Annotated in this window: 39 protein-coding genes and 1 pseudogene (1 of these 40 running past the window's edge); 29 read left to right on the plus strand and 11 right to left on the minus strand. The window is 67.5% G+C overall.

Annotated features, from left to right (window positions below; translation table 11 throughout):
- Both G4G00_RS19765 and G4G00_RS22040 read left to right on the plus strand, forming a co-directional pair.
- Positions 1-862: the 3' portion of an XVIPCD domain-containing protein gene (locus G4G00_RS19765; protein WP_164275982.1), read on the plus strand. Its footprint begins 146 nt before the window's first position; the window shows 862 of its 1,008 coding nt (coding positions 147-1,008); the start codon falls outside the window, past its left edge; the stop codon is at positions 860-862.
- A gap of 86 nt (positions 863-948) precedes the next feature.
- Complete coding sequence (locus G4G00_RS22040) at positions 949-2,286, plus strand: hypothetical protein (protein WP_240336190.1); 1,338 nt, start codon at positions 949-951, stop codon at positions 2,284-2,286.
- A gap of 69 nt (positions 2,287-2,355) precedes the next feature.
- Here the strand turns inward: G4G00_RS22040 and G4G00_RS19775 are convergent, their stop codons facing one another.
- Both G4G00_RS19775 and G4G00_RS19780 read right to left on the minus strand, forming a co-directional pair.
- Positions 2,356-3,666: an XVIPCD domain-containing protein gene (locus tag G4G00_RS19775; protein WP_108762261.1), complete on the minus strand. Its 1,311-nt coding sequence runs from the start codon at positions 3,664-3,666 to the stop codon at positions 2,356-2,358.
- Positions 3,663-4,316, minus strand: a complete 654-nt coding sequence (locus G4G00_RS19780) for a hypothetical protein (RefSeq protein WP_108753390.1) — start codon at positions 4,314-4,316, stop codon at positions 3,663-3,665. Before G4G00_RS19780 ends, G4G00_RS19775 begins: the two co-directional genes overlap by 4 nt.
- Before the next feature lie 403 nt (positions 4,317-4,719).
- On the opposite strand from G4G00_RS19780, the gene G4G00_RS19785 reads away from it, so the two are divergent.
- Positions 4,720-5,229 carry an N-acetyltransferase gene (locus G4G00_RS19785; RefSeq protein ID WP_164275984.1) on the plus strand — a complete coding sequence of 170 codons (510 nt, stop codon included), beginning with the start codon at positions 4,720-4,722 and terminating at the stop codon, positions 5,227-5,229.
- 46 nt (positions 5,230-5,275) lie between these two features.
- Here the strand turns inward: G4G00_RS19785 and G4G00_RS19790 are convergent, their stop codons facing one another.
- Positions 5,276-5,479: a hypothetical protein gene (locus G4G00_RS19790; protein WP_108749926.1), complete on the minus strand. Its 204-nt coding sequence runs from the start codon at positions 5,477-5,479 to the stop codon at positions 5,276-5,278.
- 129 nt (positions 5,480-5,608) lie between these two features.
- Between G4G00_RS19790 and tadA the strand changes: the two genes are divergently transcribed.
- From tadA to G4G00_RS19810, 4 genes are all read left to right on the plus strand, one after another.
- Positions 5,609-6,133: a tRNA adenosine(34) deaminase TadA gene (gene tadA / locus G4G00_RS19795; RefSeq protein WP_164275987.1), complete on the plus strand. Its 525-nt coding sequence runs from the start codon at positions 5,609-5,611 to the stop codon at positions 6,131-6,133.
- Between the two features lie 78 nt (positions 6,134-6,211).
- On the plus strand, positions 6,212-6,784 hold the full coding sequence (orn, locus tag G4G00_RS19800) for an oligoribonuclease (protein ID WP_108749924.1): 573 nt from the start codon (positions 6,212-6,214) through the stop codon (positions 6,782-6,784).
- A 103-nt stretch (positions 6,785-6,887) separates the two neighbouring features.
- On the plus strand, positions 6,888-7,760 hold the full coding sequence (locus G4G00_RS19805) for an EcsC family protein (protein WP_108754824.1): 873 nt from the start codon (positions 6,888-6,890) through the stop codon (positions 7,758-7,760).
- 220 nt (positions 7,761-7,980) lie between these two features.
- Positions 7,981-9,096 (plus strand): alkene reductase, encoded by a 1,116-nt coding sequence (locus G4G00_RS19810; RefSeq protein WP_108753386.1) that lies wholly within the window; start codon positions 7,981-7,983, stop codon positions 9,094-9,096.
- Positions 9,097-9,175: 79 nt separating this feature from the next.
- Here the strand turns inward: G4G00_RS19810 and G4G00_RS19815 are convergent, their stop codons facing one another.
- Positions 9,176-10,069 carry a mechanosensitive ion channel domain-containing protein gene (locus G4G00_RS19815; RefSeq protein WP_108753385.1) on the minus strand — a complete coding sequence of 298 codons (894 nt, stop codon included), beginning with the start codon at positions 10,067-10,069 and terminating at the stop codon, positions 9,176-9,178.
- A 135-nt stretch (positions 10,070-10,204) separates the two neighbouring features.
- Entirely contained in the window at positions 10,205-12,583 is a 2,379-nt protein-coding gene (gene ppsA / locus G4G00_RS19820; protein ID WP_108753384.1) for a phosphoenolpyruvate synthase, read from the minus strand.
- A 144-nt stretch (positions 12,584-12,727) separates the two neighbouring features.
- Between ppsA and G4G00_RS19825 the strand changes: the two genes are divergently transcribed.
- The 3 genes from G4G00_RS19825 to G4G00_RS19835 all read left to right on the plus strand — a co-directional run bounded on the left by G4G00_RS19825 (position 12,728) and on the right by G4G00_RS19835 (position 14,681).
- A complete protein-coding gene (locus G4G00_RS19825) occupies positions 12,728-13,549 on the plus strand; it encodes a pyruvate, water dikinase regulatory protein (RefSeq protein WP_108753383.1) in 822 nt (273 codons plus the stop codon).
- A gap of 89 nt (positions 13,550-13,638) precedes the next feature.
- Positions 13,639-14,151 carry a DUF1249 domain-containing protein gene (locus tag G4G00_RS19830; protein WP_164275989.1) on the plus strand — a complete coding sequence of 171 codons (513 nt, stop codon included), beginning with the start codon at positions 13,639-13,641 and terminating at the stop codon, positions 14,149-14,151.
- Between the two features lie 41 nt (positions 14,152-14,192).
- Positions 14,193-14,681 carry an 8-oxo-dGTP diphosphatase gene (locus tag G4G00_RS19835; protein WP_108753381.1) on the plus strand — a complete coding sequence of 163 codons (489 nt, stop codon included), beginning with the start codon at positions 14,193-14,195 and terminating at the stop codon, positions 14,679-14,681.
- A 93-nt stretch (positions 14,682-14,774) separates the two neighbouring features.
- Here the strand turns inward: G4G00_RS19835 and G4G00_RS19840 are convergent, their stop codons facing one another.
- Positions 14,775-15,425 carry a class I SAM-dependent methyltransferase gene (locus G4G00_RS19840; RefSeq protein WP_108753380.1) on the minus strand — a complete coding sequence of 217 codons (651 nt, stop codon included), beginning with the start codon at positions 15,423-15,425 and terminating at the stop codon, positions 14,775-14,777.
- Positions 15,426-15,771: 346 nt separating this feature from the next.
- Here G4G00_RS19840 and G4G00_RS19845 point away from each other — a divergent pair, with 346 nt between their 5' ends.
- The 16 genes from G4G00_RS19845 (at position 15,772) to G4G00_RS19920 (ending at position 34,980) form a co-directional block, all read left to right on the plus strand.
- Positions 15,772-16,386 (plus strand): phosphatidylcholine/phosphatidylserine synthase, encoded by a 615-nt coding sequence (locus G4G00_RS19845; RefSeq protein WP_108749915.1) that lies wholly within the window; start codon positions 15,772-15,774, stop codon positions 16,384-16,386.
- Positions 16,387-16,408: 22 nt separating this feature from the next.
- The gene (gene phaE / locus G4G00_RS19850) at positions 16,409-17,503 is read left to right on the plus strand and encodes a class III poly(R)-hydroxyalkanoic acid synthase subunit PhaE (protein ID WP_164275992.1); all 1,095 of its coding nucleotides are present in this window, start codon (positions 16,409-16,411) and stop codon (positions 17,501-17,503) included.
- Positions 17,500-18,567: a class III poly(R)-hydroxyalkanoic acid synthase subunit PhaC gene (phaC, locus tag G4G00_RS19855; RefSeq protein ID WP_164275995.1), complete on the plus strand. Its 1,068-nt coding sequence runs from the start codon at positions 17,500-17,502 to the stop codon at positions 18,565-18,567. The genes phaE and phaC overlap by 4 nt, the downstream gene beginning before the upstream one ends.
- Positions 18,568-18,629: 62 nt before the next feature.
- Positions 18,630-19,145, plus strand: coding sequence for an SMI1/KNR4 family protein (locus G4G00_RS19860; RefSeq protein WP_159093983.1), 516 nt, complete (start codon positions 18,630-18,632; stop codon positions 19,143-19,145).
- Positions 19,146-19,190: 45 nt separating this feature from the next.
- Positions 19,191-19,559 (plus strand): YfeK family protein, encoded by a 369-nt coding sequence (locus G4G00_RS19865; protein WP_108753375.1) that lies wholly within the window; start codon positions 19,191-19,193, stop codon positions 19,557-19,559.
- Between the two features lie 63 nt (positions 19,560-19,622).
- On the plus strand, positions 19,623-19,826 hold the full coding sequence (locus G4G00_RS19870; RefSeq protein ID WP_108749910.1) for a PspC domain-containing protein: 204 nt from the start codon (positions 19,623-19,625) through the stop codon (positions 19,824-19,826).
- Complete coding sequence (locus tag G4G00_RS19875; protein ID WP_164275998.1) at positions 19,823-20,278, plus strand: hypothetical protein; 456 nt, start codon at positions 19,823-19,825, stop codon at positions 20,276-20,278. Before G4G00_RS19870 ends, G4G00_RS19875 begins: the two co-directional genes overlap by 4 nt.
- A gap of 705 nt (positions 20,279-20,983) precedes the next feature.
- Positions 20,984-21,199 (plus strand): hypothetical protein, encoded by a 216-nt coding sequence (locus G4G00_RS19880; RefSeq protein ID WP_006374014.1) that lies wholly within the window; start codon positions 20,984-20,986, stop codon positions 21,197-21,199.
- A 202-nt stretch (positions 21,200-21,401) separates the two neighbouring features.
- On the plus strand, positions 21,402-23,789 hold the full coding sequence (locus G4G00_RS19885; protein WP_164276001.1) for a Tex family protein: 2,388 nt from the start codon (positions 21,402-21,404) through the stop codon (positions 23,787-23,789).
- Between the two features lie 206 nt (positions 23,790-23,995).
- Positions 23,996-26,185, plus strand: coding sequence for a PAS domain S-box protein (locus G4G00_RS19890; RefSeq protein ID WP_164276004.1), 2,190 nt, complete (start codon positions 23,996-23,998; stop codon positions 26,183-26,185).
- A 95-nt stretch (positions 26,186-26,280) separates the two neighbouring features.
- Positions 26,281-26,964, plus strand: coding sequence for a response regulator transcription factor (locus tag G4G00_RS19895; RefSeq protein ID WP_108753371.1), 684 nt, complete (start codon positions 26,281-26,283; stop codon positions 26,962-26,964).
- Positions 26,942-28,321, plus strand: coding sequence for an ATP-binding protein (locus G4G00_RS19900; protein ID WP_164276007.1), 1,380 nt, complete (start codon positions 26,942-26,944; stop codon positions 28,319-28,321). Before G4G00_RS19895 ends, G4G00_RS19900 begins: the two co-directional genes overlap by 23 nt.
- 595 nt (positions 28,322-28,916) lie before the next feature.
- On the plus strand, positions 28,917-32,135 hold the full coding sequence (locus G4G00_RS19905) for an efflux RND transporter permease subunit (protein ID WP_164276010.1): 3,219 nt from the start codon (positions 28,917-28,919) through the stop codon (positions 32,133-32,135).
- On the plus strand, positions 32,128-33,291 hold the full coding sequence (locus G4G00_RS19910) for an efflux RND transporter periplasmic adaptor subunit (RefSeq protein ID WP_164276013.1): 1,164 nt from the start codon (positions 32,128-32,130) through the stop codon (positions 33,289-33,291). Before G4G00_RS19905 ends, G4G00_RS19910 begins: the two co-directional genes overlap by 8 nt.
- The gene (locus tag G4G00_RS19915) at positions 33,278-34,690 is read left to right on the plus strand and encodes an efflux transporter outer membrane subunit (RefSeq protein WP_108753367.1); all 1,413 of its coding nucleotides are present in this window, start codon (positions 33,278-33,280) and stop codon (positions 34,688-34,690) included. Before G4G00_RS19910 ends, G4G00_RS19915 begins: the two co-directional genes overlap by 14 nt.
- A gap of 68 nt (positions 34,691-34,758) precedes the next feature.
- Positions 34,759-34,980 carry a hypothetical protein gene (locus G4G00_RS19920; RefSeq protein WP_108753366.1) on the plus strand — a complete coding sequence of 74 codons (222 nt, stop codon included), beginning with the start codon at positions 34,759-34,761 and terminating at the stop codon, positions 34,978-34,980.
- Between the two features lie 199 nt (positions 34,981-35,179).
- Here the strand turns inward: G4G00_RS19920 and G4G00_RS19925 are convergent, their stop codons facing one another.
- Entirely contained in the window at positions 35,180-36,274 is a 1,095-nt protein-coding gene (locus G4G00_RS19925) for a DUF5694 domain-containing protein (protein WP_108754823.1), read from the minus strand.
- Positions 36,275-36,654: 380 nt separating this feature from the next.
- On the opposite strand from G4G00_RS19925, the gene G4G00_RS19930 reads away from it, so the two are divergent.
- The 3 genes from G4G00_RS19930 (at position 36,655) to G4G00_RS19940 (ending at position 40,170) form a co-directional block, all read left to right on the plus strand.
- Positions 36,655-36,930, plus strand: coding sequence for a hypothetical protein (locus tag G4G00_RS19930; protein ID WP_108753365.1), 276 nt, complete (start codon positions 36,655-36,657; stop codon positions 36,928-36,930).
- A gap of 204 nt (positions 36,931-37,134) precedes the next feature.
- Positions 37,135-38,973, plus strand: a complete 1,839-nt coding sequence (locus tag G4G00_RS19935; RefSeq protein ID WP_164276016.1) for a methyl-accepting chemotaxis protein — start codon at positions 37,135-37,137, stop codon at positions 38,971-38,973.
- Between the two features lie 234 nt (positions 38,974-39,207).
- On the plus strand, positions 39,208-40,170 hold the full coding sequence (locus tag G4G00_RS19940; protein WP_164276019.1) for a site-specific integrase: 963 nt from the start codon (positions 39,208-39,210) through the stop codon (positions 40,168-40,170).
- 255 nt (positions 40,171-40,425) lie between these two features.
- Here the strand turns inward: G4G00_RS19940 and G4G00_RS19945 are convergent, their stop codons facing one another.
- From G4G00_RS19945 to G4G00_RS19960, 4 genes and pseudogenes are all read right to left on the minus strand, one after another.
- Positions 40,426-40,638: a hypothetical protein gene (locus tag G4G00_RS19945; RefSeq protein ID WP_164276022.1), complete on the minus strand. Its 213-nt coding sequence runs from the start codon at positions 40,636-40,638 to the stop codon at positions 40,426-40,428.
- On the minus strand, positions 40,631-40,900 hold the full coding sequence (locus G4G00_RS19950) for a hypothetical protein (protein ID WP_164275899.1): 270 nt from the start codon (positions 40,898-40,900) through the stop codon (positions 40,631-40,633). The genes G4G00_RS19945 and G4G00_RS19950 overlap by 8 nt, the downstream gene beginning before the upstream one ends.
- Positions 40,893-41,294, minus strand: a complete 402-nt coding sequence (locus G4G00_RS19955; protein WP_164276024.1) for a hypothetical protein — start codon at positions 41,292-41,294, stop codon at positions 40,893-40,895. The genes G4G00_RS19950 and G4G00_RS19955 overlap by 8 nt, the downstream gene beginning before the upstream one ends.
- An 80-nt stretch (positions 41,295-41,374) precedes the next feature.
- Positions 41,375-41,575, minus strand: a pseudogene (locus G4G00_RS19960) (hypothetical protein); the annotation flags it as partial.

Raw genomic sequence — 41,575 nt, forward strand, 5'->3', positions numbered from 1 at the left:
GGGCATCTCGCAGATTCCGGTGGAAGCGGCGTGGCGCAACGGCAACGACGCACTGGAGTCGGCGCGCCAGGAGGCCCTGCGTGGGCGCCCGCAGGCGCTGGCCGAGCTGATGTACGGCGGCCGGCTGGGCAACGATGCGCCAGGCGATGCGCTGACCTACCACGGGCGCGGCTATCTGCCGCTGACCGGTAAGGACGCTTACGCGCGCGCCGGCCAGGCGCTGGATCTGGATCTGTTGAACCACCCCGAGCTGGCCGCGCAGCCCGAACACGCTGGTCGCATCGCGGTCTGGCAGTGGCAGCAGCACGTACCGGAGCAGGCGCGCGAGGATGTGCGCGAGGCAACCTATGCCATCAATGGTGCGATGAACGGGGTGGAGGATCGGCTGCGCCGCTTCGACGGCTGGCAGCAGAAGCTGACGCCCGACGTGATGGAGCGCCTGGGGCGTGGCGAGGTGGGCGAACGCGCCTCGGTGGCGCGTGACATGACCGATCCCAGCCACGTCGGCCATGGCCTGTTCCTGGGCGCGCGCAACGGCTTGCAGCAGCTTGGGCCGGGCAGTGGCCTGCGCACGCCGCAGGAACTGGACAATGCCGCTGCGGCCCTGGCCGCAGGCGCGCACAAGGCGGGGTTGCAGCAGATTGACCACGTGGTCGCTGGCGCGGACGGGCGCATGCTGTTTGCGGTGCAGGGCAACATGGGGGACCCGGCCATGCAGCGCTGTGCGGTGGAACGCGCGCAGGCCTCCCAGCAATCGCTGGAAGAAAGCAGCCGGCAACTGGCGACCGATGCCACTGCACGGCAGGAACAGTCGGCTTCGATCAACCGCGAGCAGGAACAGCAGCGCTCGCGATCGCTGTAAGCGCGGTCCGCCTGGGCACAGGCGTGGGATCGCATGGGTTGGGTGCCTGCGGGCGCCTTCATGGAACTTCCTTGTAGGGACACAACATGCAGAATCGTGAATCACCCGCGCGGCGTGCTGCCGCGCATCGCCCGCGCTGCGGCGTGCGCCTGGCGCCGTTGTGGGCGCTGTCGCTGGCACTGACCGCCACGCTGGCCCAGGCACAGGACGCGCCTGCTGCTGCGGAAGACGTTGCACCGGCAGTCGCTCCGGCAGTGGCGGCTGAGGCCGCACCGGCTCCGGCGCCTGCGCCCGTGGCCGAGGCGGCACAGGTACCGGCACCGGCGCCTGCCCCGACTGCCGAACCGGCAGCGGAACCTGCGGTAGCGGTAGCGGTAGCGCCGGCCGCACCGGAGGTGGTTGAAGCTGCTCCGGCTCTGGCTCCGGCTCCGGCTCCGGCTCCGGCGCCTGCGCCTGCGCCTGAAGCCGCACCCGCACCCGCAGCATCTGCCGCGCCGGTAGCCGAGGCGCCGGGCGCTCCCGCCGCTCCGCCGGCACCCGTCGCGCCACCGGCACCACCTGCACTGGCCGTAGTGCCGCTGCCGCCGGACCAGGCTACCGAGCGCCAGCTCGGCGCGCGTTGCCCGGTCGACCTGGCCGGGCGCTTGGCGCCGCAGGGCGATCTGATGATCGGCGCCTGCCAGGGCACGCTGCCCGCGCATCTGGCCGCATTGCTGGTGGCCGTGCCGGAACAGGACATCCTGCTGCCGCGCGCCTGGCGCGAACGCGAGGTGCGCCAGCGCGTGTGGTTCAAGGCCGTTGCTGGCTTCGGCGAGCGGCCGGATTTCATCGCCCGCCTGGGCGATATCTGGGTGCGTTCGTTCGAAGGCGCCGATCCGGCGGTCACCACCTATCTGGTGCAGGCGCCGTTCGAGTGCGCCGACCGGGCGTTGCCCAGCGACGCCCGTCCCGATCCGGTGCGCGTGCCGGCCGGTGCCTGCCAGCAGGCCTACGTCAGCCAGCGTGTGTACCAGATGGGGGCCGATGGCGTGGCCCAGGACGTCACCGCCAAGGTGATGCCGTCGGCACCGTCGATCACCGAGGCCGACCGCGCCCGCCAGCAGGCGCGCGAAGGCCGGGTGCTGCTGGACCACAGCAAGCTGCAGTACGGTCCGGCGCTGCGCTGGTACGTCCAGTATCCGGAATCGCCGCAGAAGACCGGCCCGCACGCATTCAGCGATTGGAATCGCGAACACCTGGCCTTCGTGGTCTGGAACGGGCAGAACTTCGAACTGCGCGAGCGTGTGGCGCGCAGGCAATGGCCGTGTGACCCGGTCGCGCCCGGCGATCGCGCCTGCGGTGGCTTCCCGGATTCGGGCCCGGATGTCTACGTGACGGCCGACAACGCGGCCGGCGACAGCACCGCGGCAATCTCCAGCCCGTAACGGCGCCATTGCGTGCTGCACCAACGGGAGCCGGCAGGTCCGGCTCCCGTTTGCGCAAGCCGTCGCCCGTCAGGAGGGCAGGGCGCGTGCCTGGCTCTGCACCAGCTCCTGCTGCGGGTCGCGTTCCTGGCTCTGGCGCTGCGCGGTCTGCTGCTCGATGCGCTGGGTGCTCTGTTCCAGCGGCGTGTGGGTGGCCACTGCGGTATCCACCGATACCCGCAGATGGCCGGGATCACCACTCTGGCCCTGCACCGCAAAACTGCGCGCGGCATCGCCGCTCATCACCACCTCGTCGATGCGCTGGCCGCCGGCGGCGTGCATTTCCGCTGCCAGTGAACCTGCCAACTGCGTGCTCATCGCATCGGGCGTGCGCCCGGCACGTGCGTCCAGGGCGTGTACGCCGCGCAGGGCATCGTTGAACAGTGGATTGCCGGCATGGTCACGTTCGGTAATGCCCGGCAACGGCGCCACCGGGGCCTCCCGCCGTGCCGGTTCGCCCGGCTGTAGCGGGCCGCGGCTGTGGTCGTAGATGTCGTACAGGTTGCCGGTGATGCCACGCGCGCCAATGGTGATGCCGCGGCGCACGCGCTCCACCTCGTTGCGGTACTCGCCGATCATCCGGCTGTTGTCGCGGGCCAGTTCCTGCGTGCCCGCGGTGTTCAAGACCGAATCGTCGCCGAGGAAGTTGCTGAGCTTGTGCGAGCCCAGTGACGAGGCCGCCGCGCCCAGCGCACTGTCGGGAATGAGCGCGCGGAAGCGGCTGTTACTGAAGCCCCAGCTGCCCAGCGTGTCGATTTCCTTCTGCGTGGCGTACATGCGCACGTCACCGAAGTGCTGCGAGGCCGCGCTGACCGGGTCGGCCGCCATTACGTGGTTGAGCACGTTGTGGCCGCCTTCGGGAATGCGGTAGGTCAGGCTGACCGCGCCGTAGGCGTTGAAGGTTTCGCCCTTCAGATCGAAGTGATGGGCCGAAATCTGCGCCAGCGTGCCGCCCAGCGAATGCCCGGTCACGCTTACTTCGGGGGTCTGGCCCAGGTCGCGGCCTTCCTTCTGCGCATAGGCCAGGGCGTGGCGGGTGAGTTCCAGTGCGTCGTTGGCCTGCAGGTTGCGCCGGGCCAGCACCATGCCGCCGTCGGTCAGGATGCCGTCGCGGCCGATCTGTTCGGTGCCACGGTGGGCGACCACGATCTCGTGGGTATCCACGCGCTGATAGATGGTGCCCTGGTAGCCGTTGAGGCGGTTGTTGGCGTGTTCCAGCACGCGGTAGGCGTGGCCATTGAGGATGACCGGCTGTTCCTGTGCTGGATCGTGGCGGCCGACCCGTTCGTCGCGGTAGGCATCGCTGGCCAGCGCGGCGTAGTCCTGGCTGGTCACGGTCATGGGCTGACCTCGTGCGCGCTCAGGGTGGCCGAGAACAGTGCATCACGCAGTTCGGCGCGGAAGCGGTTCGGGTCCTGCTGGCCGCTGGCGCCGTAGTCGGGCATGTCATCCACGCGCGGGTAGTCGCCGCGCGGGTAGTGGCGGGTTTCGGTGCGCCCACCCATGAACGGATCGGCGCCGAGGAAGGACAGGAAGCGGGTTTCGCCGTCGGCGCCGGTGGCCTTGAGCATGGCGCCGGCACCGCTGAACGACCAGGTGCAGACGCCGCGGCCGTAGTAGTCCTCGTCCAGCATGCGGTCCAGGTACACCGTGCCGCGATACTCGTTGTCGGCCACCTTGCGCAGGGTCACCGGCTCCTGGCTGGTGATGCGCGCGGGGGTGCCGGTTTCCGGCTCGATGTAGCCGCATTGGTCTTCGTTGGTGACGTCGTACTGGGCCACGCCTTCGACCACCGCGAAATCGCCGGGTGGGTTGGCCAGCCGCAGGACCAGTTCATAGGCCTTGCGGGGGGCGGGGTTGAGCTTTGCCAGGCCGCGCCCTCCCTGGGCGACGTTGGCGGCGGCGGAATCAAACTCCTGTGACATGAGAGCCTCCGGGCTGCAGGCGATCAGCAGCGACAGAACAACGCAGGGAAATGTGCGGCCGCGCATCCTCAGGCCGCCGGTGGGGCGGGGCAGGGACGGTGCGGCAACACGGCAGGCAGCGTCTGCAGATGTACAGCCGTGCGCGCGAACGCCAACGCAATGTGCACGGCAGGTCTCCTTTCCTTGGGGACGGGAGTTTTGATTATGGGAGGCCATGACGACACGCTGCCACCGCTTGCGGCCTGGTTCCGTCATGAATTTGACGCAAGCAGCCCAGCCGATGCCGTGGAAATGCCTGTTTGCACAAGGGCTTGCGCATGCTGCAGTACGCTGGAACCCGCTGCGGACGGGTGTCTCAATTCGTGAGGTGGATCAACAATTCACGCGGGGCGCATTACGCGGTGGACGTAACGGTTGCGTGAATCAGCGCCCGGGGCCATGGTGTGCGCGCTTCCATGGAGTTCCCCCGATGCCCTTGATCCGCCCCGAACAACCGGCCGACGTGGCCGCCATTCACGCCCTGACCGAGGCCGCCTTCCGCCAGGCCGAGCACAGCAGCCATACTGAGCAGTTCATCGTGGACGCGCTGCGCGACCGGGGCGAACTGACGGTGTCGCTGGTGGCCGAGCAGGACGGTGCGGTGGTCGGCCATGTGGCGGTGTCGCCAGTTGCGGTGAGCGACGGCAGTATCGGCTGGTTTGGCCTGGGGCCCATTTCCGTGCTGCCGGCCCGGCAGGGGCAGGGTGTGGGCGCGGCGTTGATGCAGGCCGCGATCGATGCACTGCGCAGCCAGCAGGCGCACGGCTGCGTGCTGCTGGGCGAGCCGGCCTACTACGGTCGGTTTGGTTTCCGCGCCGAACCGGGGCTGATCCTGCCGGGGGTGCCTGCGGAGTATTTCCAGACCCTGTGCCTGCAGCCGCCGATGGCGCAGGGCGAGGTGCGCTATTCGCCAGCGTTCGAGGCGACTGCGCCGCTGTGATGAGGTCAGAGCCGTTTTCCGACGGAGCGCGGCTCTGACCCCGGCGTCAAGGCGCCTGCCACGGGCGCGGTTCCGGCGCCGGCGGCGGAATGCGGTAACCACCGATGTGCGTCAGCAGTTCATTGGTGCGGCGTTGTTCGGCCAGCAGTTCACGCATCAGGCTGCGCACGCCGAAGATCGCGAACGGCACCAGGATCCACACCACGCTCATGACGGTGGCGAAGATGAAGAACAGAATCTGACCCCCCATTGCGGGCACTCCTTCCTTGGGAAAACGTCGAATCTAGCATTGTGGGCGGCCGGCCACCCGGCCTGCACGCGCCCGGGGCGTACAATGCCGGCCGTCCGGCGTGGCCGGGTCTTCACTGCGAGAACCACCATGAGCGATTCCCTGGGCGTGCCCGTGCAAGATGCTGACGAACACTGGATGCGCCACGCGCTGGCGCTGGCCGAGCGCGCGCAGCACGTGTTTGATGAGATTCCGGTGGGCGCGGTGCTGGTGGGCGCCGATGGCCAGGTGCTGGGCGAGGGCTGGAACCTCAACATCGCCAGCCACGACCCCAGCGCGCATGCCGAAATCGTCGCCATGCGCGAGGGCGGTCGGGTGCTGGCCAACCACCGTCTGGTGGGCAGCACTCTGTACGTCACGCTGGAGCCGTGTGCCATGTGCGCCATGGCCATCGTACATGCGCGTGTGTCGCGCCTGGTCTATGGCGCCAGCGACCCGAAGACCGGCGCCTGCGGCAGCGTGTTCAACCTGCTGGGCGATGCGCGACACAACCACCGGGTGGAGATCCATGGCGGCGTGCTGGCCAAGGAGGCCAGCCTGCGCCTGACCAACTACTTCCGCGCCAAGCGTGGCAAGCCACCGCTGCTGCTGGAAAACCACGCCGACGAGGCCTGAGCAGCGAAAGGGTATGATGGTCGCCCCTTTCCTATTCCTGCGGCGGGCCACGTGCCAGCCCGGCAACGAGACGACACGATGGCCGACAACGGCGCGAGCAACGAGCGACTGATCTGGATCGACCTGGAAATGACCGGGTTGGATACCGACAACGATTCGATCATCGAGATCGCCACGGTCGTGACCGACGCGCAGTTGAACGTGCTGGCCGAAGGCCCGGAATTCGCCATTCACCACCCGCTGGAAACGCTGGAGGCGATGGACGAATGGAACCGCAACCAGCACCGCCGTTCCGGGCTGTGGCAGCGCGTGCTGGACAGCACCACCACGTTGGGCCAGGCCGAAGCGCAGACCATCAACTTCCTGGCGCAGTGGATTCCGGCCGGCGCTTCACCGATGAGTGGCAACTCCATCTGCCAGGATCGCCGCTTCCTGCACCGGCAGATGCCGCGGCTGGAAAAGTATTTCCACTACCGCAACCTGGACGTATCCACGGTGAAGGAACTGGCCAAGCGCTGGGCACCGAGCGTGGCCGCGGGCCTGACCAAGAACAGCAACCACACCGCGCTGAGCGATGTGCACGATTCCATCGCCGAACTGCGCCATTACCGCCAGTTCATGGGTGAGCTGTCGGGCCTGCCGGTCGCCTGAGCGGGTTCGGATCCCTTTCCAGCGGAAAGGGCTCTGACCCCAGTAACGCCGGGCCGCCTGCCCGCGACGATCCGTTCAACTTCCCAGCGCTATGATCGGCCCCATGAACGAGCCGATCCTGCTGCCGCGCGATATCGCCCACGATGCCCAGGACTGGGGCGACCTGCAGCGGGCGGTCGCCCTGCTGGAGGCGCCTACGATCACCGCGCGCATGGCCAACCTGGTGGGCACGCCGCTGGAGTTCGCGGTGAAGGCGCTGCCGACTGCGGTGTCCGGTCGCATCCACGGCGCCGTGCAGGCCGCCTTGTCCAAGTCCGCGCAGGCGGCGTTGTGGAGCATGGGCAACACGCCCGGGAAATCCGCGTCCACCCGCTGGCACAAGCTGGCCGCAGCCACGTCCGGCGCGGTGGGCGGTGCGTTCGGCTTCGCCGCGCTGTTCATTGAACTGCCGGTATCGACAACGATCATGATGCGCGCGGTGGCCGATGTCGCCCGCAGCGAAGGCTTCGACCTGTCGCAGTTCAGCACGCGCCAGGCCTGCCTGGAGGTGTTCGCACTGGGCGGCAATTCGCCGCGTGATGATGCCAGCGAAACCGGCTATTACCTGGCGCGCGGCTTCACCACCGATGTGATGCGGCATCTGTCGGCCGAACTGGCTGGGCGCGTGGTGACCGGGCGCGACCTGACCCTGGGCGTGGCACCGAAGGAGGCCGGCAAGCTGCTGGCCAAGCTGGTGGAGAAAGTGGCGGCCCGCTTCGGCGTGGTGGTGACTGAAAAATTCGCCGCGCAGGCGGTGCCGATTGTCGGCGCCGCGGCGGGTGCAACGCTCAATACGATGTTCACCGACTACTACCAGGACATGGCGCGTGGCCATTTCATCGTGCGCCGGCTGGAGCTGAAGTACGGCGAGGATGTGGTGCGCGCGTGCTACGACCGCATTGCCCATGGCGGGGCGTTGATCGAGCCGACGCTGTAAGCGCGCATCGTAGAGGGTAGAGTCGACCGTTGGTCGACTGCTTTTCGCCGACCGGCCATGAAAGCCCGCGCTGCGCGCGATAGTCGACCAACGGTCGACTCTACCGCGGGGGCGGCCTTCATCCTTGCCTGAGCGGCACAACTGTTTTGCCAGACTGCGTCTGTTGCGTGCCCCGGCCGATCCCCATCCTTGTGGGCAGTCCCCCGCACGAGATGCTGCCATGTTGTTCACCCCCTATCGCCTGGGCCCGCTGCGCCTGCCCAACCGTATCGTGATGCCGCCGATGACCCGCTCGCGGGCGGCGGCCGGCAATGTCGCCACCGCGCAGATGGCGCAGTACTACGCGCAGCGTGCCAGCGCGGGGCTGATCGTGAGCGAAGGCACGCAGATCAGCCCGCAGGGCCAGGGCTATGCGTGGACGCCGGGCATCCACAGCGCCGAACAGGTGCAGGGCTGGCGGCAGGTGACCGACGCGGTGCACGCCGCTGGTGGCCGCATCTACGCGCAGCTGTGGCATGTGGGCCGCGTTTCGCACGTGGCCCTGCAGCCCAATGGCGCCGCGCCGGTGTCTTCGTCGGCGCTGCTGGCCGAGGGTGTGAAGGTGTTCGTGGATCCTACCGGCGCAGGCCCGGACGCCGGGGTGGGCGAGATGCTGCAGCACTCGATGCCGCGCGCGCTGGCCGAGGACGAGATTCCCGGCATCATCGCCGATTACGCCCACGCCACCCGCAATGCGCTCGCCGCCGGCTTCGATGGCGTGGAGCTGCACGGCGCCAACGGCTACCTGATCAACCAGTTCATCGATTCGCAGGCCAACCAGCGCACCGATGGCTACGGTGGTGCGCTGCAGAACCGCCTGCGCTTCCTGCGCGAGGTGGTGCATGCGGTGGTGGCGGTGGCCGGTGGTGATCGCGTGGGCGTGCGACTGGCGCCGCTGACCACCCTGCAGGGTGCGGTGGATGACACGCCGCAGGCGACCTATCTGGCTGCCGCGCATCTGCTGGGCCAGCTTGGCGTGGGCTACGTGCACATTGCCGAGGCCGACTGGGAAGACGCACCGGAGATGCCGGTGGCGTTCAAGCAGGCGCTGCGGATGGTGTACCCGGGCACGCTGATCTATGCCGGCAAGTACAGTGCCGAGCGCGCCGAGCAGGCGCTGGCCGAGGGCTGGGCCGATCTGATCGGGTTCGGCAGGCCGTTCATTGCCAACCCGGATCTGCCCGAGCGGCTGCGTACCGGGGCGGCGTTGAACGCACCGGACCGCGCGACCTACTTCGGTGGCGGAGCGGCGGGCTACACCGATTACCCGGTGCTGGGCGAGGCTGTCGAGGCCTGATGCTGGCAGAGGTGCCGACCAACGGTCGGCACTCACCGGCATCGGTAGCGCCGGGCCATGCCCGGCGGGAACCTGGAAATCAGGGCTTGTCGCGCACCAGCGCGTCGGCTTCCAGCACGCCGCCGTCCTTGCCGTGCAGGTACAGGTGCATGTCCTGCTGCGGGTAGGGAATATTGATGCCGGCCTTGTCGTAGCCCAGCTTGATCTGCTCCAGCAGCGTGACCTTGGTGCCGAAGTGGTCGGCCGACTTCACGTAGCAGCGGATGCCCAGGTTGATGGCATGCGCGCCCAGTTCGTACACCACCACGTCCGGTTCGGGCGTGGCCAGCACGCGAGGGTCGGCCTTCATCAGCGCCAATGCAGTGTCGCGCGCCTGCTGGATGTTGTCCTCGTAGCCGATGCCCACCACCAGCTCCACACGGCGGGTGGGTTCGGCGGTCAGGTTGATGATCGGCGCGGCGGTGATCAGCGTGTTGGGAATGGTGGTGTGCTGGTTGTCGGCGCCGGTGATGACGGTCTGGAAGATGCGCACTTCGCGCACGGTACCGGTCTGCCCGGCCACGGTAACCACGTCACCCACGCGGAACGGGCGCAGGGTCACCAGCATCACCCCGGAGGCGATGTTGGACAGCGAGTCCTTCAATGCCAGGCCGACGGCCAGGCCGGCGGTGCCGAGCACGGCCAGCAGCGGGGTGATCTGCACCCCCAGCGTGCCGATGGCCAGGATCACCACGATCACCAGCGAGGCGGCGTAGACCACGTTGCGCAGGAAGCTGCCCAGCATCGGGTCCACGCCCATGCGCGCGGTGGCGCGCGGCATCGCGTTGGACAGGCGACGGGCCAGCCACATGCCGATCAACAGCACCACGATGGCGGCCAGCAGCGGCACCCCATACGTTTCCAGCAGGCGCTCCCAGTCCAGCGAGTGGAACCAGGAAGCGGTGGCGGGGGCGGACGGGGCAGTGGCAGTCATGGGGGCTCCTTGGCAGGGACGGCATCGGCGTGCGCGCACGCCAGAAACAACAAACCCCGCAGTAGCGGGGTTTGCGTGCAGCGCCAGTATGGGCCGACGACGATGAACACGACGTCAGCCCATGCCACTACGGCATCAGCCGTTGGCCTTCAGCTTGGCCAGACGCAGCCAGGTGTCGACCACGGTGTCCGGGTTCAGCGACACCGACTCGATGCCTTCCTGCATCAGCCATTCGGCCAGATCCGGATGGTCGGACGGGCCCTGGCCGCAGATGCCGACGTACTTGCCCTTGGCACGCGCCGACTTGATGGCCATCGACAGCAGCTTCTTCACCGCCGGGTTACGTTCGTCGAACAGGTGCGCAACGATGGACGAATCGCGGTCCAGGCCCAGGGTGAGCTGGGTCAGATCGTTGGAACCGATCGAGAAGCCATCGAAGATTTCCAGGAACTCATCGGCCAGCAGTGCGTTGGACGGCACTTCGCACATCATGATGATCTTCAGGCCGTTCTCGCCCTGCTTCAGACCGTTCTGGGCCAGTACCTCGACCACCTTGCGGCCTTCTTCCAGGGTGCGCACGAACGGAATCATGACCCACAGGTTGTCCAGGCCCATTTCGTTGCGCACGCGCAGCACGGCCTGGCATTCCAGCGCGAAGGCGGCGGCAAAGCTCGGATCGACGTAACGGCTGGCGCCGCGGAAGCCGATCATCGGGTTCTCTTCGTGCGGCTCGTAGCTGCTGCCGCCGACCAGGTTGGCGTACTCGTTGGACTTGAAGTCCGACAGGCGCACGATCACCGGGTTCGGTGCGACCGAGGCGGTGAGGGTGGCGATGCCTTCGGCCAGGCGGTTCACGTAGAAGCTGACCGGATCGCCGTAGCCGGCGATCTTCTCGTCGATCTTCTTCTTGGTGGCCGCATCCTGGCGGTCGTATTCCAGCAGCGCATTCGGGTGGATGCCGATGTGGCTGGCGATGATCATTTCCAGGCGGGCCAGGCCGATGCCGGCGTTCGGCAGCTGGCCGAAGTCGAAGGCACGTTCCGGGTTGGCCACGTTCATCATGATCTTCAGCGGCGCCGCCGGCATGTTGCCCAGGTCGGTGGTGGTGCGCTCGAACTTCAGCTGGCCTTCGTAGATGAAGCCGGTATCGCCTTCAGCGCAGCTGACGGTAACCGGCTGGCCATCTTCAATGACCTTGGTCGCGTTGCCCGAACCGACCACGGCCGGCACGCCCAGTTCGCGGGCGATGATGGCCGCGTGGCAGGTGCGGCCGCCACGGTTGGTGACGATGGCCGAGGCGCGCTTCATCACCGGTTCCCAATCCGGGTCGGTCATGTCGGCGATCAGCACGTCGCCGGGCTGCACGCGGTTCATGTCGTCCAGGGTCTTGACCACGCGGGCCACGCCCGAGCCGATCTTGGCGCCGACGGCGCGACCTTCGGCCAGCACGTTGCCGCCCTTTTCGGTCAGCGCGAAGCGCTCGATCTGGGTGGCGTGGCTGCGCGACTTCACCGTTTCCGGGCGCGCCTGCACGATGAACAGCTTGCCGCTGACACCGTCCTTGGCCCACTCGATGTCCATCGGGCGGCCGTAATGCTTTTCGATCACCAGCGCCTGCTTGGACAGTTCCTGCACGTCCTCGTCGCTGATGGAGAAGGTGCTGCGCAGTTCGGCCGGGGTGTCTTCGATCTTGACGCGCTCACCGGGCACGTCCGAATACACCATGCGGATCGCCTTGCTGCCCAGCGAGCGGCGCAGGATCGCCGGCTTGCCGGCCTGCAGGGTGGGCTTGTAGACGTAGAACTCGTCCGGGTTCACCGCGCCCTGCACGACCATTTCGCCCAGGCCGAACGAGGAGGTGACGAAGACCACGTCACGGAAGCCCGATTCGGTGTCCAGGGTGAACAGCACGCCGGAGGAACCGACGCCCGAACGCACCATCAGCTGTACGCCAGCGGACAGGAACACGTCTTCGTGCTTGAAGCCGTGGTGCACGCGGTAGGCGATGGCGCGGTCGTTGTACAGCGAGGCGAACACTTCCTTGACCTTGTGCACGACATCATCGGCACCGGTGACGTTGAGGAAGGTTTCCTGCTGGCCGGCGAAGGAGGCATCGGGCAGATCTTCGGCGGTGGCCGAGGAGCGCACGGCCACGGCCACATCGCCGCCGCCGTTGTCGGCGCTCAGCTTGGCGTAGGCACTGCGGATGTCCTGGTCCAGCTGCGGCTGCAGCGGCGCATCGATCACCCAGCTGCGGATCTCCTTGCCGGCGGCAGTCAGCGCGGTCACGTCTTCGACGTCCAGCGTGGCCAGCTTGTCGAAGATGCGCTTGGACAGGTCGTTGTGTGCGATGAAGTCCTTGAAGGCTTCAGACGTGGTCGCATAGCCCCCGGGGACGGAGACGCCCAGACCGGCCAGGTTGCCGATCATCTCGCCCAGCGAGGAATTCTTGCCGCCCACGCGGGCCAGATCGGCCAGACGCAGTTCGTGCAACCACAGGATGTTCTCGTTCAAGCGCGATGCTCCGTTTGGCCATCGCCCGAGGCGGGCTGAGTGGCCGCGTCCGTAGGAAGAAGTCGATATGATGCCGGGCAGACCACCGTCGGCACAAGCTTGTGCTGGCGGCCCTTTTAAGCTTCGTAGGGGGTAAAAGCGCGCATGTCGACCATCCGACCGGTGTTCTACGTTTCCGATGGAACCGGTATCACCGCTGAAACCATTGGGCATAGCCTGCTCACCCAGTTCACCGGGTTCAGCTTCATTACCGACCGAATGTCTTTTGTCGATGACCCCGAAAAAGCGCGTGAAGCCTGTGCCCGGATCCAGGCGGCGGGGGAGCGCTACCAGGTTCGGCCGATCGTGGTGAACAGTTGCGTGGACCAGAGCCTGAGCCTGATCCTGGCCGAAAGCGGGGCGCTGATGCTGGATGTGTTCGCCCCGTTCATCGAGCCGCTGGAGCGGGAATTGGCCAGCCCACGCCTGGCCCGGGTCGGCCAGGCCCACGGCATGGTCGACTTCGACACCTACCACCGCCGCATCAATGCGATGAACTTCGCCCTGACCCACGATGACGGGATCGCGGTGAACTACGACGATGCCGACGTGATCCTGGTGGCGGTATCGCGGGCCGGCAAGACCCCCACCTGCATCTACCTGGCCCTGCATTACGGGGTGCGCGCGGCCAATTACCCGCTCACCGACGAAGACCTGGAGAGCGACCGCCTGCCGCCGCGCCTGCGCAACTACCGGCGCAAGCTGTTCGGCCTGACCATCGACCCGGACCGCCTGCAGCAGATCCGCCAGGAGCGCCGGCCGAATTCGCGCTACGCCAACCTGGACACCTGCAAGCGCGAGGTGGCCGCGGCCGAGGTGATGTTCCAGATGGAGCGGATCCCGACCCTGAGCACCACCCATACCTCGATCGAGGAGATTTCCAGCAAGGTGCTGGCCACGCTGGGGCTGCAGCGCGAGCTGTATTGACCGGTGCGGTCCGCCGGGCCCGGCGCTGCCAGGGGTTGGCCTGCGCGTGTCAGCCCCCACGTTGTATGGCCAACGTGTAGGATCGACCCATGGCCCACGCCTCGCCCCGAACCGAACGCATTCCCCGCCTCAGCCGGCTGAGCTGGCTGATGGGGCTGTACGCCGAGAATTACCGGCACCTGGTGCGCCTGTTCGCGCCGGCCGAACTGACCGCTGGCAGTTATGTTTCCTCGGTGGGCGACGGCCTGGACGTGCGCCTGGACGTGATCGAATGCCACCGCTACACGGTGGAGCTGCGCCTGACCTACGACCTGGCCGACCCGGTGACCGGCGAACCGGACCCCTCGGCCTATGTGCGCCTGTACCGGGATGCCCGCCAGGCCGAGACCACCCACTGCTACGTGGGCCGGCGCTGGCAGGACACCATGGGGCTGTACCCGCCACCGGCCGAGCTGATCAACCACCGCATGCGCATGAACACCTTCCTGGGCAAGTGGCTGGAATACCTGGCTGAGCGCGGCCATGGCGTGGCCACGCTCAGCCGCGACCCGGACGGCCCGGCAGCGATTTCGGCCGAGCGCCGCCTGTCGCTGGTGCGCTGATCGGCCATAATCGTGGGCTGACCCGCCGCCGGATCCGCCCCATGCCGTATACCCCGATCGTCGCCACCCTGGGCTATGTGCTGTCGCCCGATCGCCGCCAGGTGCTGATGATCCACCGCAATACCCGGCCCGGTGACCACCACCTGGGCAAGTACAACGGTCTGGGCGGCAAGGTCGAACCCAGCGAGGACGTGGCCGCCGGCATGCGCCGTGAGATCGCCGAGGAGGCGGGCATCGACTGCACGGCCATGCGCCTGCGCGGCACCATCAGCTGGCCGGGCTTCGGCAAGCACGGCGAGGACTGGTTCGGCTTCGTGTTCGTGATCGACAGCTTCGAGGGCACCCCGCACGGCGGCAACCACGAAGGCACCCTGGAGTGGGTGGACGTGGACAAGCTGGACACGCTGCCGATGTGGGAAGGCGACCGCAACTTCCTGCCGCTGGTGTTCGATGCCGACCCGCGGCCGTTCCACGGGGTGATGCCCTACCGCGACGGGCGCATGCAGAGCTGGTCGTTCAGCCGGCTGTGAGGCGGTCGGGCGCCACAGTGCTCGCCGGGCATGGCCCGGCGCTACGATTCCGCGCCCCCTGAGGTAGCGCCGGGCCATGCCCGGCGGGGTGGCTCAGCGGCGCTGGGCCAGCAGCAGGTGGAAATACTTGTCCCGCGTCTGCCCATCATTGCCGGCCGCCGTCTCGCGGTGCGCGCGCCAGCCGCACACACTGAACCCGGCCACGCGCAGGGCCAGCTCCAGCGCGTCCAGTTCGTGCAGGTGGAAATCATCGGTGAAGGGCAGGGTGCGCATGAAGGCGGCATCGACGAAGGCCAGGCACACGCGGCCACCCCGGCGCAGCACGCGGGCCAGCTCGGTCAGTACCGGGGCCAGGTCCGGCCAGAAGTACAGCGTGTTGACTGCCAATGCGGCATCGATGCTGGCATCGGCCACCGGCAGGGCGTGGGCATCGCCCGTGCGCAGCGCGGCGCGGCCGTCCAGCCCTGCCGACGCCAGGCGCCGGTTGCCGGCCTCGACCATGGCCGTGGACAGTTCAATGCCCAGATAGCGGCTGCCCTGGGCCTGCAGCAGCAGCGGCACGAAGGCTGCGTTGCCGGGGCCGATTTCCAGAACCTGCTCGTGATCGGCAACGGCCAGCAGTGCGATGGCGGCCTGGTTCAGCGCCGCATTGCTGCGGTTCATCGATTCGCCCACGGCCAGCGCGGCCTCGCCATGGGGCTGCCGCAACTGCGCGGCCAGCGTACGTGCATCCAGCATCAACATCGTCCGTCAAGGGGGGAGCTCGGACGTGGCGGCGGCGGGTCCGCCGTTGACCATAGCGCTGCGCGCCCAGGTTGGGAAGTAGGAAAACCCCGCAGCGTGGTGATGAGAAAATAGCCAGCGTCGCAGCCCCTGCGACCGGGTTGTCCACAGGGGGTGTGGATTACGCGTGGGCAACTTTGTGGATAAGCCGTGGCAGGCGCCACCCCTCTAGGCTGTCAAGATGGGTGGCGAAAAATTCACCGCAGGTGAGCAGGCGTGATGCCTGGGTGAAGGCTGGCCCTCGCCGCGCTGTTGTCCGCGCCGGTGGTCGCGGTACCCTGTGGCCCTTGATGCCCCGTGAGATTCCATGAAACGTCATTTCTCGATGCTGCGCGAATTCCAGCTGGCCGATTGGTTCACCCTGGCCAATGCGTTCTGCGGCACCGGCGCGGTGTTTGCCGCGATGCGCTTCCTGCAGGACGGTGAGCGGGGCTATCTGCTGTTTGGCATGGCGCTGATCCCGCTGGCCTTCATCTTCGACGCGCTGGATGGCCGCATCGCACGCTGGCGCAAATCCAGTTCCACTCTGGGCCGCGAACTTGATTCGCTGTCCGACGTGATCTCCTTCGGCGTGGCGCCGGCGGCGCTGGCCTATGCCTGCGGCATGCAGGGTGGCTGGGACTGGCTGGTACTGAGCTATTTCGTCTGCTGCGGCGTCAGCCGCCTGGCCCGCTACAACGTGACTGCCGAAGCCCTGGCCGGTGACGAGGGCAAGGTGAAGTACTTCGAGGGCACGCCCATTCCCACCAGCCTGGCGCTGGTGATCGTGCTGGCCATCGCCGCCGGCACCGATGCCATCGGCCGGGACATCTGGTTCGGGCAGTGGCAGATCGGCCCGTGGCAGCTGCACCCGATGGTGCTGTTGTTCGCGCTGTCCGGTTCGCTGATGATCAGCAAGACCCTGCGCATTCCCAAGCCCTGATGCAGCCCCGCGGAGGCGCACGATGACCAGCTCGGCCCACGACGCCGGCAGCAGCGATTTCGAAGCCCTGGCCCGGCAGTACTTCGGCGCCTGGGGCGATGCCCTGCGCCACGCCGGCGCGCCGGGCGCTCCGGCCGGTGATGACCCGGCCAGCTGGCAGCGCCTGTTCGACTGGTGGGGGCAGCTGTTGCCCGAACAGGGGCAGGGCGCGCCGGAAGACGCGCTGCGTCGCTTCCGCGAACAGGCCGGCAGCTGGTACGGCACCATGCAGGAAGTGGCCGCGCGCTTTGCCGGCCGCGATGCCAGCAGCGCCGATGTGGCCCAGGCCTGGCGCGAGGCGGTGAACGGGCAGGGCGAGGGCATGCTGCAGTGGATGCTGCAGGGCGCGCGCGGCAGCACCCAGGCCGGTGCGTCGGTGCCCGAATTCGCCGCCTGGCTGCAGCAGTGGCAGCTGCAGGCCGGCCCCTGGCTGCAGAGCCCGGCGTTCGGCCCGGGCCGCGAGCACCAGGCGCGCTGGCAATCCCTGCTGCGCGCGCAGGAGGAGTACCAGCAGCACTCGCGCGCCTACGTGGAACAGATCAAGCAGGCGCTGGAAGAAGCCTTCACCCTGTTCGAGCAACGCCTGGCCGAGCACGAACAGCCCGGCAGCCAGCTGACCAGTGCGCGGGCGATGTTCGACCTGTGGATTGAAGTGGCCGAAGAGGCCTATGCCAAGGTCGCCCTGTCCGAGCCGTTCCAGCAGGTGTACGCCTCGCTGGGCAACGCGCAGATGCGCCTGCGCGCAGGCCTGCAACGCGAGGTGGAACAGATGAGTGAACGCATCGGCCTGCCGACGCGGAGTGAGATGGATACCGCGCACCGGCGCATTGCCGAGCTGGAGCGCAGCCTGCGCCGCCTGCAGGCGCAGGTGGCGGTACTGGCCGGAACTGCAGCCGTGGACCCGGTGGCACAGCCGGCGGCGGCCAAGGTTAAGCCGGCGCCGCGCAAGGCAGCGAAGAAGGCGACGCCGGTGAAGAAGGCGGCGGCAAAGAAGACGCCTGCAAGGAACGCACCGGCCAAAAAGGCACCTGCCAAGAGGACCACCGCGCGTGCGACGCCGAAGGTGCGTGGGCGATGAAAGGGCCGCTGGGCTTCAATGCCGACGATCTGATGCAGGAAACCCTGGCCATGCAGCGCAAGCTGATGGAAGGGTTGAAGCTGCTGCCGCAGGTGGAGGACGTGGACTACGGCGCCACCGCCCGCGAGGAAGTCTGGCGCGATGGCAAGGTGGTGCTGTACCGCTTCGTGGGCGAACACGCGCCCGCCCGGCGCCGGCCCCTGCTGATCGTCTACGCGCTGGTGAACCGGCCCTACATGGTCGATCTGCAGGCCGACCGCTCGCTGGTGCAGAAACTGCTGGCACTGGGCCAGGATGTGTATGTGCTGGACTGGGGCTACCCGGACCGCTCCGAACGTTTTCAGACGCTGGAAGACTACCTGCTGCGCTATATCGACGGCGCCGTGGATGCGCTGCGCGCGCGCAGCGGCGAGCCGGTGGACATGCTGGGCATCTGCCAGGGCGGCGTGTTCGCCCTGTGCTACGCCGCACTGCGCCGGCAGAAGCTGGCCAGCCTGATCACCATGGTCACCCCGGTCGATTTCCATACCGCCGACAACATGCTGTCGCACTGGGCCCGGCAGGTGGACGTGGACCTGCTGGTCGATACGCTGGGCAACATCCCGGCCGACCTGATGAACGCCAGCTACCTGATGCTCAAGCCGTTCCGTTTGAACGTGCAGAAATACGTGGGCCTGCTCGACATCCTGGATGACAAGGCGGCGCTGGAAGATTTCCTGCGCATGGAGAAATGGATCTTCGACTCGCCGGACCTGGCCGGTGAGGCATTCCGTGACTTCATCAAGCAGTTCTACCAGGGCAACGGGCTGGTGAACGGCACCGTGCGCATCGGCGAAGAGGCGGTGGATCTGTCGCAAGTGACCCTGCCGGTGCTGAACATCTATGCCGAGCAGGACCACCTGGTGCCGCCCGATGCCTCGCGCGCGATGCGCGGGCGCCTGGGCACACAGGACTACACCGAGTCCAGTTTCCGCGGCGGCCACATCGGGATCTACGTCTCCGGCCGCGCCCAGCGCGAAGTCCCGGCCACCATCGACGGCTGGCTGAACGCCCACGACCGGTAGAGTCGAGCTTGCTCGACTGCCGAAGACGGGTAAGCTCCAATGCCCAGTCGACGGACAAGTGCATGGCCCAGCCGCCAGTTTTTGCCCGGAACAACGTAGCCTTCAACGACTCGGCGCCATCGGTCCCGATTGATCTGGTCGCAGCAATGGTGCCGGGCAGTTTCCCCGGCCGAGACGGTTTCATCGCGTTCTATGCAGCGCACAATGGAGGCTATTTCGACGGCGGCGCCGTCTTCTATCGAAATGCCTTCTACGAAGCGGCCTCAGACGAATTCAATCGACTGGAGTTGGAAGCATTCCATTACATCGAGGCGCCGCACATGCCTGCCAATCCGCGACTTGTGTCGATGGGTGAAGTGATGAAGTGGAGGAGGGATCACCATCCTGAGGCGCGGGCTTTCCTTGAATTCCATATCCCCTTCGCGGGTGACTGCGGCGACAATGACTACTGGATTGACCTTCGGACAGGTGCTGTGAAGTTCACGGTTTCATGGGACGGTATTCGCGCGAATGAGGCGATTCCTGTTGCGCCCGACTTCCTCGCCTTCTGCGCAAACATTCAACGCCGATCGTTGTAGAGTCGGGCTTGCTCGACTGCCGTTGGCGATGAACCGGAAACCACGATGTCCCGACGAACTCTTCTGATCCTCGCTGCAGTGCTGGCCGCCCCGCTGGCCCATGCCGCCCCCAGCCCACAGGCCCAGCGTGAAATCGCCCAGCTGATCGGCAGCCTGGACGGCTCGACCTGCCAGTTCCAGCGCAACGGCAGCTGGCATGACGCCGCCGCCGCCCGCGCGCACCTGCAGCGCAAGTACGATTACCTGCTGAAGAAGAAGCTGGTCGATACCCCCGAGCAGTTCATCGAGCGGGCCGCCAGCCAGAGCAGCATGAGCGGCAAGCCGTACCGGATCCGCTGTCCGGGCCAGCCGGAGCAGACCGCAGCGGCCTGGTTCGGCGCCCGCCTGCAGGCCCTGCGCCAACGCACGCCGTAGACAAGGGGCGGTGTAGAGTCGGGCCACGCTCGACTGCCTTTTCCGTAATCTGGGAGAACCGCCATGAACACCACGCCGAAAACGCTGTCGCGTTCACTGAACGACCGCATGATCGCCGGTGTCATGGGCGGCATCGCCCACCGTTTCGGCTGGAGCCCCACGCTGCTGCGGGTGGTCTATGTGCTGGTGTCGCTGGCGTCGGCCGCGTTCCCCGGCATCCTGGTCTACCTGATCCTGTGGCTGCTGATTCCCAACGAGGCCGATTGAACGCGGCCGCGTCCGGTCCGGTGCCGCTGTGGCTGCGCGCCGTGCAGGTGCTGGGCGCGCTGTGGACCCTCCCCAATTCGTTGATCGGCCTGCTGGCCGGGCTGGCGGGCCTGCTGGGTGGCGCCAGGCCGCGCTGGAGCGGCCGCGACTGCGCAGTGGTGTTCGACCGCTGGCCGTGGGGCCCGGGCGGGGCGATCACCCTGGGCAATGTGATCCTGCACACCGGCCACGATCTGGGCATGTGCTGCCGCACCTATGCGCACCAGGCGGGGTGGGGCGTGGAGCCGCTGATTCGGCTGGATGACCACGAGCGGGCGCACGTGTACCAGTACCTGGTGCTGGGGCCGTTGTACCTGCCGGTGTATCTGCTGTGCGGGGGCGTGAGTGCACGCAACCCGTTCGAGCGCGCGGCCGATCGCTACGCCCGGTTCGGGCACGGCTGGTGGCCGTAGGTTCCAGCCAACGGCGCAGCCCCTCGTGGCTGGGGCGCTGCATCTGATTCACAGGGTTGGCCGGGCAGGTGGGTTGCGCAGGGGACGCTGCAAGTACGTCCATGTAAGCTCGGTCGCCGCATCCATGCGGCTCACGCCCCTGCGCAACCCACCTGCCCGGCCACGGACACATTCCTGCGGCGGCCAGCCACGGAAAAGAAAAAGAAAAGCAGAAGCGGGTCGCGCGCTGCGCTTGCTCGCAGCCGAGCATGGCTCGGCTCTACAGGAAGCAAAGAGCCGCCGGCCAAGCTGCTCTGCTCTTGATCTTCTTTTTTCTCTTCGTGGGCGTGAGCACCCGGAAACTGTCGGGGGACGGGCGGGTTGGGGGCGCGGGACCGCAGGCGCCATGGATGGCGCCTACGAGCCCCCAAGGACGGGTTTACGGCGTGTCCCGCGGCCCCAATCCGCCCGGCCCAATCGCATGAGCCGCGTTCTACGGCCACCCACGAGGGGCTGCGCCGTTGGCTGGAAACCCTCGTTTGTTAGTTGGAGGTTAAAGATCCGTAAGCGTTCTGCTGTGATCGGGTCGTCATCTGCATGCAACCGATCGTCATTAGCCTTCGTGACGTTCCAGTCAGCTTGGTCGCGGTAAGCTCTACCCCGATGAGCCCACAAGTACCGCTCATCGTGCGCAGTACGCAGTAGCAATTTGGAGGAAGACATCACATGGCGATTGTTCTTTATGTCGGTGGTAGCAAGGACGGCGAGAAGGGCGTGGTGCCCTACGGCTTCAGCAAATCCCGCGCCGACACCGCGCTGGGGCCGGAGTTCTACACAGAGCGGTTCATGGAACTGCAGGGTGTCGGCAAGGTCCGCCTGATGGCACTGGAAAGCATGCGTGACGAGATCGTCATGCAGCGTGCGGCCCGTCATTACCGCTGACCTTCGCAACATGCGGCAGGGTGCGCCCACGTGCGCGCACCCGCGCCGGCATCCCAGCCGGGCCAGCACGGCCCCTTCCGCCAGGATGCCGGCGTCCCCACCCGGCGCTGCCGCCTGAACCCTGCTGCTGTCAACGCTTGTATGCCCGCGCCGGGCATGGCCAGAATGGGTCTTTCCCGTAACGCGGCACAGACCGGAAGCAATGCACGACGCCAAGAACGCCCAGAGCGCGCTCGCCCAGCAGATCGCCCAGACCATCGCCGTCGAGATCGGTGCCCAGTCCGCCCAGGTGCGTGCCGCCGTCGGGCTGCTCGACGAGGGCGCCAGCGTCCCCTTCATCGCCCGCTACCGCAAGGAAGTGACCGGTGGCCTGGACGATACCCAGCTGCGCAACCTGGAAGTGCGCCTGACTTATCTGCGTGAGCTGGAAGACCGCCGCGCCGCGGTGTTGGCCAGCATCGACGAGCAGGGCAAGCTGAGCGACGCGCTGCGCAACGACATCCTGGCCGCCGATACCAAGAGCCGGCTGGAAGATCTGTACCTGCCCTACAAGCCCAAGCGCCGCACCCGCGCGCAGATTGCACGCGAAGCGGGGCTGGAACCGCTGGCCGATGGCCTGCTGGGCGACCCCACCCAGGACCCGCAGGCCTTCGCTGCCACCTTCGTCGACAGCGATAAGGGCGTGGCCGATGCCAAGGCCGCGCTGGAAGGCGCACGCGCGATCCTGATGGAGCGCTGGGGCGAGGATGCTGCGCTGGTGGGCGAACTGCGCACCTGGCTGGGCGATACCGGCGTGATCCGCGCGCGCGTGGCCGAGGGCAAGGAAAACGAAGGCGCCAAGTACCGCGACTATTTCGAACATGCCGAAGCGCTGGCGAAGATTCCGTCGCACCGGCTGCTGGCGCTGTTCCGTGCCCGCCGCGAGGAAATCCTGTTCCTGGAGCTGGACCCGGGCAGCGATGCCGAGGCCGGCCACCAGTACGCCGAAGGGCGCGTGGCGCGCAAGGCCGGCATCGCCGACCAGGGCCGCGCGGCCGACCGCTGGCTGCTGGACGCCTGCCGCCTGACCTGGCGGGCCAAGCTGCATACCCACCTGTTGCTGGACCTGTTCAACCAGGCCCGCGAAAAGGCCGAGGCCGAAGCGATCGCGGTGTTCGGTGACAACCTGAAGGATCTGCTGCTGGCTGCCCCGGCGGGCCCGAAGACGGTGCTGGGGCTGGACCCCGGCATCCGCACCGGTTGCAAGATTGCCGTGGTCGACGCAACCGGCAAGCTGCTGGCCACCGAAACCATCTACCCGCATGAGCCGCGGCGGCAGTGGGATCAGTCGCTGCAGACGATCAAGCAGCTGTGCGCCCGGCACAACGTTGAACTGATCGCGATCGGCAACGGCACTGCCAGCCGCGAAACCGACAAGCTGGCCGGCGAGGCGATCAAGGCCATCGGCAACCCCAAGCTGCAGAAGGTGGTGGTCAGCGAAGCCGGTGCATCCGTGTACTCGGCCTCGGAATTCGCCGCCAAGGAATTCCCGGGCCTGGACGTGTCGCTGCGTGGCGCGGTGTCCATTGCCCGCCGCCTGCAGGATCCGCTGGCCGAACTGGTGAAGATCGAGCCCAAGGCGATTGGTGTGGGCCAGTACCAGCACGACGTGGACCAGTACCGCCTGGCGCGCGCGCTGGATGCCCGCGTGGAGGACTGCGTGAACGCGGTGGGCGTGTACGTGAACACCGCCTCGGCCGCGCTGCTGTCGCGGGTGTCGGGGCTGTCGTCCACGGTGGCCGAGAACATCGTGCGCCACCGCGATGACAACGGGCCGTTCAAGCGCCGCAAGGACCTGCTGAAGGTCGCGCGGCTGGGTGAAAAGACCTTCGAACAGTGTGCCGGCTTCCTGCGCATTGCCGATGGCGACCAGCCGCTGGACGCCTCGGCCGTGCACCCGGAAGCCTACCCGCTGGTCGAGCGCATCGTGGCCAGTACGGCGCGCCCGATCAAGGCGCTGATCGGTGATGGCAGCTTCCTGCGTGGGCTCAAGCCGGAACAGTTCACCGACGCCACCTTCGGCGTGCCGACCGTGCGCGACATCCTGAAAGAGCTGGAAAAACCGGGCCGCGACCCGCGCCCCGAGTTCAAGGCGGCGCGCTTTGCCGAGGGCGTGGAAGACATCAAGGACCTGCGCGAAGGCATGGTGCTGGAAGGCGTGGTCAGCAACGTGGCCGCCTTCGGCGCGTTCGTCGATATCGGCGTGCACCAGGACGGCCTGGTCCATATTTCGGCGCTGTCGGACACCTTCGTGAAGGACCCGCGCGAGGTGGTCAAGGCCGGCGACATCGTGAAGGTGAAGGTGCTGGAAGTGGACGTGGCGCGCAAGCGCATCGCCCTGACCCGGCGCCTGGACGATACCCCGGGCCAGGCCACCAGCCGCCCCGGTGCGCGCGATGAGCGCGGCCAGGGCGGGCCGGCGCGGCGCGATGGCGGCGCAAACCGCGGCCCCAACCGCGGCCAGGGGCAGGGCGCTGCGCGTCCCGCAAGCTCGGCGCCGCCGGCCAACAATGCCCTGGCCGAGGCCTTCGCCCGGGCCAAGCGCAGCTGAGCCATCGCCCCCCGGCCACGCCTGCCGTGGCGGGGGGACTTGTCGGCCCTCCCCGGCGTGCGCACACTGGCGCCCATGGGGGGCCGCGGGCCGCCCTGCAGGGCGCCGGGGAGGGCCATGACGCCAGCACGAGCCGCCAACGCGACCGCAGGCTGCAGCGCCGGGCTGCGGCTTGGCTGTGCCCGCCGTTCCGCGCGGGGGCGCCGATGACCGGGCACGGCCACGACGCCAACGCCAACGCGCTGCTGGAGCGGCGCCTGCAGGAACTGTCCGAAGAACGCCGCCGTCTGGCGATGATCATCGAAGGTACCGCCGCCGGCACCTGGGAATGGAACGTGCAGACCGGGCAGATGCGGGTGAACGCGCGCTGGGCCGAGATCGTCGGCTACCGCCTGGACGAGCTGGAGCCGATCTGCCAGGAAACCTTCATCGCGCTGGTGCACCCCGACGACCTGGCCCATTCCGACGCGGCGCTGGAGGCGCACTTCCAGGGCCACAGCGACCATTACCGCTGCCTGCTGCGCATGCGCCACAAGAACGGCCAGTGGATCTGGATCCACGACCGTGGCCGCGTGTACGAATGGGACGGGCAGGGGCGCCCGCTGTGGATGGCCGGCGCGCATGCCGACGTGACCGAACTGCAGATGGCGCGACAGGACGCTGCCGACATGCGCCATCGGCTGCAGGCGGTGGTCGATGCGTCCGACGAAGTGGCGGTGATCGCTACCGATACCGAGGGGCTGATCACCCTGTTCAACACCGGCGCCGAACGCCTGCTGGGCTACGCCGCCAGTGAGGTGGTCGGCAAGCTCAACCCCGGCGTGTTCCATGACCCGGACGAGATGCATGCCTACCTGGCCCCACTGGCCGACGCCGATGGCCAGCCACCGTCGGTGTTCCAGGCACTGACCGCGCAGGCGCAGGGCCAGACCTTTTCGCGGCAGTGGACATTCCTGCGCAAGGACGGCCAGCGCCGCCAGGTGCGCCTGTCGATCAGCCGCATGGACGGCGCCGACGGCGAGCGCATCGGTTATGTCGGCATGGCCATCGACATCACCGAGATCCTGCAGGCGCGTGCCGAAGCGCGGCTGGCGGCGGACAAGTTCGCCGGCGCGTTCACCTCCGCGGCGCTGGGCATGGCCCTGGTGTCGCTGGAAGGGCGCTGGCTGGATGTGAACGATGCGCTGTGCCGCATCCTGGGCTACCCGCGCGAAGAACTGCTGCAGGTCGACTTCCAGCGCCTGACCCACCCGGCCGACCTGCAGACCGACCTGCAGCTGGTGCAGGACCTGTTGAGTGGCCGGCGCAACCACTACCACCTGGAAAAGCGCTACCTGGACCGCGATGGCAACACCATCTGGGCGCGTCTTTCCGTCTCGCTGGTGCGCAACGAACGCGGCGAGCCGCTGCATTTCGTGTCGCAGATCCAGGACATCACCGGCCAGCGCAGCAGCGAACAGCGCCTGTTCGAAAGCGAGCAGCGCAGCCGCATCACCCTGGATGCGGTGGCCGACCTGGTGCTGAGCGTGACCCTGCAGGGGCGCATCGAATACGCCAATGCCGCCGCGGTGCGCATGCTGTCCGGCGACGGCGCGCTGACCCTGGCCGGGCACAACGTGAAGGACGTGCTGGCGCTGACCACCGAGTACGCGCCGAACTCGGTGCTGGACGTGGCGGTGCTGCTGGACCCGGACAGCAATGCGGTGGACCTGCATGCCGACCTGCTGCTGCGCCTGGGCACGGCCACGGTGGCGGTGGACCTGACCCGGGCCTGGCTGCGCGACGATGAAGGGCATGTGCGCGGTGCGGTGTGGGTGCTGCGCGATGACACCCAGCAGCGCGCCCGCCAGCGCGAAGCCCGGCACCTGGCCGAGATGGACCCGCTGACCGAACTGAGCAACCGCCGTGGCTTCGAGGTGCACCTGCAGCAGGCGATCACCCATGTCGAGCGCACCGGCCAGGCCGCGTCGCTGATGTACATCGACCTGGACCGCTTCAAGCCGGTGAACGACACCTGGGGTCATCTGGCCGGCGATGCGGTGCTGTGGGCGGTGGCCAGCGTGCTGCGCCATGGTGTGCGCGATTCGGACGTGGTGGCCCGGCTGGGCGGCGACGAATTCGCGGTGATCCTGTCCGGCTGCGGCCCGCGGCGCGCTGCACGCATTGCCGGTGAACTGCTGAACACCCTGGCCGCGCTGGCCATTCCGTGGGACAAGGCGGTGCTGCGCATCGGCGCCAGCATCGGCATTGCGCCGCTGGCGCCGGGCATGGGCGTGGACCAGGCGGTGGCCGCCGCCGACGCGCAGTGCTACCGGGCCAAGGCGCTGGGCCGCAACAACGTGCAGGTGCAGGGCCTGACTGCAGATCTGCCACCCGAAGACGGCGACGGCGGCTGAACCGGCCCGTACCAAGGGCCCGCATGAAGGATGTTTCATTTGCCCGCCCCGGCCGATTTGGCGAGCATGGGCGGGTCTGAGCACCCCAGGACCCCATGTCGCGCGTACTGACCATCGAGGACGATGCCATCACTGCCCAGGAAATCGTGGCGGAGCTGGGCAGCCATGGCCTGCAGGTGGACTGGGTGGCCGATGGGCGCGAAGGCCTGGTGCGCGCGGCCAGTGGCGAGTACGACGCCATCACCCTGGACCGCATGCTGCCGGGGCTGGATGGCCTGGCGATCGTGACCACCCTGCGCCGCATCGGCGTGAACACGCCGGTGCTGATGCTCAGTGCGCTGTCGGACGTGGATGAGCGCGTGCGCGGCCTGCGCGCGGGCGGCGACGATTACCTGACCAAGCCGTTTGCCTCCGATGAAATGGCCGCGCGGGTGGAGGTGCTGCTGCGCCGCCGCCAGCAACCGGCCGGCAACGATACCGCGCTGCGCGTGGGTGACCTGCAGCTGGACCTGCTGGCGCGCACCGCACAGCGCGGTGGGCGCACCCTGAGCCTGCTGCCGACCGAGTTCAAGCTGCTGGAATACCTGATGCGCAATGCCGGCCAGGTGCTGACCCGCATGATGCTGTTCGAGGAAGTGTGGGGTTACCACTTCGACCCGGGCACCAACCTGATCGATGTCCACATCGGCCGCCTGCGGCGCAAGCTCGACCTGCCCGGCGGCCCTTCCATGATCCGCACCGTGCGGGGTTCGGGTTATGTCCTCAGCGAAGCTGTCTGACGGCTGGCGCTCGTCCAGCAGCCGCTTGCTGGGCCTGTACAGCCTGCTGTTCGTGGCGTGGTGCAGCGTGCTGCTGGGTGTCCTGTACTGGCGGGTGTCGCATTACCTGGATGACCTGGCGCAGTCGGCGCTGCTGCAGCGTGCGCATCTGTTCGAACACTTCACCGGCGATGCACTGTGCGAGGCGCTGCGCGAGAACCGCCGCTACGACGTGCACGGCATCGATGCCTATGGGGTGTTCAGTGCAACAGGCACGCCGTTGGCGGGCCCGCTGAAGGCGCTGCCCGCGCAGCTGCCGCTCGATGGCCAGGTGCACCGGGTCAGCGGATTGCCCTTGTCCGATCCGACGGCGGTGGGCAAGCGCGGCTTCGGCCTGGCCATGCCCACCCGCGATGACCGCGTGCTGGTGCTGGTGCGCTACAGCGGGCCGTTGAACGAAGTGAACCACCTGATCCTGGACGCGTTGCTGTGGGGGGTATCGCTGACCCTGCTGCCGGGCCTGCTGGGCTGGCATCTGCTGCGGCGGCGCCCGCTGCGGCGCATCCAGGCGATCGAGCAGGCCACCGCGCGCATCGTTGCCGGTGACCTGGGGCAACGCCTGCCGGTGGCCGATCGCCGTGACGAGCTGGACATGCTGGCGGCCATCGTCAACGCCATGCTGGACCGCATCGAGCAGTTGATGACCGAGGTGAAAGGGGTCTGCGACAACATTGCCCACGACCTGCGCACGCCACTGACCCGCATGCGCGCGCAGTTGTATCGGCTGCGCCAGCAGTTGGGCGAGGGCGACACGCAGGCCGTGGCGCTGGACCAGGTACTGGATGAAACTGATACGTTGATGGCGCGCTTCCGCGCGCTGCTGCGCATTTCTGAACTGGAGGACCACCAGCGGCGCTCCGGTTTCGTCGAGCTGGCGCCGGAGGCGCTGCTGCAGGAAATCCATGCCTTCTACGCGCCATTGGCCGAGGAGAAGGAGCAATGGCTGCGGCTGGAAGTGGCGGCGGACCTGCCCAGCGTGGTGGGTGATCGCGGGCTGTTGTTCGAAGCCATCGGCAACCTGCTGGACAACGCGATCCGGTTTGCGCCCGAAGGCGGGCGCGTGCAGTTGTCGGCGCGTGCTGAGGCCGGGGCGACGTGCATCGTGGTGGAAGATTCCGGGCCGGGCATTGCCGAGGCCGAACGTGAGCTGGTGTTCCAGCGTTTCCATCGCAGCGAGGCAAGCCAGGGCGGCGGCTTCGGTCTGGGGCTGTCGATCGTGGCGGCCATCGCCGGCCTGCACGGTTTCCGGCTGGGGGTAGGGCAGTCGCCACTGGGCGGCGCCAGCTTCAGCCTGCTGTGCCGGCCGCAGGTGTTGTAGGGGGGAGTGTTTATGCAGGGCTTGCAGCCCTGCACCCGCTCAACGCAACGGCAAAAGCTGGGCATCCGTGGGATGGCGGGGTGGGTCCGGTTGCGGGGGACGGCGCAAGTACGTCCATGTAGCCTCGGTCGCGCCATCCATGGCGCTCACGCCCCCGCAACCGGACCCACCCCGCCTTCGACAGTTGTCCGGTGGCCAGTAGATCCACGCCATGCGTGGATGCTTTTCGAATTCAATTCGAAATCTTCGATTCCGATTGAGATTCATCCACGCATGGCGTGGATCTACCAGATCGCTGGAATCTGTCAGAGGTGGGGCGGTGTCGGATTGCGGGGTGTCAGCCGCATGGATGCGGCTGCCAAGCCTACAAGGACGTACTTGCGGCGTCCCCGTAATCCGACACCGCCCCGCCATCCCACGGAGGGCCCGCTGTTGACGTTGAAGTTGACGTTGAGCGGGTGCAGGGCGCAGCCCTGCCGAACACCCCTTTCATGAAATATGTTTCATGCGCGGCACAGCCTTGTTTTAGGCGCCAGCAAGGATACTTCACGGCCTGCGCTGCCCGCGGTGGGCAGTGGCACTGTTGGAGAGCTGCATGCTCGGCTTGGTCAGGACCGCGCTCAACAAGCCTTACACCTTCGTGGTGATGGCCATTTTCATCTGCATTGTCGGCCCGCTCAGCGCGCTGCGCACGCCCACCGATGTGTTTCCCGATATCGGCATTCCGGTCGTGGCCGTGGTCTGGCAGTACACCGGCCTGTCGCCCGATGCGATGGCCGGGCGCGTGATCTCGCCCTACGAGCGCGCGCTCAGCACCACCGTCAATGACATCGAGCACATCGAATCGCAGTCGCTGGCCGGCATGGGCGTGGTCAAAGTGTTCTTCCAGCCGGGCGTGGATATCCGTACGGCCAATGCGCAGATCACCGCCATCTCGCAGACCATCGTCAAGCAGATGCCGGCCGGCATGACCCCGCCGCTGATCCTCAACTACAGCGCCTCCACCGTGCCCGTGCTGCAGATGGCGTTCTCCAGCCCCACGCTGGGTGAATCGCAGATCCGCGACCTGGCGCAGAACAGCGTGCGCCCCCCGCTCACTTCTATCGCCGGCCTGGCCATTCCCGCGCCCTACGGCGGCAAGCAGCGGCAGATCACCCTGGACCTGGACCCGCAGGCGCTGGCCGCCAAGGGCCTGTCGGCGCAGGACGTGGGCAACGCGCTGGCGGCGCAGAACCAGATCACCCCGGTGGGTACGGCCAAGCTGGGCAGCAATGAATTCACCGTGCTGCTCAACAACAGCCCCAGTGACATCCAGGCGCTGAATGATCTGCCGATCCGCACGGTGAACGGTGCAGTGGTGACCATCGGCCAGGTGGCGCACGTGCGCGACGGCTCACCGCCGCAGACCAACATCGTGCGGGTGAACGGCGGCCATTCGGTGTTGATGGCCGCCCTGAAGAACGGCGATGCATCCACGCTCACCCTGGTCAGCCGCATCCGCGACATGTTGCCGCAGATCAGCGAGACCCTGCCGCCGTCCCTGAAGATTTCGCTGTTGGGCGATGCCTCCACCTTCGTGCGCGAATCGATCGGCAGCGTGGCCCGCGAGGGCATCATTGCCGCACTGCTGACCAGCGTGATGATCCTGGTGTTCCTGGGCAGCTGGCGCTCGACGGTGATCATCGCCGCGTCCATTCCGCTGGCGGTGCTGTCGGCCATCGCGCTGCTTTCGGCGGCGGGGCAGACGCTGAACGTGATGACCCTGGGTGGCCTGGCGCTGGCGGTGGGCATCCTGGTGGACGATGCGACGGTCACCATTGAGAACGTCAACTGGCACCTGGAGCAGGGCAAGGGCGTGCGCGAGGCGATCCTGGACGGCGCCGCGCAGATCGTCGGCCCGGCGTTCGTGTCGCTGCTGTGCATCTGCATCGTGTTCGTGCCGATGTTCCTGCTGGACGGCATTGCCGGCTATCTGTTCCGGCCGATGGCACTGGCGGTGATCTTCGCCATGGCCAGTTCGTTCGTGCTGTCGCGCACCCTGGTGCCGACCATGGCGCTGTACCTGCTGAAGCCGCACCGGGTGGAAGGGGGCGTGGGTCACCACCCCGAAGATGCCTTCCTGAACCACCATGAGGGCGACCACCCGCAGCATCGCCGCGCACGTCTGGCCGCGATGCTGGTGCGCTGGCAGCAGCGCTTCGAGTCTGGATTCTCTGCGGTGCGCGACCGCTACCACGCGCTGCTGGGGATGGCGTTGGCCAACCGCCGACGCTTCCTGGTCGGCTTCATGGCCTGCGTGCTGGTGTCCTTTGCGTTGCTGCCCACCCTGGGCCAGGACTTCTTCCCGGCCACCGAAGCCAGTGCATTGTCGCTGCACGTGCGGCTGCCGCTGGGCACGCGCATCGAGGAAACCGCAGCGGCCTTCGACCGCATCGAAGCGCGCATCCGGCAGGTGGTGCCGCCGCACGAGATCGACGCCATCGTCGACAATCTGGGCCTGCCGATGACCGGCATCAACATGGCCTACAGTGCCAGCGGCACCATCGGGCCGCAGGACGGTGACATCCAGGTCTCGCTGAAGCCGGGCCACGGCGATGCCGCCGCGTATGAAAAGCGTCTGCGCGAAGTACTGCCGTCGGCCTTCCCCGGCACCAGCTTCGCCTTCCTGCCGGCCGATACCAGCAGCCAGATCCTGAACTTCGGTTCGCCCGCGCCGCTGGATGTACGCATTGCCGGGCCCGATGCCGTCGGCAACCGCGCCTATGCGCAGGAACTGCAGCGCCGCCTGCGGCATGTGCCGGGGCTGGTGGACCTGCGCCTTCAGCAGCCCGATGGCTACCCGACCCTGCAGGTGGACGTGGATCGTCTGCGTGCCAACGGGCTGGGTATCACCGAACGCGATGTGACCAACAGCATGGTGGCCTCCCTGGCCGGTAGCGGGCAGGTGGCGCCCACGTTCTGGCTCAGCCCGAAGAACGGCATCTCCTACAGCGTGGTGGCCGCCACCCCGCAGTACCGCATGGACAGCCTGGCGGCGCTGCAGGCACTGCCGGTGACCGGCAGCAGTGGCACGCCGCAGGTACTGGGCGGCCTGGCGCAGATCCAGCGCGGTTCCAGCTCGGCGGTGGTCAGCCACTACAACGTGCAGCCCACGCTGGATCTGTACGCCAATGTGCAGGGCCGCGATCTGGGTGCCGTGGCGGCCGACGTGCAGCACGTGATCGATGGCATGGCCGGCCAGCGCCCGCGGGGTACCCAGGTCGGCCTGCATGGCCAGATCGATGCGCTGCATGTGGCCTTCACTGGCCTGGGCTACGGCCTGCTGGCCGCGATCGTGCTGATCTACCTGCTGATCGTCATCAACTTCCAGTCCTGGACCGATCCGTTCGTGATCATCACCGCGTTGCCCGCCGGCCTGGCCGGGGTGGTGTGGATGCTGTTCCTGACCCACACCACGCTGTCGGTGCCGGCATTGACCGGGGCCATCCTGTGCATGGGCGTGGCCACGGCCAATTCGATCCTGGTGGTCAGCTTCTGCCGCGAGCGCCTGGCCGAGCATGGCGATGCCGCCAAGGCCGCGCTGGAAGCAGGCTTCACCCGTTTCCGCCCGGTGTGCATGACCGCCCTGGCGATGATTCTGGGCATGCTGCCGACCGCACTGTCCACCGAACAGAACGCGCCGCTGGGCCGCGCGGTGATCGGCGGCCTGCTGCTGGCGACCTGCGCCACCCTGTTGTTCGTGCCGGTGGTGTTTGCCCTGGCCCATTCCCGCAAGTCCGAAACCGCCCCCGCCGGAGAGCCCCTGCATGTCTGATGCTTCCTTGCCGCAGGCGCCGCTGCGCCGCCGTCTGATCCTGGGGGCTGCCATTGCCGTGGCGGTCGTGGCCGCTGGCCTGGCGCTGCGTGCGCAGCAGGCCCATGCGGTGGGCGAATGGACCGAACAGCAGGCCGTACCGGCCGTGCAGGTGGTCACCGCCGGTGCGCAGGGCGAAGCGGGCACGCTGACCCTGCCGGCGCACCTGGGGGCCTGGACCGAGGCGCCGATCCATGCGCGCGTGGGCGGCTACCTGAAATCCTGGAACGCCGATATCGGCCAGTCGGTGAAGGCCGGCCAGGTGCTGGCGGTGATCGACAGCCCGGAACTGGACCAGCAGATTGCCCAGGCGCGTGCGCACCTGCTGCAGGCGCAGGCGGATGCAGCGTTGGCCAAGGTCAGTGCCGAGCGCTGGCAGGGCATGCTGGGCAGCCACTCGGTATCGCGCCAGGAAGCCGATGAGAAGCAGGCCAATGCCGTGGCCGCGCAGGCCAGCGTGGAAGCGGCGCAGGCCGACTATGCGCGGCTGCAGGAACTGGGGCGCTACCGCACGCTGCGCGCGCCGTTCGACGGCACCGTTACCGCACGCCTGACCGACGTGGGCCAGCTGATCCGCGCCGATGACAGTGGCCGCGAACTGTTCAACATTGCCGATACCCGCCGCCTGCGGCTGATGGTGCCGGTGCCGCAGAACAGTGCGGCCAGCATCCAGCCGGGACTGCAGGCCACGCTGCAGGTGCCCGGTCTGGCCGGCCGCCATTTCACCGCCACGCTGCAGGGCGATTCCAGCGCGATCGACCGCAGCTCGGGCACGCTGCTGGCGCAGTTCGTGGTGGACAACGCCGACGGTGCGTTGCTGCCCGGCAGTTATGCCGAGGTGACCCTGCCGCTGCAGGGCGGCGCCGACGGCGTAAGCGTACCGGCCGAGGTGCTGATCTTCCGTGCCAAGGGCACCCAGGTGGCGGTGCTGGATGCGCACGACGTGGTGCATCTGCGCGACATCCATATCGCCAGCGACCTGGGCAGCACGCTGCGCATCGACCATGGCCTGAAGGCCGGCGAGCGGCTGATTCCGAACCCACCCGATGCATTGCGCGAGGGCGATCACGTGCGCGTGGTGGCCGCGGTCAAGGAGCCGGCCCATGCGCGCGGTTGAGGGCGGCGTTGCCGCGTCGCTGGCCTTGCTGCTGGCTGGCTGTTCGCTGGCGCCAACCTACCAGGTGCCTGCGGTCGATGTGCCGGTGGCCTACGAGCAGCCGACCGCTGCTGCGGCGCAGCCGGCACTGGCGCGGGACTGGTGGCGGGCATTCAACGACCCCGTGCTGGACCAGTTGCAGGTGCAGTTGCGCCAGGCCAACCCGAACCTGGCGCTGGCCGTGGCGCACTACGATGCCGCACGCGCTGCCGCGGGCGAGGCCGCCTCGGCACGCCCACCCCAGGTCGGCTTCAGTACCGGCCCGATGCGCCAGCGCCAGTCGGATGACAAGCCGCTGCGCAGTGCCACCCAGCCAGCGGTGTATGACAGCAATGCGGCCACGTTCTCGCTGTCCTTCGATCTGGATCTGTGGGGCCGGCTGCGCAACGCGGCGGCGGCCGGGCATGCGCGCGCGCAGGCCAGTGCAGATGACCTGGCCGCGGCACGGCTCAGCCTGTCCCAGCAGTTGACCGCCACCTACCTGCAACTGCGCAACACCGAGGCACAGCAGGCCATCCTGCGCGACAGCATCGACGACTACCAGCAGGCGCTGCGCCTGACCCAGGACCGCTTCCAGGGCGAGATCGCCTCGGAGCTGGATGTGGCGCGCGCACGCCATCAGCTGGCCAGCGCGCAGGCCGATCTGGATGCGCTGCAGGTGCACCAGGCCATGCTGCGGCACGCGCTGGCCGAGCTGGTGGGGGCGCCGGCCAGTGGCTTCAGCGTGGCGGCAATGGCACAGGCGCCGACCCTGCCGCAGGTGCCCGCCGATCTGCCCAGCGCCCTGCTGCAGCAGCGCCCGGACATTGCCGCTGCCGAGCGCCGGGTGTTCGCTGCGAACGCTGGCATCGGCGTGGCGCGCGCGGCATGGTTCCCGCAGCTGAGCCTGACCGGCCTGTTCGGTGGCCAGACCTCGGGCAGCAGCGCGCTGCTGGATGCCGGCAACCGCTACTGGGCGCTGGGCCCGCTGGCGGCATTGCCGGTGTTCGACGGCGGCCGGCGCAAGGCCGCCAAGGCCGAGGCTTATGCCGAATTCGATGCGGCCTCGGCGCAGTACCGGGCCACGGTGCTGGCGGCGATCCGTCAGGTGGAGGACCAGCTGGTGCAGTTGCATGGCCTGGCCGACCAGCGCGGCCACGAGGAAGAAGCCGTGCAGGCCGCCCGCCGTACCGAGCAGATCGCCCGTGACCGCTACGCCGGTGGTGCGGTGAGCTATCTGGACGTGGTGACCGCACAGACCGACGCGCGGCAGGCGCAACTGGGGCTGCAGGACATCCAGAGCCGCCAGCTGCAGGCAAGCGCCGCCCTGATGGCCGCCCTGGGCGAGGGCTGGTCGGTGGCGGCAGACGCGCGCGACTGAGGGTGTCTCACCCTGTGAGAGGGCGGGGCGGAACAATGCCGCCATCGCAGTTCTCATGGGAGTACGGCATGAATGCTTGGATCGGCAACACCATCGGCGCCTACGCGCCGGCTTTCATTGGCTGGGTGCTGGCGCTGGCCGGTTGGCTGCGGCTGGAACAGCTGCGCATCGATCCGCAGGCCCAGGCGCTGGTGCCGGTGCTGCAATGGGGCGTGGTGAGTGCGCTGCTGGTCACGCTGGGGTGCATCGTGGCGGCCAGCGCGATGCTGGCACGGCGCGGCCGTTCGTAGCGTCGAGCTTGCTCGACGGTGCCTTGAACCCGCGGTTGAATCGTCGAACGTGCTTGAACCCGCCGTTGAATCGTCGAACGTGCTTGAATCCGCCGTTGTAGAGTCGAGCTTGCTCGACTGCTTCGGGAAAAGCAGTCGAGCAAGCTCGACTCTACGGAGCGCGACGTCGAGCACGCTCGACGCCACGGTTACGCGGCCCTCAGCGCAGCAGCGGCGTGCTATCAACCAGCTGCACATCGTGCATCTGGTCCAGGTAGGCCTCGTAGTACCACTTGTGTGATGCACCGACGATGGCCAGCATGCGCGTGCCGGGGTACTGGCCCAGTACGTCGCGGATGTTGGCGACCATGCGCAGGTTGCGGGTTTCCCAGTAGCCCAGGTAATTGCGGCCGAAACCCTGCGGCGACGGTTCGACCAGCGTTGCGCCGAAGTCGCTGTCATAGACCAGTCTGGCGGTGGCCGGATCGTTGTCGTTGCGGTAGATCGCCATCAGCCCGTCAGGCGCTGCGACATCGGCGTACAGGCGGTCGTAGGTTGCCCGCCGTGTTGCCCCGGCGGGGGTGTTCCATGCCGCGCGGATCGCCTTGGCGTAGTCCTTCTGCAGTGCCTGCGGGGTAGGGGCATCGGCGGTATGGTCGTCCACCGACCACAGCCGTTCCAGGCCCAGGCGTGCGGCCAGTTCGGCGGCGACCAGACTGACTTCGTCCTTGCGTGCCGCACGGGCGTCCAGGAACTCGACCAGTTCCGCGCTCAGGCTGTCGCCCGCGCGTCGTTCGGCAGTGGGCAGGCGCAGCCACTGCACGATGGCCGAACCGCGCTCGCCGGCGGCCAGGAACACGGCGGCCAGGTGGCGACGCTGTGCCGGCGTCGGCGCCTTCGGCCAGGACGCCAGCAGGCGCTCCATCTCGGCATTGGCGGTGGGTACATCCATGCCGGTGGCAGCCTGTGCCGGGGCGGTGTCAACGCAGTAGCTCTTGACGCTGTCGGCATAGCGGGTGGGATTGCGGCGCATGAAATCGCACTGCAGGCCGGACACGTTCTCAACCGCGATGGCGGTGGGCTGCCAGGCCTGCAGGCGCCCCAGCAGCGGCTCCAGCTGCGCAGGCTTGAACGCCTCCGGCAGGCCGGACAGATGCGGGCTGCCCAGCACCAGCACTTCGTTTACCCGGCCGGCGGGCGGACCCTTCAATTGATCGGGGTGGAACGAGGGGCGATAGCGGCCGTCGTCGGCAGCGGCCAGGGCACTGGCACTGCACAGTGCCAACAGGGCAAGACAACGCAGTGGTCGCAGCATGTAGTTTCCTTGCATGAGGTGGCTTCCGTGGAAGCGCACAGCCTGCCAGTGCGTGCCGGCATGCATATCTCCCGAAGGTCATGTAAACCTTCTGGCCCTGGCATGCATCGCAGGTTCAAGGGGTGTGCGCGACACTGCCGTTGTAGAGTCGAGCTTGCTCGACTGCTTTTTCCAGGACAGTCGAGCAAGCTCGACTCTACGAAGCGGACAGTCGAGCAAGCTCGACTCTACGAAGCGGACAGTCGAGCAAGCTCGACTCTACGAAGCGGACAGTCGAGCAAGCTCGACTCTATGAAACGGACAGTCGAGCAAGCTCGACTCTACCGGGCAGGTTGTCGGGCACGCTCGGCGCGGCTGACGCACAAGAAGGAAGCATCTGAATGGAAGCAGCCATTCCCATCGCAATGGTCGGTGCCCTGCTGGGTACCCTGGTCGGTTTCATCGGCCCGGTTCGCTGGCCCTGGCAGTTGCTGCGGTTGGCGCCGCTGCTGGTGCTGCCGGGCGCGTTGTACATCCTGCAGCACGCCAGCTGGATTCTGGGTGGGGGCGGGCCGTGGGTGAACGCTGCCCTGCTTGCCCTGATTGGCGCGGTGGGCTACCTGCCGTCTGTGCTGGCGGTGGCCGTGCTGCGCTGGGCGATCTGGCGCCGGGGCTGAACCGACGCTGCAAAAATAGTCCTCAAGGCCCCGCCATGGCGGCCGATATCCAGACTGCCTCCCTTGCCGGAGGCGCTTGCTGCCGCTCCGCGCCATCGCTCGAGTGACGCCGCCCCCCAGGTGTCTGCAGGTTCCAGGCAATCGATGTTCCCGTGGGCATTTCGCCCATGGGTCGCACCGCTCACGGAAACCAAGGAACAGACCATGCTCATGCCAGGCTTCACCGCGGGCGCGCAGGCGCCGGCAGACACACCGTCCCGTTGGTCTTTCTGGCGCGCCCTGCAGGGGCGTCTGGCCGGGCAGGGCGGCACCGCCGCGTCCGAGACCGCAGCCGAACGCGAGCGCGCCGACATGGCCGCGCAGGTGGCGGCGCTGCACCGGGTGCAGGCGGTCATCGAATTCGCGCTGGACGGCACCATCCTGCAGGCCAATGACAACTTCCTGCAGGCGGTGGGTTACACCGAAGATGAGATCCGCGGCAAGCACCATTCCTTGTTCGTAGACCCCGAGCACGCCCGCAGCGCCGAGTACCGGGCGTTCTGGGCACGGCTGGGGCAGGGCGAATTCGACGCGGGCCAGTACCGCCGTTTCGGCAAGGGGGGCCGCGAGATCTGGATCCAGGCCTCGTACAACCCGGTGCTGGACCGCTTCGGGCGACCGGTGAAGGTGGTGAAGTTCGCCACCGACATCACCGCGCAGAAGCAGCAGGCCGCTGAGCTGGCCGGTCAGCTGGCGGCAATCGACAAATCACAGGCCGTGATCGAGTTCAGCATGGACGGGCGGATCCTGACCGCCAACGCGAACTTCCTGACCGCCACCGGCTACACGCTGGACGAGGTGAAGGGCCAGCACCACTCGCTGTTCGTCGAACCAGAGTACCGGGCCAGCCCGGCCTACAAACAGTTCTGGGAAAAGCTGGGGCGCGGCGAATACGATGCGGGCCAGTACCGGCGGTTGGGCAAGAACGGCCGCGAGGTGTGGATCCAGGCCAGCTACAACCCGATCCTGGACGTGAACGGCCGACCGCTGAAGGTCGTGAAGTACGCCACCGACATCACCGCGCAGATGCACGAAAGCCAGGCCATGCAGCAGGCCGTGGCGCAGACCCGCGAAGTGGTGGCGGCGGCCAAGCTGGGCGATCTGACCGGGCGCGTTCCGCTGGACGGCAAGCGCGGCCCGGTGGCCGAGCTGTGCGAGGGCGTGAACGCGCTGGTGGAGACCATGGCCGGCATCATCGGCCAGATCAAGTTCGCCGCCGACACCATTGCGGTGGGTGCCAGCGAGATTGCGCTGGGCAACAGCGATCTGTCGCAGCGCACCGAACAGCAGGCCGCATCGCTGGAAGAAACGGCCGTTTCGATGAAGGGCCTGGCCGACACCGTGCAGCGCACCGCCGGCAATGCCCGCCAGGCCAGCACGCTGGCCGGCGGCGCGGCCGAAGTGGCTGCACGCGGTGGCAGTGTGGTGCACGAGGTGGTGTCCACGATGGCCGTCATCAACGCGTCGTCGCGGCGCATCGTCGATATCATCGGGGTGATCGACGGCATTGCCTTCCAGACCAACATCCTGGCGCTCAACGCTGCGGTTGAAGCGGCGCGCGCCGGCGAGCATGGGCGCGGCTTTGCCGTGGTGGCCACCGAAATCCGTGAGCTGTCACAGCGCTCGGCCAGTGCGGCCAAGGAGATCAAGCGCTTGATCGACGAATCGGTGGCCAATGTCGGCGCCGGTACCGCCCAGGTGGAAAGCGCCGGGCGCACCATGGACGAGATCGTGCGCGACGTGCGCCGGGTGAGCGATCTGATGGCCGACATCAGTAGCGCCGCGCAGCAGCAGAGCGACGACATCCAGCAGATGAACCAGGCCGTGGACCTGATCGACCAGGGCACGCAGCAGAATGCTGCGCTGGTGGAAGAGGCGTCGGCGGCGGCGCGCAGCATGGAAGAGCAGTCTGCGCAGCTGCTGCAGACCGTGGCCGGGTTCCGGGTAGAGGCCGGGGCAGGGCACGGGCCTGCCGGGCATGCGCCGGTGCTGCGGGTGGTGTGAGCGCTCGGCAGGCCCAGAAACGCCAAAGGCCAGGTCGATGACCTGGCCTTTGATGCGTTGGTGCCGGTGAAAGGCAATTTCGTACGAATTCCGCTGATCCCCGTTGTCGTCCGATAGAAGCCGAAATGCTTACGTTGCAGGGGCTCTCGCCCGAGCGCTATAAGCGCGTAAGCCCGCTGAGAAACGCCCTATCCCTATATCGATTACGCCAAGTTCTACGCCATGATGCAGCCCATGGCTTCTATCCAACGACGCGGCGCATCCTGGCGTGCCGAGATCTACAAGGACGGTCGACGCGAGTCGAACACCCTTCCTAGCAAAGCCCAGGCCGTCAGATGGGCGATGATGCGCGAAGCCGAATTGACCGGCGCGCGCCTGCCCGAGAACATCGTGAAGGACGCGCTGCGGCGTTACGCCAACGAGGTGGCACCCAAGCACAAGGGCGTGAAATGGGAGCTGGTGCGACTGGGCTTGATCGAACGTGATCCGATAGCTCTGGTGCGGCTGCCGGCGCTGCGGCCGATCCATCTGGCCGAATGGCGCGAGCGCCGCCTAACCCAAGTGTCGGGGGCAACGGTGCGCCGGGAAATGAACCTGCTGCAGTCGGTTTTTAAATCCTGTCGCAAGGATTGGGGCTGGCTGGACAGCGACCCGATCAAGGACGTGGACCGGCCGCAGGCCCCGGCGAGCCGGAAGCGTCGCGTGCCGCAGGAAGAGATCGATCGCCTGATCCTGGCGCTGGGCTATGACGGCGGCGCACCGCAGACGACCCAGCACCGGGTTGCGCTGTGCTTCCTGTTCGCGCTGGAAACGGCGATGCGCGCGGGTGAGATCTTGGGCATGAAGTGGTCCGATGTATCGGCCAAATCCGTGACCCTGCCGAAGACCAAGAACGGCGACGTACGCCGCGTGCCGATGTCAGTCCGTGCTCGGGAGATCATCGGTCTGCTGCCGCAGGACGCGGACAGTGTGTTCAACCTGGACCCGGGCACTCGCGACACGCTGTTCCGGCGTGCGCGGGATGCTGCTCAGATCGAGAACCTGCACTTCCACGACAGCCGTGCAGAGGCAATCTGGCGGCTGTCGAAGAAGCTGGACGTGATGGAACTGGCCAGAGTCATAGGTCATCGGGATTTGAAGAGTCTTTTGATCTACTACCAGACCGACGCCGACGAGCTCGCTGACCTGCTCGGTTAGCTTCGCGCCACTTCAGCACCTCTCCGGCAATCCACGTGGCTGGGCGCATGCTGATCCGGACCGGAAAGTCCGGACGGCATGCGACGGTCTCCAGCACCGTGCGCGCGGCCAGCCCGAGCAAAGAGCCCACTTCCCCGGCGCCGATCGCACGTAGCTCGAACGGCACATTAGCGGCAGTGCCCATTGTCTCCCTCAGATGGGTGCCATCGCCGCCTGCAGCAAGCTGTTGATCTGCCTTGTGTTGTGGCCCAACCATTACACGACCTCCGTGCGGCTGCTTGTTGAATGTCCACAACCCTTCACCCCTCCGCGACGAACAGCCATTGCCGCATGCCGGCGCAGCTGCAGCGGAACCTGACCAACCGCCAGGGCCCCGTGCTGGGGGCGGTGCGGCAGGGTCAGCCACAGGTGGTACAGGCCGGCACCGCCAGCAGCCGGGGCCAGGAGCAGCACGATCAGCTCAAGCATGGTTCACCTCCGGGCGGGCGCCGATCGCGGCCAGCGCCTGGTCAATGTGCAGCAGGTCGGTACCGAGCAATCGCGCTGCCCGCTGGCCATAGTCCTGGCAGTTGGCCAGGTAGAGGTGGCCGGTACGCTGCAGGCGGTCGCCCATGAACTGGACATCGTCCAAGTCGCGGACGTGGCGCAGGCCCAGGCGGGCGGCAATGGCCTGGCCATGCAGAGTCTTGCCGGAGCCTTGCGGGCCGTACAGGACACGGGACTTAGCCATTGGCCACCTCTTGCGCGGCCTGGGCCACAGCGGTGCTGCTGGCCGTAGCGGCCGGCAGCAGGTTGGCCACCGCCAGCGGCAAACTCAGGCTGTCTAGCCACTCCGCTAGCTCGCGGCTGAGCCCGTCGGCTTCAGCCTCCCATACCACCGGCCCGCCTGCATGCAGCCAGGTAGTGCGAGTCCGGCGGTTCCAACGCTGCTCGATCTTGACTGTGCGGCCCATAGTCAGCACCGCCACCACAACGATCGAATCGGCCCGGATCTCAAACTCGATCCGGGCATGGCATCGCTGGGCCACCTGGCCGTCTGTGCTAGGCTGCGCGCCGTGGCCGGTGCCGGCCTTCGACGTAGATGCCATGGTGGACGGGTTAAACGGTTCGCTCTGCTGTTGCATGGTTACTACTCCGTGTTGCGTTGAGGAATGGCCTTGGGCTGGTGCTGGCACACCATCCGCCGGCCCGTTATTGCGCTTGTTCATTTCTTGAATACCCAGCACCGCACGGCGGTTCCGTTGCCGGCGCTGTTGGTCCTGATCGCGCTGTTAACCGCTTGGTTTTCTGCGATCAGCTTGTAGCGACGCGAATCCCGCAAGTGCGACCGCAGTAGCTTCAAATCCGGCACGGGCTGGTTGTGGTTGGCCGCCTTGGCGATGAAGTCGTTGAGGTTGATGGCAAT

Origin of the sequence: Stenotrophomonas sp. B1-1 (assembly GCF_010894375.1) — a bacterium.
GTDB lineage: Bacteria > Pseudomonadota > Gammaproteobacteria > Xanthomonadales > Xanthomonadaceae > Stenotrophomonas.

Excerpts from the sequence above, each read along its gene's own strand:
- G4G00_RS22040 (WP_240336190.1), top strand. The coding sequence starts at position 949 with ATGCAGAATCGTGAATCACCCGCGCGGCGTGCTGCCGCGCATCGCCCG.
- G4G00_RS19775 (WP_108762261.1), bottom strand. The coding sequence starts at position 3,666 with ATGACCGTGACCAGCCAGGACTACGCCGCGCTGGCCAGCGATGCCTAC.
- G4G00_RS19780 (WP_108753390.1), bottom strand. The coding sequence starts at position 4,316 with ATGCGCGGCCGCACATTTCCCTGCGTTGTTCTGTCGCTGCTGATCGCC.
- G4G00_RS19785 (WP_164275984.1), top strand. The coding sequence starts at position 4,720 with ATGCCCTTGATCCGCCCCGAACAACCGGCCGACGTGGCCGCCATTCAC.
- G4G00_RS19790 (WP_108749926.1), bottom strand. The coding sequence starts at position 5,479 with ATGGGGGGTCAGATTCTGTTCTTCATCTTCGCCACCGTCATGAGCGTG.
- tadA (WP_164275987.1), top strand. The coding sequence starts at position 5,609 with ATGAGCGATTCCCTGGGCGTGCCCGTGCAAGATGCTGACGAACACTGG.
- orn (WP_108749924.1), top strand. The coding sequence starts at position 6,212 with ATGGCCGACAACGGCGCGAGCAACGAGCGACTGATCTGGATCGACCTG.
- G4G00_RS19805 (WP_108754824.1), top strand. The coding sequence starts at position 6,888 with ATGAACGAGCCGATCCTGCTGCCGCGCGATATCGCCCACGATGCCCAG.
- G4G00_RS19810 (WP_108753386.1), top strand. The coding sequence starts at position 7,981 with ATGTTGTTCACCCCCTATCGCCTGGGCCCGCTGCGCCTGCCCAACCGT.
- G4G00_RS19815 (WP_108753385.1), bottom strand. The coding sequence starts at position 10,069 with ATGACTGCCACTGCCCCGTCCGCCCCCGCCACCGCTTCCTGGTTCCAC.
- G4G00_RS19825 (WP_108753383.1), top strand. The coding sequence starts at position 12,728 with ATGTCGACCATCCGACCGGTGTTCTACGTTTCCGATGGAACCGGTATC.
- G4G00_RS19830 (WP_164275989.1), top strand. The coding sequence starts at position 13,639 with ATGGCCCACGCCTCGCCCCGAACCGAACGCATTCCCCGCCTCAGCCGG.
- G4G00_RS19835 (WP_108753381.1), top strand. The coding sequence starts at position 14,193 with ATGCCGTATACCCCGATCGTCGCCACCCTGGGCTATGTGCTGTCGCCC.
- G4G00_RS19840 (WP_108753380.1), bottom strand. The coding sequence starts at position 15,425 with ATGTTGATGCTGGATGCACGTACGCTGGCCGCGCAGTTGCGGCAGCCC.
- G4G00_RS19845 (WP_108749915.1), top strand. The coding sequence starts at position 15,772 with ATGAAACGTCATTTCTCGATGCTGCGCGAATTCCAGCTGGCCGATTGG.
- phaE (WP_164275992.1), top strand. The coding sequence starts at position 16,409 with ATGACCAGCTCGGCCCACGACGCCGGCAGCAGCGATTTCGAAGCCCTG.
- phaC (WP_164275995.1), top strand. The coding sequence starts at position 17,500 with ATGAAAGGGCCGCTGGGCTTCAATGCCGACGATCTGATGCAGGAAACC.
- G4G00_RS19860 (WP_159093983.1), top strand. The coding sequence starts at position 18,630 with ATGGCCCAGCCGCCAGTTTTTGCCCGGAACAACGTAGCCTTCAACGAC.
- G4G00_RS19865 (WP_108753375.1), top strand. The coding sequence starts at position 19,191 with ATGTCCCGACGAACTCTTCTGATCCTCGCTGCAGTGCTGGCCGCCCCG.
- G4G00_RS19870 (WP_108749910.1), top strand. The coding sequence starts at position 19,623 with ATGAACACCACGCCGAAAACGCTGTCGCGTTCACTGAACGACCGCATG.
- G4G00_RS19880 (WP_006374014.1), top strand. The coding sequence starts at position 20,984 with ATGGCGATTGTTCTTTATGTCGGTGGTAGCAAGGACGGCGAGAAGGGC.
- G4G00_RS19885 (WP_164276001.1), top strand. The coding sequence starts at position 21,402 with ATGCACGACGCCAAGAACGCCCAGAGCGCGCTCGCCCAGCAGATCGCC.
- G4G00_RS19890 (WP_164276004.1), top strand. The coding sequence starts at position 23,996 with ATGACCGGGCACGGCCACGACGCCAACGCCAACGCGCTGCTGGAGCGG.
- G4G00_RS19895 (WP_108753371.1), top strand. The coding sequence starts at position 26,281 with ATGTCGCGCGTACTGACCATCGAGGACGATGCCATCACTGCCCAGGAA.
- G4G00_RS19900 (WP_164276007.1), top strand. The coding sequence starts at position 26,942 with ATGTCCTCAGCGAAGCTGTCTGACGGCTGGCGCTCGTCCAGCAGCCGC.
- G4G00_RS19905 (WP_164276010.1), top strand. The coding sequence starts at position 28,917 with ATGCTCGGCTTGGTCAGGACCGCGCTCAACAAGCCTTACACCTTCGTG.
- G4G00_RS19910 (WP_164276013.1), top strand. The coding sequence starts at position 32,128 with ATGTCTGATGCTTCCTTGCCGCAGGCGCCGCTGCGCCGCCGTCTGATC.
- G4G00_RS19915 (WP_108753367.1), top strand. The coding sequence starts at position 33,278 with ATGCGCGCGGTTGAGGGCGGCGTTGCCGCGTCGCTGGCCTTGCTGCTG.
- G4G00_RS19920 (WP_108753366.1), top strand. The coding sequence starts at position 34,759 with ATGAATGCTTGGATCGGCAACACCATCGGCGCCTACGCGCCGGCTTTC.
- G4G00_RS19925 (WP_108754823.1), bottom strand. The coding sequence starts at position 36,274 with ATGCTGCGACCACTGCGTTGTCTTGCCCTGTTGGCACTGTGCAGTGCC.
- G4G00_RS19930 (WP_108753365.1), top strand. The coding sequence starts at position 36,655 with ATGGAAGCAGCCATTCCCATCGCAATGGTCGGTGCCCTGCTGGGTACC.
- G4G00_RS19935 (WP_164276016.1), top strand. The coding sequence starts at position 37,135 with ATGCTCATGCCAGGCTTCACCGCGGGCGCGCAGGCGCCGGCAGACACA.
- G4G00_RS19940 (WP_164276019.1), top strand. The coding sequence starts at position 39,208 with ATGGCTTCTATCCAACGACGCGGCGCATCCTGGCGTGCCGAGATCTAC.
- G4G00_RS19945 (WP_164276022.1), bottom strand. The coding sequence starts at position 40,638 with ATGCTTGAGCTGATCGTGCTGCTCCTGGCCCCGGCTGCTGGCGGTGCC.
- G4G00_RS19950 (WP_164275899.1), bottom strand. The coding sequence starts at position 40,900 with ATGGCTAAGTCCCGTGTCCTGTACGGCCCGCAAGGCTCCGGCAAGACT.
- G4G00_RS19955 (WP_164276024.1), bottom strand. The coding sequence starts at position 41,294 with ATGCAACAGCAGAGCGAACCGTTTAACCCGTCCACCATGGCATCTACG.